Source organism: Streptomyces sp. NPDC007264, from assembly GCF_042869095.1.
In the GTDB taxonomy this organism is placed as follows: domain Bacteria; phylum Actinomycetota; class Actinomycetes; order Streptomycetales; family Streptomycetaceae; genus Streptomyces.
In genome coordinates this window covers 282,775-338,198 of sequence record NZ_JBIAFD010000009.1, presented here as the reverse complement: position 1 = coordinate 338,198, position 55,424 = coordinate 282,775, and the positions used below count along the sequence as shown (strand labels likewise).

At 71.9% G+C, this 55,424-nt stretch carries 50 protein-coding genes and 1 pseudogene (1 of these 51 running past the window's edge); 20 read left to right on the top strand and 31 right to left on the bottom strand.

The genetic code is table 11. The features are described 5' to 3' along the window. On the top strand, positions 1-645 hold a 645-nt coding region (locus ACFYMU_RS18585; RefSeq protein ID WP_388374033.1), incomplete at its 5' end, for a biotin/lipoyl-containing protein. Between the two features lie 268 nt (positions 646-913). Here the strand turns inward: ACFYMU_RS18585 and ACFYMU_RS18580 are convergent. Together ACFYMU_RS18580 and ACFYMU_RS18575 are read right to left on the bottom strand one after the other, a co-directional pair. Continuing rightward, complete coding sequence (locus ACFYMU_RS18580) at positions 914-1,873, bottom strand: DeoR/GlpR family DNA-binding transcription regulator (RefSeq protein WP_388374031.1); 960 nt, start codon at positions 1,871-1,873, stop codon at positions 914-916. 167 nt (positions 1,874-2,040) lie between these two features. Next, positions 2,041-3,489, bottom strand: coding sequence for an NAD(P)H-quinone dehydrogenase (locus tag ACFYMU_RS18575; protein ID WP_388374029.1), 1,449 nt, complete (start codon positions 3,487-3,489; stop codon positions 2,041-2,043). Positions 3,490-3,587: 98 nt separating this feature from the next. On the opposite strand from ACFYMU_RS18575, the gene ACFYMU_RS18570 reads away from it, so the two are divergent. The 4 genes from ACFYMU_RS18570 to ACFYMU_RS18555 all read left to right on the top strand — a co-directional run bounded on the left by ACFYMU_RS18570 (position 3,588) and on the right by ACFYMU_RS18555 (position 8,394). After that, entirely contained in the window at positions 3,588-4,025 is a 438-nt protein-coding gene (locus ACFYMU_RS18570; RefSeq protein ID WP_388374028.1) for a gamma-glutamylcyclotransferase, read from the top strand. Positions 4,026-4,336: 311 nt separating this feature from the next. Continuing rightward, on the top strand, positions 4,337-5,161 hold the full coding sequence (locus ACFYMU_RS18565; protein WP_388374026.1) for a purine-nucleoside phosphorylase: 825 nt from the start codon (positions 4,337-4,339) through the stop codon (positions 5,159-5,161). 101 nt (positions 5,162-5,262) lie between these two features. Further along, a complete protein-coding gene (locus tag ACFYMU_RS18560) occupies positions 5,263-6,894 on the top strand; it encodes a phospho-sugar mutase (RefSeq protein ID WP_388374024.1) in 1,632 nt (543 codons plus the stop codon). A gap of 492 nt (positions 6,895-7,386) precedes the next feature. Next, positions 7,387-8,394, top strand: coding sequence for an alpha/beta fold hydrolase (locus ACFYMU_RS18555; protein ID WP_388374022.1), 1,008 nt, complete (start codon positions 7,387-7,389; stop codon positions 8,392-8,394). Positions 8,395-8,606: 212 nt separating this feature from the next. Here the strand turns inward: ACFYMU_RS18555 and ACFYMU_RS18550 are convergent. The 4 genes and pseudogenes from ACFYMU_RS18550 to ACFYMU_RS18535 all read right to left on the bottom strand — a co-directional run bounded on the left by ACFYMU_RS18550 (position 8,607) and on the right by ACFYMU_RS18535 (position 12,274). After that, positions 8,607-10,234 (bottom strand): annotated as a pseudogene (locus ACFYMU_RS18550) (IS200/IS605 family accessory protein TnpB-related protein). Continuing rightward, positions 10,227-10,802, bottom strand: coding sequence for an IS607 family transposase (locus ACFYMU_RS18545; protein ID WP_388374020.1), 576 nt, complete (start codon positions 10,800-10,802; stop codon positions 10,227-10,229). Before ACFYMU_RS18545 ends, ACFYMU_RS18550 begins: the two are co-directional and overlap by 8 nt. 139 nt (positions 10,803-10,941) lie before the next feature. After that, the gene (locus ACFYMU_RS18540; RefSeq protein ID WP_388374018.1) at positions 10,942-11,604 is read right to left on the bottom strand and encodes a PH domain-containing protein; all 663 of its coding nucleotides are present in this window, start codon (positions 11,602-11,604) and stop codon (positions 10,942-10,944) included. A 61-nt stretch (positions 11,605-11,665) separates the two neighbouring features. After that, positions 11,666-12,274: a hypothetical protein gene (locus ACFYMU_RS18535; protein ID WP_388374016.1), complete on the bottom strand. Its 609-nt coding sequence runs from the start codon at positions 12,272-12,274 to the stop codon at positions 11,666-11,668. Positions 12,275-12,485: 211 nt separating this feature from the next. Between ACFYMU_RS18535 and deoC the strand changes: the two genes are divergently transcribed. From deoC to ACFYMU_RS18520, 3 genes are read left to right on the top strand one after another with little or no spacing between them, the layout of a single operon-like run. After that, positions 12,486-13,445, top strand: coding sequence for a deoxyribose-phosphate aldolase (deoC, locus tag ACFYMU_RS18530; protein WP_388374069.1), 960 nt, complete (start codon positions 12,486-12,488; stop codon positions 13,443-13,445). Between the two features lie 6 nt (positions 13,446-13,451). Further along, on the top strand, positions 13,452-14,891 hold the full coding sequence (locus ACFYMU_RS18525) for an aldehyde dehydrogenase family protein (protein ID WP_388374014.1): 1,440 nt from the start codon (positions 13,452-13,454) through the stop codon (positions 14,889-14,891). Further along, entirely contained in the window at positions 14,881-15,882 is a 1,002-nt protein-coding gene (locus ACFYMU_RS18520; protein ID WP_388374013.1) for an aldehyde dehydrogenase family protein, read from the top strand. The genes ACFYMU_RS18525 and ACFYMU_RS18520 overlap by 11 nt, the downstream gene beginning before the upstream one ends. Positions 15,883-15,965: 83 nt before the next feature. Here the strand turns inward: ACFYMU_RS18520 and ACFYMU_RS18515 are convergent, their stop codons facing one another. Beyond that, positions 15,966-16,376: a hypothetical protein gene (locus tag ACFYMU_RS18515; protein ID WP_388374067.1), complete on the bottom strand. Its 411-nt coding sequence runs from the start codon at positions 16,374-16,376 to the stop codon at positions 15,966-15,968. 128 nt (positions 16,377-16,504) lie between these two features. Between ACFYMU_RS18515 and ACFYMU_RS18510 the strand changes: the two genes are divergently transcribed. Continuing rightward, positions 16,505-17,140, top strand: a complete 636-nt coding sequence (locus ACFYMU_RS18510; RefSeq protein WP_388374012.1) for a uridine kinase — start codon at positions 16,505-16,507, stop codon at positions 17,138-17,140. 214 nt (positions 17,141-17,354) lie between these two features. On the opposite strand, the gene ACFYMU_RS18505 is transcribed toward ACFYMU_RS18510, so the two are convergent. After that, the gene (locus ACFYMU_RS18505) at positions 17,355-18,107 is read right to left on the bottom strand and encodes a SigE family RNA polymerase sigma factor (RefSeq protein WP_388374010.1); all 753 of its coding nucleotides are present in this window, start codon (positions 18,105-18,107) and stop codon (positions 17,355-17,357) included. Between the two features lie 311 nt (positions 18,108-18,418). Between ACFYMU_RS18505 and afsQ1 the strand changes: the two genes are divergently transcribed. The 5 genes from afsQ1 to ACFYMU_RS18480 all read left to right on the top strand — a co-directional run bounded on the left by afsQ1 (position 18,419) and on the right by ACFYMU_RS18480 (position 22,403). After that, complete coding sequence (gene afsQ1 / locus ACFYMU_RS18500; RefSeq protein WP_381089046.1) at positions 18,419-19,096, top strand: two-component system response regulator AfsQ1; 678 nt, start codon at positions 18,419-18,421, stop codon at positions 19,094-19,096. After that, the gene (locus tag ACFYMU_RS18495; RefSeq protein WP_388374008.1) at positions 19,093-20,763 is read left to right on the top strand and encodes an ATP-binding protein; all 1,671 of its coding nucleotides are present in this window, start codon (positions 19,093-19,095) and stop codon (positions 20,761-20,763) included. Before afsQ1 ends, ACFYMU_RS18495 begins: the two co-directional genes overlap by 4 nt. Then, on the top strand, positions 20,760-21,374 hold the full coding sequence (locus ACFYMU_RS18490; protein ID WP_388374006.1) for a hypothetical protein: 615 nt from the start codon (positions 20,760-20,762) through the stop codon (positions 21,372-21,374). The genes ACFYMU_RS18495 and ACFYMU_RS18490 overlap by 4 nt, the downstream gene beginning before the upstream one ends. Before the next feature lie 114 nt (positions 21,375-21,488). After that, the gene (locus ACFYMU_RS18485; RefSeq protein ID WP_388374005.1) at positions 21,489-22,040 is read left to right on the top strand and encodes a VanZ family protein; all 552 of its coding nucleotides are present in this window, start codon (positions 21,489-21,491) and stop codon (positions 22,038-22,040) included. A 156-nt stretch (positions 22,041-22,196) separates the two neighbouring features. Beyond that, positions 22,197-22,403 carry a PspC domain-containing protein gene (locus ACFYMU_RS18480; protein WP_388374003.1) on the top strand — a complete coding sequence of 69 codons (207 nt, stop codon included), beginning with the start codon at positions 22,197-22,199 and terminating at the stop codon, positions 22,401-22,403. An 88-nt stretch (positions 22,404-22,491) separates the two neighbouring features. On the opposite strand, the gene ACFYMU_RS18475 is transcribed toward ACFYMU_RS18480, so the two are convergent. Both ACFYMU_RS18475 and ACFYMU_RS18470 read right to left on the bottom strand, forming a co-directional pair. Next, positions 22,492-22,842: an ATP-binding protein gene (locus ACFYMU_RS18475; RefSeq protein WP_388374002.1), complete on the bottom strand. Its 351-nt coding sequence runs from the start codon at positions 22,840-22,842 to the stop codon at positions 22,492-22,494. A gap of 131 nt (positions 22,843-22,973) precedes the next feature. Then, a complete protein-coding gene (locus ACFYMU_RS18470; protein ID WP_388374000.1) occupies positions 22,974-24,161 on the bottom strand; it encodes an adenosine deaminase in 1,188 nt (395 codons plus the stop codon). A gap of 113 nt (positions 24,162-24,274) precedes the next feature. Between ACFYMU_RS18470 and ACFYMU_RS18465 the strand changes: the two genes are divergently transcribed. Then, complete coding sequence (locus ACFYMU_RS18465; protein ID WP_388373998.1) at positions 24,275-25,036, top strand: alpha/beta hydrolase family protein; 762 nt, start codon at positions 24,275-24,277, stop codon at positions 25,034-25,036. 251 nt (positions 25,037-25,287) lie between these two features. Here the strand turns inward: ACFYMU_RS18465 and ACFYMU_RS18460 are convergent, their stop codons facing one another. The 5 genes from ACFYMU_RS18460 to ACFYMU_RS18440 form a co-directional block, all read right to left on the bottom strand. Beyond that, entirely contained in the window at positions 25,288-25,872 is a 585-nt protein-coding gene (locus tag ACFYMU_RS18460; RefSeq protein WP_388374065.1) for a hypothetical protein, read from the bottom strand. Between the two features lie 4 nt (positions 25,873-25,876). Then, positions 25,877-27,430 carry a substrate-binding domain-containing protein gene (locus ACFYMU_RS18455; RefSeq protein ID WP_388374063.1) on the bottom strand — a complete coding sequence of 518 codons (1,554 nt, stop codon included), beginning with the start codon at positions 27,428-27,430 and terminating at the stop codon, positions 25,877-25,879. A gap of 20 nt (positions 27,431-27,450) precedes the next feature. Further along, positions 27,451-28,647: a toxic anion resistance protein gene (locus ACFYMU_RS18450; protein WP_388373996.1), complete on the bottom strand. Its 1,197-nt coding sequence runs from the start codon at positions 28,645-28,647 to the stop codon at positions 27,451-27,453. Position 28,648: 1 nt separating this feature from the next. Next, positions 28,649-29,734, bottom strand: coding sequence for a substrate-binding domain-containing protein (locus tag ACFYMU_RS18445; protein ID WP_388373994.1), 1,086 nt, complete (start codon positions 29,732-29,734; stop codon positions 28,649-28,651). Positions 29,735-30,102: 368 nt separating this feature from the next. After that, positions 30,103-30,933 carry a helix-turn-helix transcriptional regulator gene (locus ACFYMU_RS18440; RefSeq protein ID WP_388373992.1) on the bottom strand — a complete coding sequence of 277 codons (831 nt, stop codon included), beginning with the start codon at positions 30,931-30,933 and terminating at the stop codon, positions 30,103-30,105. 101 nt (positions 30,934-31,034) lie between these two features. On the opposite strand from ACFYMU_RS18440, the gene ACFYMU_RS18435 reads away from it, so the two are divergent. After that, positions 31,035-31,742, top strand: coding sequence for an SDR family NAD(P)-dependent oxidoreductase (locus ACFYMU_RS18435; RefSeq protein ID WP_388373990.1), 708 nt, complete (start codon positions 31,035-31,037; stop codon positions 31,740-31,742). Positions 31,743-31,767: 25 nt separating this feature from the next. Here ACFYMU_RS18435 and ACFYMU_RS18430 read toward each other — a convergent pair whose 3' ends face one another. After that, positions 31,768-32,721, bottom strand: coding sequence for a LysR family transcriptional regulator (locus ACFYMU_RS18430; protein ID WP_388373988.1), 954 nt, complete (start codon positions 32,719-32,721; stop codon positions 31,768-31,770). A 62-nt stretch (positions 32,722-32,783) separates the two neighbouring features. Between ACFYMU_RS18430 and ACFYMU_RS18425 the strand changes: the two genes are divergently transcribed. Beyond that, positions 32,784-34,061, top strand: a complete 1,278-nt coding sequence (locus ACFYMU_RS18425; RefSeq protein WP_388373987.1) for an MFS transporter — start codon at positions 32,784-32,786, stop codon at positions 34,059-34,061. Between the two features lie 159 nt (positions 34,062-34,220). Beyond that, entirely contained in the window at positions 34,221-35,228 is a 1,008-nt protein-coding gene (locus ACFYMU_RS18420) for a sigma-70 family RNA polymerase sigma factor (protein ID WP_388373985.1), read from the top strand. Here ACFYMU_RS18420 and ACFYMU_RS18415 read toward each other — a convergent pair. From ACFYMU_RS18415 to ACFYMU_RS18375, 9 genes are all read right to left on the bottom strand, one after another. Then, a complete protein-coding gene (locus ACFYMU_RS18415; RefSeq protein ID WP_388373983.1) occupies positions 35,121-35,507 on the bottom strand; it encodes an STAS domain-containing protein in 387 nt (128 codons plus the stop codon). The genes ACFYMU_RS18420 and ACFYMU_RS18415 overlap by 108 nt on opposite strands. Before the next feature lie 22 nt (positions 35,508-35,529). After that, on the bottom strand, positions 35,530-36,114 hold the full coding sequence (locus ACFYMU_RS18410) for a Uma2 family endonuclease (protein WP_388373981.1): 585 nt from the start codon (positions 36,112-36,114) through the stop codon (positions 35,530-35,532). 96 nt (positions 36,115-36,210) lie between these two features. Further along, the gene (locus ACFYMU_RS18405) at positions 36,211-37,488 is read right to left on the bottom strand and encodes a thymidine phosphorylase (RefSeq protein WP_388373979.1); all 1,278 of its coding nucleotides are present in this window, start codon (positions 37,486-37,488) and stop codon (positions 36,211-36,213) included. 80 nt (positions 37,489-37,568) lie between these two features. Continuing rightward, positions 37,569-37,970, bottom strand: a complete 402-nt coding sequence (locus ACFYMU_RS18400; protein WP_388373977.1) for a cytidine deaminase — start codon at positions 37,968-37,970, stop codon at positions 37,569-37,571. After that, the gene (locus ACFYMU_RS18395) at positions 37,967-39,229 is read right to left on the bottom strand and encodes an ABC transporter permease (protein WP_388373976.1); all 1,263 of its coding nucleotides are present in this window, start codon (positions 39,227-39,229) and stop codon (positions 37,967-37,969) included. The genes ACFYMU_RS18400 and ACFYMU_RS18395 overlap by 4 nt, the downstream gene beginning before the upstream one ends. Continuing rightward, complete coding sequence (locus ACFYMU_RS18390; RefSeq protein WP_388373975.1) at positions 39,226-40,359, bottom strand: ABC transporter permease; 1,134 nt, start codon at positions 40,357-40,359, stop codon at positions 39,226-39,228. Before ACFYMU_RS18390 ends, ACFYMU_RS18395 begins: the two co-directional genes overlap by 4 nt. Beyond that, on the bottom strand, positions 40,356-42,017 hold the full coding sequence (locus ACFYMU_RS18385; protein ID WP_388374061.1) for an ABC transporter ATP-binding protein: 1,662 nt from the start codon (positions 42,015-42,017) through the stop codon (positions 40,356-40,358). Before ACFYMU_RS18385 ends, ACFYMU_RS18390 begins: the two co-directional genes overlap by 4 nt. A 274-nt stretch (positions 42,018-42,291) precedes the next feature. Continuing rightward, positions 42,292-43,341, bottom strand: a complete 1,050-nt coding sequence (locus tag ACFYMU_RS18380; RefSeq protein WP_388373973.1) for a BMP family protein — start codon at positions 43,339-43,341, stop codon at positions 42,292-42,294. Positions 43,342-43,518: 177 nt separating this feature from the next. Further along, on the bottom strand, positions 43,519-44,859 hold the full coding sequence (locus ACFYMU_RS18375) for a tetratricopeptide repeat protein (protein ID WP_388373971.1): 1,341 nt from the start codon (positions 44,857-44,859) through the stop codon (positions 43,519-43,521). A gap of 850 nt (positions 44,860-45,709) precedes the next feature. On the opposite strand from ACFYMU_RS18375, the gene ACFYMU_RS18370 reads away from it, so the two are divergent. Next, the gene (locus ACFYMU_RS18370) at positions 45,710-47,182 is read left to right on the top strand and encodes an asparagine synthase-related protein (RefSeq protein WP_388373969.1); all 1,473 of its coding nucleotides are present in this window, start codon (positions 45,710-45,712) and stop codon (positions 47,180-47,182) included. Then, positions 47,179-47,928, top strand: a complete 750-nt coding sequence (locus ACFYMU_RS18365) for a class I SAM-dependent methyltransferase (RefSeq protein WP_388373967.1) — start codon at positions 47,179-47,181, stop codon at positions 47,926-47,928. The genes ACFYMU_RS18370 and ACFYMU_RS18365 overlap by 4 nt, the downstream gene beginning before the upstream one ends. A gap of 92 nt (positions 47,929-48,020) precedes the next feature. On the opposite strand, the gene ACFYMU_RS18360 is transcribed toward ACFYMU_RS18365, so the two are convergent. The 6 genes from ACFYMU_RS18360 to ACFYMU_RS18335 form a co-directional block, all read right to left on the bottom strand. After that, positions 48,021-49,064: a BMP family protein gene (locus ACFYMU_RS18360; protein ID WP_388373965.1), complete on the bottom strand. Its 1,044-nt coding sequence runs from the start codon at positions 49,062-49,064 to the stop codon at positions 48,021-48,023. Positions 49,065-49,364: 300 nt separating this feature from the next. After that, a complete protein-coding gene (locus ACFYMU_RS18355) occupies positions 49,365-50,585 on the bottom strand; it encodes an amidohydrolase (protein WP_388373963.1) in 1,221 nt (406 codons plus the stop codon). 570 nt (positions 50,586-51,155) lie between these two features. Continuing rightward, on the bottom strand, positions 51,156-52,292 hold the full coding sequence (locus ACFYMU_RS18350; RefSeq protein WP_388373961.1) for a hypothetical protein: 1,137 nt from the start codon (positions 52,290-52,292) through the stop codon (positions 51,156-51,158). 22 nt (positions 52,293-52,314) lie between these two features. Then, positions 52,315-53,253 carry an N-acetylneuraminate synthase family protein gene (locus tag ACFYMU_RS18345; protein ID WP_388373959.1) on the bottom strand — a complete coding sequence of 313 codons (939 nt, stop codon included), beginning with the start codon at positions 53,251-53,253 and terminating at the stop codon, positions 52,315-52,317. 14 nt (positions 53,254-53,267) lie between these two features. Beyond that, positions 53,268-54,575 (bottom strand): cytidylyltransferase domain-containing protein, encoded by a 1,308-nt coding sequence (locus ACFYMU_RS18340; RefSeq protein ID WP_388373957.1) that lies wholly within the window; start codon positions 54,573-54,575, stop codon positions 53,268-53,270. 41 nt (positions 54,576-54,616) lie between these two features. Next, positions 54,617-55,424, bottom strand: partial view of a DUF6716 putative glycosyltransferase gene (locus tag ACFYMU_RS18335; protein ID WP_388373955.1) — the 3' portion only. Its footprint extends 554 nt past the window's final position; the window shows 808 of its 1,362 coding nt (coding positions 555-1,362); its start codon lies beyond the right edge, outside the window; it ends in the stop codon at positions 54,617-54,619.

The following is a 55,424-nucleotide window of genomic DNA, read 5'->3' as shown; positions in this document are numbered from 1 at the left end:
CCCGCCTGGGACTCCCTGCTCGCCAAACTCGTCATCACCGGCGCCACCCGCAAACAAGCCCTCCAACGCGCCGCCCGCGCCCTGGCCGAGTTCCACGTCGAAGGCATGGCCACCGCCATCCCCTTCCACCGCACCGTCGTCACCGACCCCGCCTTCGCCCCCGAAGTCCACGACCAGGACGGCCCCTTCCAGGTCCACACCCGCTGGATCGAAACCGAGTTCGTCAACGACATCCCCGCCTTCACCACCCCCACCGACACCGACACCGACGAGGAACCCGGCCGCGAAACCGTCGTCGTCGAAGTCGGCGGCAAACGCCTGGAAGTCTCCCTGCCCGCCTCCCTGGGCATGAGCCTGGCCCGCACCGGCCTCGCCGCCGGCGCCAAACCCAAACGCCGCGCCACCAAGAAGACCGGCCCCGTCGCCTCCGGCGACACCCTCGCCTCCCCCATGCAAGGCACCATCGTCAAGGTCGCCGTCGAAGAAGGCCAGGAAGTCAAGGAAGGCGACCTCATCGTCGTCCTCGAAGCCATGAAGATGGAACAACCCCTCAACGCCCACAAAGCCGGCACCATCAAGGGCCTCAACGCCGAAGTCGGCGCCTCCCTCACCTCCGGCGCCACCATCTGCGACATCAAGGACTGACACCCCCACCCCCACCCACCCCACAAACCAGGCGCCCGGCAGACCGGATGAACGACCGGTCTCCCGGGCGCCTTGTGTCTCCCGGCGCGGCAGACGACATGGCGCGGGCCGCCCCGGCGCGGCAGACGACGCGGCACGGCAGACGACGCGGCACGGCCTGCCCCGGCACGGCGCGCCTCAGCAGCAGGGCCCGTGACCGTCCGCGGCTCCGTCAGGCGGGCGCGCCCCGTCGCACCCGCGGACGGCGTACCGGAGGCCGGCGGAGCGCTCAGCGGCGGCGGAGGTCTGCCACCCTGGCCCGCTCTCCCGTGGGCGGCTCCCCGAGGGCGGTCGCGCTGCGCAGCTGCGGGCCGCCGGGGACCTGGCCGCGGCGCGGCCCCGGCAGGGGCACGTCCCGGCGCGGCTGGCGACCCGTCGGCACGGACTCGCCTCCCGACGCACCGCCCGAGACCCCCGCGACCGCGATCTGCACCCCCTGGTCGGCCAGGGCCTGCAGCTCGGTGGCCGCGCGGTCGTCGTGCGGGGGCGGCTCGTCCGTCACCAGTCGGGTGATCACGTCCGTCGGCACGGTCTGGAACATGGTGTCCGTGCCGAGCTTGGTGTGGTCGGCGAGGACGACGACCTCCGAGGCCGCCTGCACCAGCGCCCGGTCGACGGACGCCGACAGCATGTTGGACGTGGACAGCCCGCGCTCGGCGGTGAGCCCGCTCCCGGAGAGGAAGGCCTTGGAGACCCGGAGCCCCTGGAGTGACTGCTCGGCCCCGCTGCCGACGAGGGCGTAGTTGGAACCGCGCAGGGTGCCGCCGGTCATCACGACCTCCACGCGATTGGCATGGGCCAGTGCCTGAGCCACCAGCAGCGAGTTGGTGACGACCGTCAGACCGGGCACCCGCGCGAGCCGGCGCGCCAGTTCCTGCGTGGTGGTCCCCGCCCCGACCACGATGGCCTCGCCCTCTTCGACGAGCCCCGCGGCGAGGTCGGCGATGGCGGTCTTCTCGGCGGTCGCGAGATGTGACTTCTGCGGAAAGCCGGACTCTCGCGTGAATCCGCCCGGCAGTACCGCACCGCCGTGCCGGCGGTCGAGGAGTCCTTCTGCCTCCAGTGCGCGCACGTCCCGCCGTACGGTCACTTCGGAGGTCTGGACGACGCGGGCGAGCTCACGGAGCGACACGGCCCCGTTCGCTCGCACCATTTCGAGGATCAATTGGCGACGTTCTGCAGCGAACACGAAACTGACAGTAACCCCAACGACCGTCTGCTTTCAGCAGTTTGCGCCGAATAACAGAAGTTGTTCGCACAGTAGGGCCCAAAGTGGTATAGGCGTCCACTCCCGGCATCGGCGCCGCACCCTCGCCGGCCACTCCCCGTGACCGGCGGTCCTTCCGGGCCGGGCGGTCAGACCTCGCCCGTGGCCTTCCGGGTCTGCAACTGCCGTGCCACCTCGGCGATCGAGCCCGACAGGGAGGGGTACACGGTGAACGCGTTCGCGATCTGCTCGACCGTCAGATTGTTGTCGACCGCGATCGAGATGGGATGGATCAGTTCGGACGCGCGCGGCGCGACGACCACACCGCCGACCACGATCCCGGTGCCGGGCCGGGAGAAGATCTTGACGAAACCGTCCCGGATGCCCTGCATCTTGGCGCGCGGGTTGCGCAGCAGCGGCAGCTTGACGCACCGGGCGTCGATCTTCCCGGAGTCGACGTCCGCCTGGCTGCAGCCGACGGTGGCGATCTCGGGGTCGGTGAAGACGTTCGCGGAGACGGTGTTCAGGTCGAGCGGGGCCACCGCGTCGCCCAGGAAGTGGTACATGGCGATGCGTCCCTGCATGGCGGCGACGGACGCCAGGGCGAAGACGCCGGTCACGTCACCGGCGGCGTACACGCCCGGTGCCGTCGTACGGGAGACCCTGTCGGTCCAGATGTGCCCGGACTCGCGCAGCTTGACCCCGGCCTCCTCCAGGCCCATCCCGCTGCTGTTCGGAATGGCGCCGACGGCCATGAGGCAGTGCGAGCCGGTGATCACACGTCCGTCGGCGAGGGTGACCTCGACCCGGTCGCCGACGCGCTTGGCGGACTGCGCGCGCGAGCGGGCCATGACGTTCATGCCGCGGCGCCGGAAGACGTCCTCGAGGACGACGGCCGCGTCCGGGTCCTCGCCGGGCAGCACACGGTCGCGCGAGGAGACGAGGGTGACCTTGGATCCCAGCGCCTGGTAGGCACCCGCGAACTCGGCGCCGGTGACACCGGACCCGACGACGATGAGCTCCTCGGGCAGCTCGTCGAGGTCGTAGACCTGGGTCCAGTTGAGGATCCGCTCCCCGTCGGGCTGGGCGTCGGGCAGCTCGCGCGGGTGACCGCCGGTGGCGATGAGCACGGCGTCGGCGGCGAGGGTCTCCTCGCCGCCGTCCGCGGCCCGTACGACGACCTTGCGCGACCCGTCCAGCGCCTGCATGCCCTCCAGCCGGCCGCGGCCGCGCATGACCCGGGCGCCGGCGCGCGTGACCGACGCGGTGATGTCGTGGGACTGGGCGAGCGCGAGGCGCTTCACCCGTCGGTTGACCTTGCCGAGGTCGACGCCGACGACCCGTGCGGCCTTCTCCAGCGGAGGGGTGTCGTCGGCCACGATGATGCCGAGCTCCTCGTAGGAGGAGTCGAAGGTGGTCATCACCTCGGCCGTCGCGATGAGCGTCTTCGACGGCACGCAGTCGGTGAGCACCGACGCGCCGCCGAGACCGTCGCAGTCGACGACGGTCACCTCCGCGCCGAGCTGCGCGGCCACCAGCGCCGCTTCATATCCGCCGGGTCCGCCACCGATGATCACGATCCGAGTCACGTACCCCATTGTCCCGCACGCGTCGGGTGATGCTCTCCCCGGGGGGCCGCCCGGTGGTACTCCTGTTGCAGCAGAGGCTGTCGTGGCGCTGCCGTACCCTCGACTCCATGTCGCTCTACGCCGCGTACGCCGGCAACCTCGACGCGCGGCTGATGTCCCGCCGCGCCCCGCACTCGCCGCTGCGCGCCACCGGCTGGCTCAACGGCTGGCGGCTGACCTTCGGGGGCGAGCACATCGGGTGGGAGGGCGCCCTGGCGACGATCGTCGAGGACCCGCTGTCACAGGTCTTCGTCGCGCTGTACGACATCGCCCCCATGGACGAGGACTCCCTGGACCGCTGGGAGGGCGTGGGCCTCGGCGTCTACCGCCGGCTGCGCGTGCGCGTGCACACCCTGGAGGGCGAGGAACCGGCCTGGACCTACGTCCTCGACGGCTACGAGGGCGGCCTCCCGTCCGCCCGCTACCTCGGCGAGATCGCGGACGCGGCGGAGTCGGCCGGGGCACCGCACGACTACGTGATGGAACTGCGCAAGCGCCCCTGCTGAGCCCTGCCGGGACTGCCGCACGACGACCGGCGGCCCGCGCCGAGCAGGGCCGCACGACGACCGGCGCCCGGCGCCGAGCAGGGCCGCACGACGACCGGCGCCCCGCGCCGAGCAAGGCCCCGCGGTGCCGGCTGCGCGGTGCCGGCCGGGAGGCCGCACATCGCCGACGCGGCCGACCGCACGGCGCACGCCGTGACCGCGGCCACAGCCATGGCGGCGACGGGAATCACCGGAAACGACAAGACAACGATCGCATTCCCGTGAACTCCATCATCTACGCGCGTAGGCAGAGAGCGGCTACTCTCGTGCGCGTGAACGCATCTCTTCTTCCGGACGACGTCCAGGGCGATCCCTACGCCGCCGCCGACACCGCCGCCGCGCGCCTGCGCGAGCTGACGGGTGCCGAGACCCACGATGTCGCCCTCGTGATGGGCTCCGGCTGGGCCCCGGCCGTCGACGCCCTCGGCGAGGCCGAGGCCGAGTTCCAGGTCACGGAGCTGCCCGGCTTCCCGCCGCCGGCCGTCGAGGGTCACGGCGGCAGGCTCCGCTCCTACCTGGCGGGCGACACACGGGCCCTGGTCTTCCTGGGCCGTACGCATTACTACGAGGGCCGCGGCGTCGCCGCCGTCGCGCACGGCGTGCGCACCGCCGTCGCCGCCGGCGCGAAGACCGTCATCCTCACCAACGGCTGCGGCGGCCTGCGCGGGACGATGCGCCCCGGCCAGCCGGTCCTGATCAGCGACCACATCAACCTGACCGCGACCTCCCCGATCGTCGGCGCCAACTTCGTCGACCTCACCGACCTGTACTCCCCGCGCCTGCGGACCCTGTGCAAGGAGATCGACCCCTCCCTCGAGGAGGGCGTGTACGCGCAGTTCACCGGCCCGCACTACGAGACCCCGGCGGAGATCCGCATGGCCCGGGGCATGGGCGCGGACCTGGTGGGCATGTCGACGGTCCTGGAGGCGATCGCCGCGCGCGAGGCGGGCGCCGAGGTCCTGGGCATCTCCCTGGTCACGAACCTCGCCGCCGGCATGACGGGCGAGCCGCTGAGCCACGAGGAGGTCCTCCAGGCGGGCCGCGACAGCGCAGCGCGCATGGGAGCGCTCCTGGCCCAGGTGCTGGAGCGGTTGTAGGGACGGCCGCCGGTGACGGCGTGGTACCGCACCCGGCGGGCAGGAACCACCGCGGACGCCTGCTCCCGCCCCACCCACACACAACGAGAGGTTGACCCGACGTGCACGACGAACTCATCGCACGGGCCCAGGCGTGGCTGGCCGAGGACCCCGACGCGGAGACCCGTGAGGAACTCGCCAAGCTCATCGACGCGGGGGACCACGCCGAGCTCGCCGCACGCTTCGGCGGCACCCTCCAGTTCGGCACCGCCGGCCTGCGCGGCGAACTCGGCGCCGGCCCCCTGCGCATGAACCGCTCCGTGGTCATCCGCGCCGCCGCCGGCCTGGCCGCGTACCTCAGGTCCCAGGGCCACGGCGACGGCCTCGTGGTCATCGGCTACGACGCCCGCCACAAGTCCGCCGACTTCGCCCGTGACACCGCCGCCGTCATGACGGGCGCGGGCCTGCGGGCGGCGCTCCTGCCCCGCCCCCTGCCGACGCCGGTCCTCGCCTTCGCCGTCCGGCACCTCGGCGCGGTCGCCGGTGTGGAGGTCACCGCGAGCCACAACCCGCCGCGGGACAACGGTTACAAGGTCTACCTCGGCGACGGCTCCCAGATCGTGCCGCCCGCGGACGCCGGGATCGCGGCCGAGATCGACGCGATCACCACCCTCACCGCGGTCCCCCGCCCGGACAGCGGCTGGGACACGCTCGACGACGGCGTCCTCGACGCCTACCTCGCCCGCACCGACGCCGTGCTCGCCCCGAACTCCCCGCGCACCGCCCGTACCGTCTACACCGCGATGCACGGCGTCGGCAGGGACGTCATCCTCGCCGCCTTCGCCCGCGCCGGCTTCCCCGCCCCGGTGCTCGTCGCCGAACAGGCCGACCCCGACCCGGACTTCCCGACCGTGGCCTTCCCCAACCCGGAGGAGCCCGGCGCCATGGACCTCGCCTTCGCGAAGGCCCGTGAGACGGACCCCGACCTCGTGATCGCCAACGACCCCGACGCCGACCGCTGCGCCGTGGCCGTCAAGGACGGCGCCGACTGGCGCATGCTCCGAGGCGACGAGGTCGGCGCCCTGCTCGCCGCGCACCTGGTGGAGCGCGGCGCCCGGGGCACGTTCGCCGAGTCGATCGTCTCCTCCTCCCTGCTCGGCCGCATCGCCGGGAAGGCGGGCCTCGCGTACGAGGAGACCCTCACCGGCTTCAAGTGGATCGCCCGCGTCGAGGGCCTGCGCTACGGCTACGAGGAGGCGCTCGGCTACTGCGTCGACCCGGACGGCGTACGCGACAAGGACGGGATCACCGCGGCCCTCCTGATCACCGAACTCGCCTCCCGGCTGAAGTCGCGGGGCCGCACCCTCCTGGACCTCCTCGACGACCTGGCCGTGGAACACGGTCTGCACGCCACGGACCAGCTCTCGGTCCGCGTCGAGGACCTCTCGCTCATCGCCGACGCGATGCGCCGCCTGCGGGAGCAGCCGCCCACGGAACTCGCGGGCCTGCCCGTCACCCGGTCCGAGGACCTCACGCGGGGCACGGACACCCTGCCGCCCACGGACGGGCTGCGCTACACGCTCGACGGCGCCCGCGTGATCGTCCGTCCCAGCGGCACGGAACCGAAGCTGAAGTGCTACCTGGAGGTCGTGGTCCCCGCCGCCGGACGCGCCGGCCTCCCGGCGGCCCGGGCCAGGGCCACGGACCTGCTGGCGGCACTCAAGCGCGACCTGGCGGCCGCGGCCGGCATCTGACCCGCGCCCGCCCGTGCCCGCGGCTTCTTCCAGCCGCGGGCACGGGTTCCGTACCGGATCACACGCACCGCTCCCCTCTTCCCCTCTTCCGCCCTTCCGCCCTTCCGCCCTTCCGCCCTTCCGCCCTTCCGCGGGGCGGCATCGGTGCTGCGGCCGACACCCCCGCGCCGGGAAGGGGTCGTCCCCATCTGACGGTGACAGGCGGAGGGAAGCGGGGTTCGGAGGGCGCGTGCCGCCCCGCCGGGTCCCGGGCAGACCCGCGGGTCCTCCGGGCAGAGGCGTCCGACTGCCGGCACCTGTCCCGCCGCCCGGACCGGGGCCCCTCGGCGTCAGAAGCCGGTGGTCGCCCAAGCCACATGGGCCCGCCACACGAGCCCAGGGTCACCTGCATGCACCGAGTACATATCGGTGCGGCTCGCCGCGCCCTATCGTGCGCACCACGCGACCGGACGACCGCTCTCCGGTGCGTGACGAGACGAGGAGCCGCCGAGCATGACGCGTCACCCCGAGGGCCCGCACCGCAAGGCCACGCCGCAGACCGGCCCGTACGAAGAGCTGAGCGTGCCCGTCGACGGCGGCGAACTCGCCGTGCTGCGCTGGCCCGCGGCCGAGGCGGGCGCCCCGGTCGTGCTGGCGCTGCACGGCATCACCGCCAACGCGCTCTCCTGGGCCCGGGTCGCCCACCACCTCGCCGGCCGGGCCACCCTGATCGCGCCCGACCTGCGCGGCAGGGGCGCCAGCCGGTCACTGCCCGGCCCGTACGGCATCGCCGCGCACGCCGCGGACATGGCCGCGCTCGCCGACACGTTCGGGCTGCGCGGGGCGGTGCTCGCCGGCCACTCGATGGGCGCCTTCGTCAGCGCGTTCACCGGCGTACGCCATCCCTCGAGGTTCGTCTCCCTCGTCCTCGTCGACGGCGGCCTCGGCTTCCCGGCTCCGGCCCACCTCGACCCGGACGCACTGCTCGACGCCGTCATCGGCCCGGCGATGCGCCGGCTGACCATGACCTTCCCCGACCGGCAGTCCTACCGCGACTACTGGCGGAACCATCCCGCCTTCTCCGGTGCGTGGTCGCCGTGGGTGGACGCCTACGTCCAGCGCGACCTCGTCGGCGAGGAGCCCCACCTGCGCTCGTCCTGCGTCCGCGACGCCGTGCGCGTCGACGGCACACAGGTTCTGCGCGATCCGGAGGTGCTGTCCGCGGTACGGCAACTGGAGCTTCCGGCCCGGCTGCTGTGGGCCGACCGGGGCCTGATGGACGAGCCGCAGGGGCTGTACGACGAGCAGCGGCTGGCCGCCGCGGACCTGGACCCCACCCGAATCGCGACGCACCGGGTGGCCGACGTCAACCACTACACGGTGCTCATCGGCGACGAGGGCGCGCGCACGGTGGCCGGCCATCTGCTGGACGCGGCGGGCGCGAGCGGCGACACGAGCGGCGACATGGGCGCCCCCTCCATCCCGTCCGCGCAGACACACGCCGACCGACCACATCGGTGAACCTTTCGACGGACCTGCGCCTTTCTTGTTCCTGATCAGTAACACACGGACGTGGCACACGTGGTGAGGGCCGTACATCGTGCAGACTCTGCTGTCGATCAAGACCGAGAGCTGGCACGTACGGCCATACGACGGGGGAACACCATGCGCAGCCTCCTCATCACCGTGCAGAACGCCGGTGACAAGAAGTGCAACGTCTACAACTACCGTTCCTAATCAGTGAGCAGGGGTGGGTCTTGGACCTGTACCTGGTCACTGCGGACACCCCGAACGGTTGTGGATGTCCTGGTTGCCCGCGTGCTCGCCGCGTCCGGCGGCACGGATCGTGTCCGTGGTCCGGGGATGCGGGGGCGGGGTCCCTCACGCCCAGGGACACGCCGGTCGGCCTGGACGGTCCGATGCCCGTGCACATCGCTCTGGTGTGCACGGGGCGGTGTCGTCCGTCGCCGGATCGGGTGTCCCTGGGCGCGTCGTCCGATCGCGATGCTCGCGGCGTCGTGCCGGGTGGTCTTACGGGTGGGGCGGCCATGGGCTTTTGCCAGTGCTGGGCGCCCCACGTGCTCGTGTAGGCCGGGTCCACGGCGATGATCGCGATACCTGTGGCGTCGGCCATGGAGGTCAGCCGGGCTCGGAGCTTGCCGGTCGGCATGCCGGAGATCAGGTGCCGCAATCGGCGCTTGCGCCCGTGCTTCTCTCTGGATTTCTCGGCCCGGAAGTCGAGGTCTTCCACCGCGATGGCCTTGACGCCGCAGGTCTTGGCCCAGTTCAGCAGCCGCGTGAGGGCGTGCCGTACCTGGGCGTCGCGGTGCTGGGCGCCTCGAGACAGGTCGAAGAAGAACCGGTGCGGCCGGCCGATCGGGTTACCGTGAGTGTCCAGGCGCCAGGCGGCGAGGTGAGCGGCGTTGGTGTCCACGCCGATCACGCCATCGACGAGGGCGGCTCGGAGTGGGATGGTCTTGGTGGGAGGGACCTGCCAGGAGGCGTCCATGTACCAGCGTCCGCGCTCCGTGTCGTAGTGGATGCGGTAGGCCACGGCCCGGTTCGCCTCCACGCGGTCGGCCCACTCCTGCCCCCGGTGAGAAAAGCGCGCCTTCGCGGCGAGTACGTACCGGCCGTGCTCGGCGTTCGCCAGGTCGGCGAGCGGGGCCGGGAGCTTGATCGACACTTCGCCCTCGGGCGTGATGCGGATCGTCTCGTTGCCGAACCTCTTCCCCGACTCGCCGTCCGCCTGGAAAAACCAGCGCCCGGCTTCCCACCGCTCACGCCACTCGGCCTCGGTGAGCTGCGCCTTGTCGAGGTTGTGACGGGTGCCCAGCAGACGTCTGCCGCCACGCACGACTTGCACCCGGCCGGCTTCCCGGTCGGCTTGAACCTTCTCGAGCCGGTCCTCCAGCACATGCAGGCGGCGTGCCTTGTTAAACCACTCGTGCGCGCAGCGGTAGCCGCCCGAAGCCCGTTTGGTGCCCTTCTGGCTGACCGGCAGGGACAGCCGGTGCCGGATCGTCGTGATACCGGCTTCGAGGGACTGGATGTGCGCGGCCTGGCCGCGCCGGGCGAGGGCCCACTGGTCATGCGTGGCCTTCGTGATCGACCCGGCCCACCGGGACGACGACTTGGCCGTCAGGTCCCGCTTACGGGCCGCCCATGACCGGGTGGAGTGCTCCGGGCCGTCAGCGCAACGCGCTTTGAGGCCCTTCGAGGCGAGCGAGCCCAGGTGCGCACCCACCAAGCGCAGAATCTTCTCGTCCTCGGGCGTGAGGTCCCCCAGCCGGGTACGAACCGCCACGCCGGACGGACCGGGAGCGACGAACGGCGCGGCGATCGGGCGGAGGTCAGCCATGTTCGGCGGCTTCCAGTGCCTTACGGGCGCGGTTCTTCGCCGACCTGCGCCCGTACAGGCGGGCGCAGAACGACGTCAGTACCTCCGCCATGTCCCGCACCAGGTCGTCTTCGACCTTACCGTCGTCCAGCACCAGCAGGTGACGGCCCGTGGCGGACATGGTGGCCTCGACGAGCTCGATGTTCATCGAACCAAGCCGGTCCTTGTGCTCCACCACCACGGTGGTCACGTTCGGGTCGGCCAGCAGACGTCGAGCCTTTGAACGGCAGCCGTTCATCCCGGAAGCGATCTCCGCCTCGACACGAACGACTCGGTGACCGGCCTTCGCCGCCCAAGCCGACAGCCGAGCGACCTGGCGTTCCAGATCGCTCTTCTGATCGTGCGAGGACACACGGGCATACAGGCCCAGACCTCCGACGGCCTCGGGCATGGTGTTCACGTCGATGTTCACCAGGATCGTGCGTGGCCCGACCCGCTGAGCCGGCACCGGCAACGTCCCCTCACGGAACCAGCGATACGCGGTCTGCGGATGCACGCCCTGCGACTTCGCCCATTCCGTCAGATTCACACTCTGACAACGACACTCACTCATCCATGGTTACGCTCACTCACCCGACCTCGAGGACCAGCAGGTGGAGACCCCGCATCGGGACCACAGGGGGGTGCGCTCTCGCGCCGGGCCCCGGACGTCCGCCCGGCCGGACGGCTCACCCCACCGCCACCAGGATCGCCAGCACCACCGCCCCCGCCACCGCCGGTCCCATCACCTCGTAGGCCCAGCGGACGGTCGGCTCGCCCTGGGCGTGCTCGGCGTTCCGGCGGGTCTCGGCGAGTTCGCGCAGGTCGTCCATGATCTGGTCGGTCTGGGCGCGGGCGGGGCCGGCCGGCACCGGCGGCGGGGTCCCGGTGCGGCCCCGCGTGCCGGGGCGGGCGGCCTGGGCGGTGGCGCGGGTGTGCTGCCGGGCCACCTTGTTGCGGGCGCGCAGCGAGACGGGCACGGCCCACAGCTGGTACTTGGTGCCGGAGGTGGCGACGACCTCGTTCGAGTAGCCGGAGCGGAGCGAGTCCACCGAGCCCCAGGGGAGCACGATCACCCGGAACGGGTTGCGGATGCGCAGCCGCTCCTCGTTGGCGTACACGGCCGGGCGCAGGGTGAAGGCGGTGACCAGCGGGATGACCAGGATCATCGTGGCGAGCGCCAGCCACGGGGTGCGGCCGTGCCCGGAGGCCAGCGCGTCGATGCCGAGCCAGAGCACGATGGCGAGCAGCAGTCCGCCGGCCGCGAGACCGGCGGGCGACCGGTAGACACGGTCCCGGAACTCGGGTGCCGAGGGTTCCGGCGCGGGCGGCTGGTGATCCGGAGTCGTCATGGACCCGATTCTGCACGACCGCCACAGCGGGCACGACCAGTTGGCCCGGCCGACGTCCGGGCTAGGACTCCGGGGCCGTCTCGGCGTGGACGGCCTTGCTGACAAGAGGCTCAAGAGCTGTGAGAACGCTCCAGCTGGCACCGCCGTCGAGTCGCCTCCGCGGGGACACGGGGCGGGCCTCCATGATCACCGTCGCGGTGTCCCGGTCCGTCCCGATCGAGATGTGGAACCTCACCGGGCAGGCGAGCGCATCCGTGAAGACGAGGGTGAGCCTGCCGTGCGTGAACTCCTTGACCTCGCCGATCCGGGGAGCTCGCGCCTTCTTGAGCGTGTGCAGCACGCTGTCGGAGAGCTGGTAGGGAGTGGTGCCGGACGGCACGGGTGCCCGGAACTCTGCGGTGCACGGCACGGTCGCAGCCTCGGCGACCAGGGTCAGACCGTGGCGCGAGGCCGTACGCGCGGCTTGCCACGTGTTGGAGAGGGCGACCGAAGCGAGCAGGACGGCCCCGAGGACCAGGCCGACGACCACCCCTTGGTACAGCGCGGCCGACCAGGTGGCCGCGTCCTCCGTCGTGAGTACGGCAGCCGTCATCGCGGCGCCGCAGAAAACGGCGAGCAGGGCAACCGCTGCGGCTGCGCGGCGTACGGCCGCGAACAAGTAGCTCGGCATGGGCGGAGTCTCGGCCTGTCTGTGATGCGTAAGAACTCGTACACGATCATCATCGGGGCTTTTCGCGGGAAGAACACCGTCGGTGTCACGAGGGCCGCGGGTGCACCGCGCCCCGCACCCGTCCCCTCGCGCCCCGCCCCGACCGGCCCCGTCCTGTCCCGCCCCGGGGCTGTACAGCCGCTACGCGCGTAGATATGCTCGGCTGGTGACCATGCCCATCACTGCCGCACAGGCCCCACACGCTCTCGCCGACGTCACCGCGTCCGACAGCACGCTGCGCCGCTTCCTGCACGGGCTGCCCGGCGTCGACGCGGTCGGCCTGGAGGCGCGCGCCGCTTCCCTCGGCACTCGTTCGATCAAGACCACCGCGAAGGCGTACGCCCTCGACCTCGCCATCTCGATGGTCGACCTGACGACGCTGGAAGGCGCGGACACCCCGGGCAAGGTCCGGGCGCTCGGCGCCAAGGCGGTGTGCCCCGACCCGACGGACCGCTCGGCGCCCGCGACCGCGGCCGTCTGCGTCTACCCCGACATGGTGGCCGTCGCGAAGGAGGCCGTCGCCGGTTCCGGCGTCAAGGTCGCGTCCGTCGCCACGGCCTTCCCGGCGGGCCGCGCCGCGCTGGAGGTGAAGCTGGCCGACGTGCGTGAAGCCGTCTCCGCGGGCGCCGACGAGATCGACATGGTCATCGACCGCGGGGCGTTCCTCACGGGCCGGTACATGAAGGTGTACGACGAGATCGTCGCCGTGAAGGAGATCTGCGGGAACGCCCGCCTGAAGGTCATCTTCGAGACCGGCGAGCTGTCGACGTACGACAACATCCGCCGCGCCGGCTGGCTCGCGATGCTGGCGGGCGCCGACTTCATCAAGACCTCGACCGGAAAGGTCGCCGTCAACGCGACCCCCGCCAACACGCTCGTCATGCTGGAGGCGGTGCGCGACTTCCGGGCACAGACCGGAGTGCAGGTCGGCGTGAAGCCGGCCGGCGGCATCCGCACCTCCAAGGACGCGATCAAGTTCCTGGTCCTGGTGAACGAGACCGTGGGCGAGGACTGGCTGGACAACCACTGGTTCCGCTTCGGCGCCTCCTCGCTCCTGAACGACCTGCTGATGCAGCGTCAGAAGCTGGCCACCGGCCGCTACTCCGGCCCCGACTACGTGACGGTGGACTGATCCCCCATGGCATCCGCATTCGAGTACGCACCCGCGCCCGAGTCCCGCTCGGTCGTCGACATCGCGCCGTCGTACGGCCTGTTCATCGACGGCGAGTTCACCGAGGCGGCCGACGGCAGGGTCTTCAAGTCGGTCAGCCCGTCCACCGAGGAGGTCCTCTCCGAGGTCGCCCGGGCGGGCCGGGCGGACGTCGACCGGGCGGTGGCGGCCGCCCGCAGGGCCTTCGGGACATGGTCGGCGCTGCCCGGCGCCGAACGCGCCAAGTACCTGTTCCGCATCGCCCGCATCATCCAGGAGCGCAGCCGCGAACTGGCCGTCCTGGAGACGCTGGACAACGGCAAGCCCATCAGGGAGACCCGCGACGCCGACCTCCCGCTGGTCGCCGCGCACTTCTTCTACTACGCGGGCTGGGCGGACAAGCTCGACCACGCGGGCTTCGGCCCGGACCCCCGGCCGCTCGGCGTCGCGGGCCAGGTCATCCCGTGGAACTTCCCGCTGCTGATGCTGGCGTGGAAGGTCGCCCCGGCCCTGGCGACCGGCAACACGGTCGTGCTGAAGCCCGCGGAGACCACTCCCCTCTCGGCGTTGTTCTTCGCGGACATCTGCCGCCAGGCGGGCCTGCCCAAGGGCGTCGTCAACATCCTTCCCGGATACGGCGACACCGGCGCCGCGGTCGTCGCGCACCCCGACGTGGACAAGGTCGCGTTCACCGGCTCCACGGCCGTCGGCAAGGAGATCGCGCGCACGGTCGCGGGCACGAGAAAGAGGCTCACCCTCGAACTGGGCGGCAAGGGCGCCAACATCGTCTTCGACGACGCGCCCGTGGACCAGGCCGTCGAGGGCATCGTGAACGGCATCTTCTTCAACCAGGGTCAGGTCTGTTGTGCGGGTTCCCGTCTCCTGGTCCAGGAATCGGTCCACGACGAGCTCCTGGAGTCCCTGAAGCGGAGGCTGTCGACGCTCCGGCTGGGCGATCCCCTCGACAAGAACACCGACATCGGCGCGATCAACTCCGCCGAACAGCTCGCCCGGATCACCGCGCTCGCCGAGCAGGGCGAGTCCGAGGGGGCCGAGCGCTGGTCCCCCGACTGCGAACTCCCGGCGTCCGGCTACTGGTTCGCGCCGACGCTCTTCACGCACGTCACCCAGGCGCACACCATCGCCCGCGACGAGATCTTCGGCCCGGTGCTGTCCGTCCTGACGTTCCGCACCCCCGAGGAGGCCGTCGCCAAGGCGAACAACACCCCGTACGGCCTGTCCGCCGGCATCTGGACGGAGAAGGGCTCCCGGATCCTGGCCGTCGCGAGCAGGCTGCGCGCCGGCGTCGTCTGGTCCAACACGTTCAACAAGTTCGACCCGACCTCGCCGTTCGGCGGCTACAAGGAGTCGGGCTTCGGCCGCGAGGGCGGCCGCCACGGTCTGGAGGCGTACCTGGATGTCCGGTAACAGCGGCAACACCGACAAGACCGTGAAGAGCGAGAAGGCCGGCAGGGCCGTGAAGAGCGAGAAGAGCGCGCAGGCCGTGCGGAGCGAGCCGCGGCTCGCCGTCTTCAAGACCTACAAGCTGTACGTGGGCGGGAAGTTCCCGCGGTCCGAGAGCGGCCGGGTGTACGAGGTGACCACAGCGACATCAGGGGCTGACGCGGCGGACAGGGGCAACTGGCTGGCGAACGCTCCCCTCGCCTCCCGCAAGGACGCCCGTGACGCGGTGGTCGCCGCGCGCAAGGCGTTCGGCGCATGGTCGGGCGCGACCGCCTACAACCGCGGCCAGATCCTCTACCGCGTCGCCGAGATGCTGGAGGGCCGCAAGGAGCAGTTCGTCCGCGAGGTCGCCGACGCCGAGGGCGTGCCCAGGGCCAAGGCGGTTCTCCGGGTGGACGCGGCGATCGACCGCTGGGTCTGGTACGCGGGCTGGACCGACAAGATCGCCCAGGTGGTCGGCGGCGGAAACCCGGTCGCGGGCCCCTACTTCAACCTCTCCACCCCCGAACCGATGGGCGTGGTCGCGGTCCTCGCCCCCCAGCAGTCGTCCTTCCTCGGCCTGGTCTCGGTGGTGGCGCCGGTGATCGCGACCGGCAACACGGCCGTCGTGATCGCGAGCGAGCGCTCTCCGCTGCCGGCCCTCTCCCTGGGCGAGGTCCTGGCCACCTCCGACCTTCCGGGCGGCGTCGTCAACCTCCTCTCGGGCCGTACGGCGGAGGTCGCGGCGCCGCTGGCCGCCCATCAGGACGTCAACGCGATCGATCTGGCCGGCGCCGACGGCGTCCTGGCCAAGGAGCTGGAGATCGCGGCGGCGGACAACCTGAAGCGGGTCCTTCGTCCACAGCCTGTGGATTACTTTGCGACACCGGGCACCGAGCGTCTGACGGCCTTCCTGGAGACGAAGACGGTCTGGCACCCGACGGGGTCACTGGGCGTGTCCGGCTCCTCGTACTGACGCCGCCCGGCACAAGGGGCCGCGCTTCCCCGAGCACCAGGTACCGAGTACCGGGAAGGCGCGGCCCTTCGACGGCCGGACGGTCAGCGCACCGCTCCGAGCACCTGGCCGAGCACCGGCACGCCGCCGAGCGACCTCGCCTGCGCCACCGGCCGGGTCAGCGCCTGCGACGACAGCGGCTTGAAGTCGGCCAGCCGGGTGGTGATCCCGTTGTCGAGCGGGTCCGTGCCCGTGCCCGCCAGCGGGTTGGGCTTGAGGCCCGCGAGCGGCCCGGTGACATGTCCGAGGCTTCCCCTGAGCACCTGCAGTCCCTCGTGCGGGTCGGCCGCGCCGAGGGAGACGGGCCGGGTGCGCATCGCGTCGACGGCCGGGGCGCCGTCCGCGGGCGCCGCGGCCGCCGCGGCCGCGCCCGCACCCAGTGCGGCACCCGTGGTCGCGAGGACGACGAGGGCGCGCCGGGCGGCGGGAGTGCGGGGAGAGGCGTGTCGTGCCATGGCTGCTGCCACCTTCTTGCTGCGGAACGTCATCATGTCGACACGAAGGGTAGTTGACGCGCGATGTGGGCTCCAACGCCGACCCGCGGGCTCGGCACCGCGCGCGCGATGCGTCAGACTGGTCCCTCGTGAATCCCCGTCTCCCGGCCTCGGCCCGTGTCGTGCTGCTGTGCGGCCCCTCCGGCTCCGGCAAGTCCCTCGTCGCCGCCCGCTCCGGCCTGCCCGTGCTGCGGCTCGACGACTTCTACAAGGAGGGCGGCGACCCGACCCTGCCGCGGGTGGAGGGGAGTTCGGACATCGATTGGGACCATCCGCGGTCGTGGGACGCGGACGCCGCCGTCGCGGCCGTCGCCGAACTGTGCGCCACCGGCCGTACGACGGTCCCCGTGTACGACATCGCGCGCAGCGCGCGGACCGGCGAGGAGACCCTGCGCATCGGCCGGGCGGCGGCGTTCGTCGCGGAAGGCATCTTCGCCGCGGAGATCGTGGAGCGCTGCCGTGAACTGGGCGTGCTCGCCGACGCCCTGTGCCTGAGCCGCGGGCCGCTCACCACGTTCCGCCGGCGCTTCGTGCGCGACTTCCGGGAGGGCCGCAAGTCGGTCCCGTTCCTGCTGCGCCGCGGCTGGCGGCTGATGCGGGCGGAGCGGTCGATCGTCGCCCGGCAGAGGTCCCTCGGGGCGTACGCCTGCGACCGCGAGGAGGCGCTGGACCGGCTGGCCGCGGCGGCCGCGGGCCGGCACACCTCGATGAGGACCGCGGCGTAGGCCCGTACGCCTCCCCCAACCGGTACGCCGAGAAGCGGGACTGGACGAACCCCCCGGCCCTCCAGTCCCGCCCCCTCGGGTTCCCCCACCCCCGTGGTTCCCCCTGGTCCCCCGTTGTCCCCCGTGCCCCCCTGTACCGCTCCCCCGTGTCCCCCGTACTCCCCCGTACTCCCCCGTACTCCCCCGTGGTGCTCCCCCGTGTCCCCCCGATCCCTCAGGCGACAAGCTCCCCGAAGGACTCCTCCTCGTCACGGCCGAAGCTGAGGACCTCGTCCTCGCGCAGCCGGCGGAGGGACCGCCAGATGCTGGACTTCACCGTGCCGACACTGATGCCGAGGATCTCCGCGATCTCCGGGTCCGTGCGGCCCTCGTAGTAGCGCAGGACCAGCATGGTGCGCTGGAGCTCGGGCAGCCGGGCGAGCGCCTGCCACAGGACGGCGCGCAGTTCGGTGCCGCGCATCGCGTCCGTGTCACCGGCGGTCTCCGGCAGTTCCTCGGTCGGGTACTCGTTCAGCTTGCGGCGGCGCCACGCGCTGATGTGCAGGTTGGTCATCGTCCGCCGCAGATATCCCCCCACGGCGGCCTTGTCGCTGATCCGGTCCCAGGCCCGGTAGGTCGAGAACAGCGCGCTCTGCAGCAGGTCCTCGGCCTCGAACCGGTCGCCGGTCAGGTGGTAGGCGGTGGCGTACAGGGAGGCGCGGCGCTCCTCGACGTAGGCGGTGAACTCCGCCTCCGCCGCCGAGCGGCGCTCCCCCGAACCCTCCCTGTACGCGGCTCCCCCGTGAGCTTCCCCCGCCTTGCCGCCCCCCGTGTGCGCGTCAACCACCGTCATGTACACGGTGTGCTGACGCCCGGTGCCGCGAGCGCACCCCCGCCCGCTCACGGCACCGGACTTCTCGGTGTTCCGGTTGACGTCGTGCAGACGCGTGACAACTGCGCTCGTGCTGGTGCTGTGCAGCGTGTTCATCTCGCGCCCCCCGTCGTGGAGTCCCGGTCGTCGTGCCGTCCCGCCGGCCGTCCGCTCGTGCCGCCTGTGGTGCGGCTCCGCCCGGTGCGGCCCTGCTGGTGCGGAAAAGCTTGCCGGGGTGACTTCATGGCCGTGTCTGCCGACTGTCACAGACCTGTCACAGGGGCCCCGCGCACCGGCGCGACGGCCGGTGACGGAGCAGAGTCGTACGGCTACGCAGACGCACGCTCGGCCGGGGTCGATGTGGGTGAGATGTGCGGGAGCGCTCCAACAGTCGAAAGACGAGCCCGGCATGGGCCAGAATGACCCCCGTGCCTTCCCTGTTGCTGATCGAGGACGACGACGCCATCCGAACGGCCCTGGAGCTCTCACTGACGCGCCAGGGACACCGTGTGGCCACCGCTGCCACCGGCGAGGACGGTCTCAAGCTGCTGCGCGAGCAACGGCCGGACCTGATCGTGCTGGACGTGATGCTGCCCGGCATCGACGGGTTCGAGGTGTGCCGGCGCATCCGGCGCACCGACCAGTTGCCGATCATCCTGCTGACCGCGCGCAGCGACGACATCGACGTCGTGGTCGGGCTGGAGTCCGGCGCCGACGACTACGTGGTCAAGCCCGTGCAGGGGCGAGTGCTCGACGCCCGGATCCGGGCCGTGCTGCGGCGCGGCGAGCGGGAGGCCAGCGACTCCGCGACCTACGGCAGCCTCGTCATCGACCGGGCGGCGATGACGGTCACCAAGAACGGCGAGGACCTCCAGCTCACCCCGACCGAGCTGCGGTTGCTGCTGGAGCTGAGCCGGCGGCCCGGACAGGCGCTGTCCCGGCAGCAGTTGCTGCGGCTGGTGTGGGAGCACGACTACCTCGGTGACTCGCGGCTCGTCGACGCGTGTGTGCAGCGGCTGCGCGCCAAGGTCGAGGACGTGCCCTCGTCGCCCACCCTGATCCGCACGGTCCGTGGGGTCGGATACCGGCTGGACGCTCCTCAGTGATCGATTCCCCAGAGGGACGGCGCGGCTGGGCCGCGGCACGCAGAACCGTACTGTCACGTCTCCGCTTCACCAGTCTGCGCCTGCGCCTGGTCGTGGTGTTCGCGCTCGTCGCCCTGACCGCCGCCGTGTCGGCGTCCGGCATCGCCTACTGGCTCAACCGCGAGGCCGTGCTCACCCGTACTCAGGACGCGGTGCTGCGCGACTTCCAGCAGGAGATGCAGAACCGGGCGAGTTCCCTGCCGATGCATCCCACGCAGGACGAACTCCAGCACACGGCCGGGCAGATGGCGAACAGCAGCCAGCGCTTCAGTGTGCTGCTGGTCGCCCAGGACGCACAGGGCCGGACCCTCGTCGGCAACTCCGACCTGGACACCTTCACGCTGGAGGACGTCCCGAAGTCCCTTCAGCGGGCGGTGAACAGGCAGCAGTCGGTGTCGTCGGCCAACAAGTACGCCTACCACCTGTACTGGCAGCGGATCGTCGACGGCGACAAGCCGTACCTGGTGGGCGGGGCCAAGGTGATCGGCGGCGGCACGACGGGCTACATGCTCAAGTCGCTGGAGCCGGAGGCCAAGGACCTCAACTCGCTGGCGTGGTCGCTCGGCATCGCCACCGGACTCGCACTGATCGGCTCGGCGCTGCTCGCGCAGGCCGCCGCCACGACCGTGCTCAAGCCGGTGCACCGCCTGGGCATCGCCGCCAGGCGCCTGGGCGAGGGCAAGCTGGACACCCGGCTGCGGGTGTCCGGCACCGACGAACTGGCCGAGCTGTCCCGGACCTTCAACCGCGCCGCCGAGTCCCTGGAGAAGACCGTCGCGGACATGAGCGCCCGCGAGGAGGCGTCCCGCCGCTTCGTCGCCGACATGTCCCACGAGCTGCGCACACCCCTCACGGCGATCACGGCCGTCACCGAGGTGCTGGAGGAGGAGCTGGACGCGGAGACGGGCGGCATCGACCCGATGATCGAACCCGCCGTCCGGCTCGTGGTCAGCGAGACCCACCGGCTCAACAACCTGGTCGAGAACCTGATGGAGGTCACCCGCTTCGACGCGGGCACGGCCCGGCTGGTCCTGGACGACGTCGACATCGCCGACCAGATCACCGCCTGCATCGACGCCCGCGCCTGGCTGGACGCCGTCGAACTGGACGCCGAGCGCGGCCTCATGGCCCACCTCGACCCGCGCCGCCTCGATGTGATCCTGGCCAATCTGATCGGCAACGCGCTCAAGCACGGCGGTTCACCCGTACGGGTCTCCGTGCGCGAGGAGGACGACGAGCTGGTGATCAAGGTGCACGACCACGGTCCCGGCATTCCCGAGGACGTCCTCCCGCACGTGTTCGACCGGTTCTACAAGGCGAGCGCCTCACGCCCGCGCTCCGACGGCAGCGGGCTCGGCCTGTCCATCGCGATGGAGAACGCGCACATCCACGGCGGCGGGATCACGGCCGCCAACGCGCCGGAGGGCGGCGCGGTGTTCACGCTGCGGCTGCCGCGTGACGCCTCGCCGCTCATCGAGGACGAGACGCGGAACGGGAGCAGGAACGGGAACGGAAACGCCGACGAGGGCAGGACCGGGACCGGCGGGGCCGGCGGGGCCCGCGGGGCCGGGAGGACGAACGGGAGCGGGAACGCGGACCGGAACGGCGCCGAGGAGAACGCCCGATGAGCATACGAGGCGGACGCCCCTGGCTCGCCCTTCCCCTGCTGGCCGCGCTGCTGACCGGCTGCGGCATCCGCCCCACCCAGGTGCCGACGGACTTCGGGCCCGCCCCGTCCCGGGTGCCGTGCGCCCTGTCCGGCACCGACCTGTCCACGCAGGCGGGCCGTGGCATCCCCGTCCAGGTCTTCCTGCTGTGCGCCTCGCAGCTGGTGCCGGTGGACCGTTCCGTGCGCATCCCGGACGGCACCGCCGAGGCCGCGCGCCGGGTGCTGGTGGCGCAGGGGCTGCTGAACGAGCTGGCCGGGAAACCCCCGGCCGCCGAGAGGCAGGCCGGTTACACCACGGCCGTCCCCGGCCGTGTCAAGGTGAAGGGCCCGCGCGACGGCGACCCCGAGGGCACCTTCCGGCTCGGCACCCGCCCCCAGGACCTCACCCCGTACGCCCTCGCGCAGATCGTCTGCACCTTCGCGGACTCGGAGGCGACCGCCGACGACGACGGGACCGTCGTGCTCGGCGGTCCGGACGGGCGATCGGTGCGCCGCTACGAGTGCACGAACGCGGTGCGCTCCCGCCCGGGCACCGCGACACCGCCGTCCAGCGAGGTGCTGGGGGCCTGAGCCGGCGCGGGAGCGCCGTCCGCGCGGCCGCGCGCGGCCGGCGCGCCACCGCGCCCCTCATGCTCCCGGGCGTATGGCGGAACCGATCCCGCCGGGACCCGCGTCTTGGGGGGCGTGCAGCGTCAAGGCTCAAACGGCGGCAGCGCCGCGAACCGCGTCCGGGTGGCAGGGGGTGTCCTCCTCGTCGCGCACCTGGCGCTCGTCGCCTGGATCACGCTGCGCCCGCTGGACGTGCCCTGGGTGAGTCCGGCCAACCTGCGTCCGTTCGCCGGCATCAGAGCCGATCTCGCGCTGGGCTGGCCCGAAGCCGCCCACCGCATCGGGGACGGGCTGGCGCTGCTCGCGCCGCTCGGGGTGCTGCTGCCCGTGGCGGGCGGCCGACTCGTCGTCTCGCCGCTCGCCTCGCTGGCCCGTACGGTCGCCGCGGGCACCCTGATCTCCCTGGGCATCGAACTGCTGCAGACCGGTGTGCCCGGCCAGGTGGTGGACATCGACGCGATCCTGCTCAACACGGTGGGGGTGGCACTGGCCCATCTCCTGGTCGTGCCCGCGGCCCGGGGCCGGCTCCGCCGCCGGGCGGAGTCCCGGCAACGGGCCGCCCTCCCGCGGGAGGAGCCGTCTCAGGGGCGGACCCCGACGATTCCCAGGGTCGGGACAGCCCCGTAGAGCGACGCTTCGTCCGCTTCGTCCGCGTAGCGTGGAACACGTCGGAACAGCGGGACGCCAGAACGACGGCGGCACCGGCCCACCGGCATCGAGACCGGCCGGGCGATCGGCAGCCGCCGGGAGCCGGCCCCCGCCACGGTTCGCGAAGGAGCCACCATGACCGCCCTTGCCCGCCCCACCCACGGCCGGATGATCGGCGGAGTGTGCGCAGCGCTGGCACAGCGCTTCGGCACCTCCGCGACCACGATGCGTGTCGTCTTCCTGGTGTCGTGCCTGCTCCCGGGCCCGCAGTTCCTGCTCTACATAGCGCTGTGGATCCTGCTGCCCTCCGAGGAGAAGGCGGCGGGCCGCGCCGCCCGGTGACGCCGGCGCCCGGCGCCGCGGCGCCGGCACGCACCGACATGCCGATGGGCGCCCCGGGCGGGGCGCCCATCGGCCGGTGCGGGGGGCCTCAGCCCAGCGGGATTCCGTTCAGCGGCGTGCCGTGCGTGGGCAGTCCGTGCACCGGCAGCCCGCCGAGCAGTCCGGCGGCCGGCGCGACCGGGCCGTCGGTGACGGCCTGCCGGGCGACGGGCCGGGCCGCGGCCACCGCCGCGCCGAGTGCGTCCTGTCCCTGGCCGAGCGCCTCACCCGCGCCGGGCAGGGTCCTGGCGACGTCGCCGACCGGCAGCGCCTGGGTGACGGTGTCCGGACCGACGGCGTCCGGCGTGGCCGGGGCCGCGCTCGCGACGCCCGCGCCCGCGGCGGCGAAGGCGGCGCCCAGGGCGGCGACCCCGAGGGTCTTGGCAGCAGACTGCTTCATGGTGAATGCGTCCTTGGATCCGATGACGGGGATGTGAGCGGTCCAAGAACCGTAAACACGCGGAAGCGGGCTCCGCAAACACCCGGATACGGCCGGTTTTCCGTTTCCGGACCGCCCGTGAAACGCTCCGGTCAGCCGTCGGACACCAGGGAACCCCTGGTGGAGGCGGTCTGCTGGAACAGCCATTCGGACTTCAGTTCCGCATATCCGGGCTTGATGACGTCGTTGATCATCGCCAGCCGTTCATCGAAAGGAATGAATGCTGACTTCATAGCATTGACGGAGAACCATTGGAGATCATCGAGCGTGTAGCCGAATGCCCCGACCAGATGGTCGAATTCCCGGCTCATGCTCGTCCCCGACATCAAGCGGTTGTCCGTGTTCACCGTGGCACGGAAATGCAGCCGCCGCAGCAGCCCGATGGGGTGGTCGGCGTACGAGTCCGCCGCGCCGGTCTGCAGGTTGGAGCTGGGGCACAGCTCCAGCGGGATGCGCTTGTCGCGCACGTAGGACGCGAGACGCCCTAGCTTCACCGTGCCGTCGTCGTCGACCTGGATGTCGTCGATGATGCGCACCCCGTGCCCGAGCCGGTCGGCACCGCACCACTGCAGGGCCTGCCAGATGGACGGCAGTCCGAATGCCTCGCCGGCGTGGATGGTGAAATGGTTGTTCTCGCGCTTGAGGTACTCGAAGGCGTCCAGGTGCCGGGTGGGCGGGTAGCCGGCCTCGGCGCCGGCGATGTCGAAGCCCACCACGCCCAGGTCCCGGTACCTGTTGGCCAGTTCGGCGATCTCCAGGGCGCGGGCCGCGTGCCGCATGGCGGTCAGCAGTGCGCCGACGCGGATGCGGCGGCCGCCGCGGCGGGCGCGCGACTCCCCCTCGCGGAAGCCCTCGTTGACGGCCTCGACCACCTCTTCGAGGCTGAGCCCGCCCGCCAGGTGCTGCTCGGGGGCGTAGCGCACCTCGGCGTAGACCACCCCGTCCTCGGCGAGGTCCTCCGCACACTCGGCGGCCACGCGCACCAGCGCCTCGCGGGTCTGCATCACGCCGACGGTGTGGGTGAAGGTCTCCAGGTACCGCTCCAGCGAACCGGAGTCGGCGGCCTCGCGGAACCAGACCCCGAGCTTGTCCGGGTCGGTCTCCGGGAGAGGCGGGACGGGGGTGCCTCCCACGCCGTCGAGGCGGTGGGGGGCGGACTCCTGGGCGAGTTCCACGATCGTGCCGGGGCGCAGGCCCCCGTCGAGGTGGTCGTGCAGCAGGACCTTGGGCGCGCGGCGGATCTGATCCCAGCTCGGGGTGTTCTGGTGCTGGTTCTTCATTTCCGCACCATAGCCCCTACGCGCGTAGAGTCAGGGGTTCGGGGCGAGGTCGATATCCAAAGGTGACCCCCCGGGCAGGTTTCGTCCACCCCCGTGTCTGACACTGTTCTTTCATGGCACACCAAGCTACGCCGGTTCGCAGGGCCCGGCTGGGAAGGCCGCTCGGCCCGGAACCGACAGCGGTGAGCGGCGCGGTGCTGCTGCTCCCCGGCGGCGACGAGATCTCCGCCCGCAAACCCTCCCCTCTGCTGGCGGCCGCCTCCGTCCGCGCGCTGGGCCGCCGGCTGGCACGCGCGGGCCACGGTGAGGGTCTGGTCACACACGTGGTGCACTACCGCTACCGGGGATGGAACGGCAGCGAGGCGCATCTGGCGCAGGACGCCGCCTGGGCCGCCGAGGAGGTCGTACGACGCCACGGGGACGTGCCCGTCTGCCTCGCAGGCGTGGGCATGGGCGGGCGGGCGGCACTGCACGCGGCCGGGCACACCGCCGTCGTGTCCGTGCTCGCGCTGGCCCCCTGGCTGCCCGAGGAGGACGTGGCGGCGGCACCCGAACCGGTGAAGCAGCTCACGGGCCGGCAGGTGCTGATCGTGCACGGCACGAACGACGGACGGACGGACCCGGAGCTGTCGTTCCGGCTCGCGCAGCGGGCCAAGAAGGCGAACCGCGACGTCTGCCGCTTCGAAGTGCACGCAGACGGCCACGGGTTGCACCAGTACCGCTCCGAAGTACTCGCGCTGGCCGAGGACTTCGTGATGGGCACGCTGTTCGGCCGGGCCTTCACCCGCCCCCTCCAGGACGCCCTGGCGGCGCCACCGCCGCTGGGGCTGCGGATGCCGCTTGCGGCGGGGTTCGGGCGGTCGCTGCGGAGGTGACGGGGAGCCCCGGCGGTGACAGGCGTCATCCGTCTGCGGGAGCACGGCCGTGACGACGTGCGGGAAGGACCGAGGGAAGGACCGAGGGAAGGATCGCGGGAAGGACCGACTCCTTGTGCCGTCGGCTGGAGAACGCGGCCGGCGCGTCCGCGGGCGGCACCGTCCTCGCGGCCGGCCCGACACCGGACGGGTGAGGCAGAGCGGCCGTGCCCGGCCCGGCCCCGTCACCGTACGATCCCGGCCCGCGGGGCTCACGTCGAGCGGTCTTCCAGGTACCTCGTGTGGGTCTCCTGCCGGCGTGCCTCGGTCTCCCGCAGGGCCGAGGCCAGCCGGCCCGCCTCCTCGTGGAGGAGGTCCAGCTGCCGTTCGAGATGGCGTTCCGGCGGCTCCTGCCCCGGCGTCAGCCGGCTCCACCAGCGGGTCCGTACGAACGTGTCCACGGCCTCCGGGACGTCCTGCCGGACGGTCCTGGCCAGCGTGTGCACGCCCTCGGGATCCTGGGCGAGGACCTCGGCGACCCAGCCGGGGTCCAGCAACGCCGCCAGCAGGCCCGTGAGTTCGGTGAGCCTGCCGGAGGCCGCGGGCGGCAGTTCGACCTCCGCCAGATAGCCGCGCAGCGCCTCGAAGTCGGCGCGCAGTGCCTCCAGTTGCGCCGAGGGGTCGGGGAAGTCCGGGGGCGCCGGACGCTCCGGCGGGGCGATCAGCGCTCCCGCCCCGTAGAGGCCGGCGACCACGACGGGCCAGTACGCGCCCGCGACGCCCGTGAAGGTGAGCGCGAGCCCGGCCAGTCCGCAGGCGCTCCCGGCGAGGTTCTTCGGGGACTCGACGTAGCGCATCAGCCTATTGGTAGCCACGGATCTCCTCGAAGGCGCCGTCGAGCGAGCCCTTCCGGGCGTCGAAGAGGCGGCCGCCGGTCAGTTCGGCGATGTGCTCCAGCTCCGCCCGGTCGGAGTCGCCGAAGAGGACGGGGAACACCGGGATGTCGCGCCGGTGGCCGCTCAGGCGGCGGTGGAAGGCGTCGAAGTCGCCGGCCTCGGCGCCGGTCGTGTTCTCGCCGTCCGTCATCAGCACGATCGACGTGAAGGTGTCGCGGTCGGCGCCCAGGTGCTCGTACGCCCTCTCCAGGGAGGTGTAGACGGCCGTCTCCCCGTCGGCGTCCAGCGCCCGGGCGTCCGCGCGGACGGCGTCCAGTCCCCGCTGCGGGTCCGCGGGGTCGACGACATGGGTGCGCACGCTCTTCACGTCCGACCCGAACGGCATCAGCGTGATCTCCTCACGCTCGCGGAAGTGGCCGGTGAGGTCCGTCAGCGCCTTCTTCAGCCGGGTGAGGCGGTCACCCTCCATGGAGCCGGAGGTGTCGAGCACGTAGACCGTCCGCGAGGGCCGCCGCAGCCTGTTCTCGTAGGCGTCGAGGAGGCGGTCGGCGACCGAGCGGGTGCCGGGGAAGGGGAGTTCGCGCCGTCGGCCGGCGCCGAGGCCGGCGCCCGGCGGCACGGACGCGACCACCGGACGGCGGTGCGTGCGGTCGGTGATCAGCCGCTGCACGGCCGGGGTGCGCAGGGCGTCGGCGAGACGGCGGACCTCGTCGCGGGTACCGGGGCTCGTCGTCGCCAGGGTCGACAGCGGGTAGTCGGCGGTGACCACCCCGTCCCGGGGCCGGATCACGGTGAGGCCGGGGAGGCCCGTGAGGACGGACTCGTAGTTGAGCAGGGCGTCGACGTTCCCGCGGCGGGCGTAGGCGGAGGCCAGCCAGCCGGACGAACCCGACGTCAGCTTCTGACCCCCGAAGAACTCCTTCAGCCGCGGGGTGGCCCTGGCGACGTCCGCGTCGGTGAGGGCCGACTGGGCACCGGACAGCGCGGAGGTCACCGAGACCAGCGTGGCGAAGCCGGAGTTGGAGCGGGCCGGGTCGGTCATGCCGTACGTCAGCCTGCCCTCCCGTACGGCCTGCCCGATCTGCGACCACGTCACCTGGTCGGGCTTCCAGTGGAGTGCGCTCAGCGTCTTCCTCCTGACGCCGATGGCGACGGGGCTGGACATGACCGGCGTCTCGGAGACGACCTTCCTCGCGGCCTCGGGGCGCAGCCGGAGGTAGGCGTCGGAGGACAGCCACAGGGCGTCGTACGCCCCGTCCGCCGTGCCCTTGGCGAGCAGGTCCACGGCGTCGAGGGTGCCCATGTAGGTGGGGCGGACCGTGATGCCGGTGGATTCCCGGACCCGGTCCAGGACCGGGCCCATGTCGCTGAGTTCGCTGGAGGCGAGGACACGGAGGGTGCCGGGCCGGGGCCCGCCGTCGTCCTGGGGCTGCGGCTTCCGCGCCGTGCAGGACGTCAGCAGGACGGCGAAGGCGGCGAGGGCGGCGAGGGCGGCCGCGGAGGCGCGGGAGGCGGGCACGGCACTGCGCCGTCTGCGTGTCACGCGGGTCCCCCCTCCAGCGCGCCCTGCGACCGGCTCCGCCCCAGGCGGGCGCCCGCCTCCTGCAGTTCCGTCGTCAGCGACTCCACCGTGGCCGCCATCGTCTCGGTCGCCTGCACCTTGTACGTGTCGATGGCGTCGAGGGTGCGGTAGATCTGCTGGAAGGCCGAGCGGAGCGTCTCCACGCCGACCGCGGGATCGGCGGCGATGCGCTGGATCTCGCCGCTCTGTGTGGCGAGCATCTCGGCGTTGCCGCGGATCAGGTCCTCGGTGGTGCCGCGCAGAGCGTTGACCTGGTCCACGACCTTGCGCTGGTTGTCGAGCGCCGAGGCCAGCATCACCGAGATCCGCAGGGCGGAGACGGTGGTGGTGGCCGCGCGGTCGACGCCCTTGATCAGCTCGTCGTTGTTGCGCCGTACGACGTCCATGGCGAGGTAGCCCTGTGCGCACACCGCGAGCTGGGTCAGCAGGTCCTGGTGCTTCTGGCGCACGGGGAAGAGCACGTCGGCGCGGAGGGCGTCGGCCTGCGCGGGGTCGGTCGCCTCGACCCCGGCGATGTGCTGCTCCACGGCCGCGTCCAGGGCCTCGGTGAGCACGACGTACTCCTGCAGCTTGCCCATGGTCTCCCACAGGCGGACGCGTTCGGTCTGGAGCGCGGCGTTGTCGCGGCGCAGCTCGTCCTGACCGCCGCGCAGGGATCCCACGATCTTGTTCAGGGTCCCCTGCGCGGAGGCGTACCTGGCGACGTGGTCGCGCAGCCTGGTGCCGCCGGGGAGCCGGGAGAGGAACCTGCGCCCCTTGCCCGCCGGCATGTCGCGCGGGTCCAGGTCCTCGACGACCCGCCGCAGTTCGACGAGCGAGCCGCCGACCCGGGAGCCGGCGTCGTCGCCCTTGCCGGGGAGGCTGCGCAGGGTGCGCTCCAGCATCCGGTTGGACTGGGCGGCCGCGGTCCGCATGTCGCTCGCGCCGAGCGCGGTGATCTCCCCGATCCTGCCGGCGAACTCCGGGGAACGGGCGTCGAGGGCGGCGAGCCCTTCGACGTGGGCGGCGGCCTTCCGGGTCATGTCGGCGCGGACGGAGTCGTCGAGCGGCACGATCCCGCCGGCCTTCTCCCGTGGCACGGGGGCGACGGGCCCGGGCGGGGTGAGGGTGAAGGTGTCGTCGCCGGTTCCGGTGCCGGTGTCGGTGCCGGTCATGTCAGTTCTCCCCCTGGTTCCGGGCCCGGCGGGCCATCTCGTGCAGCACCGCGGAGGTGGGCACGGGCGCCTGGCGGACGCCGGTCAGCTTCTGGTTGAGGTACGAGGTGTACGCGGCGGTGGCCGCCGTGAACTCGGCGGTGTCGCCCTGCGGACGGAACCCGTGGCGGACGGCGAGCCTGCGCAACGCCGGGTCCGTACTGAGGAGTTCGCCGAGGTCGCGGCCCGCCCGGGTGAGCGGTACGACGGTGTGGTCGCTGTTGGCCGTGGTGTCCGGGTAGAGGACGGTGAGGTCGTCCACGCCGTGGCCGTCGTGGAGGAGGGCGGCCACCTGGGACTCGTAGACGAGGACGAGCGGGTTGCCCGCGCCGCTGACGAAGTCCCGGAACGCCGCGTCCGAGCTGGGCTGTTGGGCGCCCTGGACGCTGATCAGCTTGTGCATGAGGGGCGCGGTGCGGTCGACGCCGGCGTCGTCGGCCGCGACGCGGCCGCCTCCCGCCACATAGCTGGCGGCGGCGAGGTAGAGGGCGCCGGAGTTGGAGGTCTCCGGATCGGTGGTCGCGATGTAGAGGGTCCCGGTCAGCTCGGTGTGGGCGCTCGCCCCCTCGAGCTGCTGCCAGGTGCGGTCGTGGCGCGCCGCGTCGAGGTAGGCGGCCATGCGGAGGGTGCCGCGACCGTGGTCCAGGGCGGCGAGCCCGTTGGCGGCGAGCACCTGGGCGGCGCTGCGGCGCGCCACGACGACCAGGGGCGAGTAGAAGGGCCGCGGCAGGGGCTGCCGCGCGTGGTACTTGGCGGCGAGCGCGTCGGCGGGGGCCTGGCTGGAGGGGAAGGCGAAGTCGTAGCCCTTGAGGGCGAGTTGCTCCATGGCCCAGGAACCGGATGTCTCGGTTCTGACGGTGTAGCCCCTGGCGGCGAGGGCCTTCACCACGGCGGGATCGGCGAAGAACTCCGCCTTCTCCGATCCGATCACTCCTCGCACGGTCTTCGTTGCCGTGCTCGTGTCCCCGCTTCCGCGGCCCGCTACGACGGCTGCCACCACGCCGCCGATCAGCAGTACCCCGAGGAGGATTCCTGCGATACGTCTCACGCCGGGGAGCGTGCTCCCGAAACGAAACATTCCCCCCGGTTCCGGGTGAACGCCGGATGGCGGGCGGATCCCGGTATGCAACGGGAACGGGGGGCTCCGGTGAGAGAGAGCTGACCGAGGGGCGGCAGGCTATGGGACCGCTAGTGCCCCGGCAGGCAACGTTTGCCCGTCAAGGAGCGGCGTCGTGGGGGTCCCCCGCTCGAGCGGAGCCGAGAGTGGGGGAGCGTGCTCTCGGCGTGCCGGCCGGAAGTCCTCGTACTGGACGTACGTGGGCTTTCGGCCGGTGCGGCGAGTGGGGGTCCCCCTGCTCGAAGAGCTTGGGGGAGCGTGCCGGGCGCCGCGACGGGCGAACGTTGCCTGCTGGGGCACTAGCCGGTGAGGGTCTGGGTGCCGAGCACGGCGACGAGCGCGAGGCGTTCGGCGTCCTCGGTGCCGGGCTCGGCCGTGTAGACGATGATGCGCAGGTCGCTGCCCTCGACGCTGAGCACGTCGCAGTCCAGCGTCACGGCGCCCACCCGCGGATGGTCGACGGTCTTGCGCGACGCCTCGTGGCGGGCCATGGTCCCGGAGTCCCACAGCTCGGCGAACCGCTCACTGTTCGCGCGCAGTTCCGCGATCAGCCGCCGCAGCCCCTGGTCCGCCGGATAGCGGCTCGCGGCCGTGCGCAACGCGGTGACGTGCGTGGTCTCCAGCGCCCGCCGGGACTGCGGTGTGTGGCGGACGCGGCTGCCCGAGCCGAGGAAGTTCCGCCACACCGCGTTGCGGTCCTTGCCGTGGTACTCCCCCATCAACGCCGTGTACATCGGGTTGGCCAGCAGCAGCGTCCAGGCCGCGTCGGCGACCGCCACGGGCGTCCCGGTCAGCCGGTCCAGCATCCGGTGCACGCTCGGCGTGATGTACGCGGGCACGGTGCCCTGTCCCGGTGGTACGAGGCCGGCGACATGGAACAGATGCTCGCGCTCGGCCGGGGACAGGCGCAACGCCCGGCCGAGGGCCTCGACGACCTGTTGCGACGGGTGGGCCGCCCGGCCCTGCTCGAGGCGGGTCACGTAGTCGACCGAGATCCCGGCCAGCAGCGCCAGTTCCTCACGGCGCAGCCCGGTCGCGCGCCGCCGGCCGCCCATGGGCAGCCCGGCCGCCTCCGGAGACACGCGGTCGCGCCAGAGCCGCACCGTGCGCCCGAACTCCGTGCCCGCCATGTCACCACTGTGCACCACGGCGCCCGGGTCTTCCTGGTACTGGCAGTCCCAGGAAGGAGGGACGCCTGGCCGGCCGCGCGCCTCGGCCGCACGGTGGGGACATGACCACCACACTGATCACCGGAGCGAACAAGGGTCTCGGCTTCGAGACCGCCCGCCGGCTCCTCGCCGCGGGCCACACCGTCTGGATCGGCAGCCGCGACGCCGAGCGCGGGCGCCGGGCCGCCGAGCGGCTGGGCGCGCGCACGGTGCCGCTCGACGTCACCGACGACGCGTCCGTCGCGGCCGCGGCCAAGGCCGTCGAGGCCGACGGCGGCCTGGACGGCCTGGTCAACAACGCCGGCGTCGAGGTCCGCGGCACGGGCAACGGCGTGCCCGGTGCCGAGGAGGTGACCGCCGACCAGATGCGGCAGGTGTTCGAGACGAACGTCTTCGGCGCCGTGCGCGTCACCCACGCGTTCCTCCCGCTGCTGCGGCGTTCCGCCGCGCCCGTCGTGGTCAACGTCAGCAGCGGCCTGGCCTCCCTGACCCGGGTCGGTACCCCGGGCACCCCGGCGTACGCCTACCCGGGGGTCGCCTACCCGGCGTCGAAGACCGCGCTCAACATGGTCACGGTGCAGTACGCGAAGGCGTTCCCGCAGATGCGGATCAACGCGGTGGAGCCCGGCTTCACCAGGACCAACCTGAACGGCAACACCGGCATCCAGACCGTGGAACAGGGCGCCGAGATCATCGTGCGCATGGCGCAGGTGGGCCCCGACGGACCCACGGGCGGCTACTTCGACGCCGAGGGCCCCCTCCCCTGGTAGCCGGAGGCGGGGGCTGGCGGGTGTTTCAGCCGGGCAGCAGCCGTCCCCTCCGGGACAGCAGGAACCTCTTGAAGGCCGCCACCGGCGGCGTGTCCACCTGGCCCGCCGGCCAGGCGACGCCGATCTCCCGCACCGCCCGCGGGGCGGTGACCGTCAGCTCCACGACTCCCGGGCGCGGCACGGCCGGTGGCGGCAGCAGGGCCACACCGAGACCGGCCGCCACCAGCCCCCGCAGGGTCTCCGCCTCCTCGCCCTCGAAGGCGACGCGTGGCGTGAACCCGGCCTGCCGGCACAGGTCGTCGGTGATGCGGCGCATTCCGTAGCCGGGCTCCAGGGTCACGAAGGTCTCGTCGGCGGCCTCGGCGAGGCGGACGCGTCTGCGGCCCGCGAGCCGGTGGTCGGCGGGCACGACGAGCCGCAGCTTCTGCTCGTCGAGCCGGCGGCCGACGAGGTCGGGGGCGTCGGGCACCGGCGAGGTCAGGCACAGGTCCAGTTCCCCGGCCCGCAACCCCTCGAGCATCGCCTCGCCGTGGTTCTGGACGAGGCTGAAGCGGACGCGCGGATGGTCGGCGCGGAAGGCGTGGATCAGTCCGGGCACGGTCTCGGCGCCCATCGTGTGCAGGAATCCGAAGGCGACCTTGCCCGCGGCGGGGTCCGCGTCCGCGCGCACCTCCTCGGCGGCCCGCTCGATCTCGGCGAGGGCACGCTCCACGGAGGCGAGGAACGTACGGCCGGCCGGGGTGAGCGAGACCGTGCGGCCGTGGCGGGCGAACAGTTCGACGCCCAGGTCCTGTTCGAGGCGGACGAGGGCGCGGGACAGGGTGGACTGGGGGACCTGCATCTCCTGCGCGGCCCGCGTGACGTGTTCGGTACGGGCGACACCGGCGAAGTACGCCAGGCGCGGCGCGAGTACCGCGACGATGTCTTCTGTGTCACCGGACCGTGACAGGCCGGCGGCCGACCTCCGCTGATGCACCATGGGAACGATTATGGGGTTTCTGTGCATTGGACGGATGAATGGCGGCTCCGTACGGTCGAAGCATGCCTGCCGCCGATACCGGGGCGCCCACCACCGTGGGCGCCGATGCCGTCACCGTCCCCGCCCCCGTCCCCGACGCCCGGATGACTCCCGGAGGTCCCGGCTACCGCCGGATGAGCCTCGCCCTGTTCCTCGCGGGCGTCGCGACCTTCGCCCTCCTCTACTCCACGCAGGCGCTGCTGCCGCTCCTCTCCCGTGACTTCACGGCGACGGCGAGCGCGGCGAGCTGGACGGTGTCGGCCGCGACCGGCGGCCTCGCGCTGTTCGTCCTGCCGATGAGCGCGCTCTCCGAGCGGTTCGGGCGGCGTACGGTCATGACGGCGTCGCTGGCGGTCGCGGTCACCGTCGGCCTGCTGGTCCCCTTCGCCCCGTCGCTGGGCGCGCTGGTCGCACTGCGCGCCGTCCAGGGGGCGGCCCTGGCCGGGCTCCCGGCGTCGGCGACCGCGTATCTGGCCGAGGAGGTCCGCCCCACGGCCCTGATCACGGCCATCGGCCTGTTCGTCGCCGGCAACAGCGTCGGCGGCATGAGCGGCCGGATCATCACCGGCTGGGTCGCGCAGGAGTGGGGCTGGCGGGTCGCCCTGGGCACCATCGGCGCGATCGCGGTCGGCTGCGCGGTGGCCTTCCGCCTGCTGCTCCCGGCGCCGCGGCACTTCAGGGCGGGGTCGCTGCGCCCGCGTGTGCTGGCCCGCACGGTCCGCGGCCACCTCTCCGACCCGCTGCTTGCCCGGCTGTACGCGATCGGCGCGCTGTTCATGACGGTGTTCGGCGGCGTCTACACCATGATCGGCTACCGCCTGACCCGGGAGCCGTTCGGGCTGCCGCAGGGCATCGTCGGCTCGGTCTTCCTGGTGTACCTGGTGGGTACCGTGTCGGCGTCGGCCGCCGGCCGGCTGGTGGGCCGCCTGGGCCGCCGCGGGGCGCTCTATCTGGCGGGCGGCACGACCGCCACGGGCCTGCTGCTGTCCCTGGCCTCGTCGCTGCCGCCGGTGCTGCTCGGCCTGGTCCTGATCACGGCCGGCTTCTTCGCGGGCCACACGGTGGCGTCGTCGGCGGTCAGCCACACGGCGAAGCGGGGCCGTGCGCAGGCCGCCGCCCTCTACCAGTCCGCGTACTACATCGGCTCCAGCACCGGCAGCACCGTCGGCGCGGTGGCCTTCCACGCGGGCGGCTGGGCCGGGACGGTGGGCATGGGCCTGCTGGCGGTGCTCGGCGTCGTGACGATCACGCTGGCCGGGTCGCGGGCGGCCCGGGCCGGGCGGCAGCCCGTGGCGGCCTGAGGCCCCGGCGCGTCCCTCCGGGCCGCGCCGACCGTGCGGCACCCACTCCGGCCTGGCCCTTCGCGCGAGCGGGGGGCCGATGTCAGTGGCCTGCGATAGCTTCCGAAGGGTGGGGCGCAACGGCGCGCACGAGGGAACGGCCACAGGGGTGGGTGGACCATGAGTGACGGCACGGCGACGGCGGACGACCTCGACGTCCGGCTGGAGAAGCACCGCGTGGAGCTCACCGGGTACTGCTACCGCATGCTCGGCTCCTCCTTCGAGGCCGAGGACGCGGTCCAGGACACGATGGTCCGCGCCTGGCGGAGCTACGAGAAGTTCGAGGGCCGCTCGTCCCTGCGCTCATGGCTGTACCGGATCGCGACGAACGTCTGCCTGGACATGCTCAGCGCCGGCAACAAGCGCGCCCGCCCCATGGACCTGACCGACTCCACCCCGCTGGCCCGGGCCGCCCTCGCCCCCCGCCCGGAGGACACCTGGCTGGAGCCGATGCCGGACGCCCGGGTGCTGCCGGCGGTGAGCGACCCCGCGGAGGCCGCGGTGGCGAAGGAATCGGTACGACTCGCGTTCATGGCGGCCCTGCAGCAACTGCCGCCCAAGCAGCGCGCGGTGCTCATCCTGCGCGAGGTGCTCGCCTGGCGGGCGAGCGAGGTCGCCGAGCTGCTCGACACCTCGGTCGCATCGGTCAACAGCGCGCTCCAGCGGGCCCGGGCGACTCTCGCGGAGAAGGGCGGGGAGGGCGCCGAAGCATCCGTCTCCGCCCCGCTCGACGAGGAGCAGCGCAGGCTCCTGGAACGCTATGTGGCGGCCTTCGAGGGCTACGACATGACGGCGCTGACGGCCCTGCTGCACGAGGACGCGGTCATGACGATGCCGCCGTTCGACCTGTGGCTGCGCGGCACGTCGGACATCACCGGTTTCATGACCACGCTCGGCTCCGCCTGCGCGGGCTCGCGGCTGGTGCCGGTCGCGGCCAACGGCCTGCCGGGGTTCGCCCAGTACAAGCCGGATCCGGACACGGGAGGCTTCACGGCCTGGGCGATCCAGGTCCTGGAGACATCAGACGGCCGGCTCACCGGGCTCCACTGCTTCCTCGACACCGAGCGCTGGTTCCCGCTGTTCGGGCTCCCCCTCCACCTCGACGGGGAGGCCGACGACGTCGAGTAACGCCCGCAGCGCGGGCGCCGGACCACGCAACCGGATGCACCCTCCCGCCCGCTTGGCCGCCAGTTGCAGCCGGGCGAGCGCGTCGACGGCCGCGAGCCCCGGCGGACCCAGCGCCGAGGCGTCGCACACCACGACACCCGCGCCGGTCGACTCCAGCAGCGCCCGCACGTCCGCGCCCAGCGCCGCCACCTCGTCACGGCCGAGGAAGGCGGGCAGGACCAGCACAACCGGTGTCGTCGCATCCACGGAGGGTGGACCGGCTGGAGCCGCGCAACTCATCGGCTCCGACGCGGGTGAGTCCCTACTCGGCCGGGAATTCGCTGGTGTCGAGGGAGAGGTCGAAGGGCGCGGGCAGCTTGACGGCCTCGCCGAACTTGGCCTCGGCCAGCACCTGGTAGACATCGCCCTTGGGCTCGCCGTACAGCGTCGCCGTGGGACCGCCGGAGGCCCAGCGGTCGACGAGGAGATACAGGGGGATGCCCGCGGTCGCGTAGGCGGCCGGCTTGGTGACGCGGTCGTGGCGGGCGTTGGACCTGGAGGTGACCTCGACGACGAGTTCGGCCAGGGCGGCCGGGATGTGGGAGTCCGCGTCCGTGCGCTCCTGCACCGGGACCACCACGAGGTCCGGGATGAGCATGCCCATACGCGACGGCACGGCGATCGCCAGCGTCTGGTAGACCCCCCAGTCTTCGGGGATCACGGAGTAGAGGCGGCGATGGATGCGTTCCGCGATCATGTTGTGGCGGTACGCGGGAGAAGGTGACGCGGTGATGATCCCCTCGATGATCTCCACCTTGCTGCCCTCGGGCCGTTCCATCTCCTCCCAGAACCGGACGAGGTCGTCCCAGCTCTGCTCGGGGTCGTGGCCCACGGTGAGTGCGCTCATGGCGGTCTCCCATCGGTTGCGTCACCGAGTCCAGCATGCCGAACGGGACCGGCGCCGGTCCACCGATCCCGTTCACCCGCAAGGGGAATCCGCAGGTCAGGCGATACGTTCCCGCACCACCGGCGGCGCGGTGAAGGCCGTGTCCGGGGTCGCGATGCCGTACGCGCCCTCGATCGCCTCCAGGGCGTACGCGAAGCGTTCCGGGGTGTCCGTGTGCAGGGTGAGCAGGGGACTGCCCGCCGTCACCCGGTCACCCGGCTTGGCGTGCATCTCGATGCCCGCCGCCGCCTGCACCGGGTCCTCCTTGCGGGCACGGCCGGCGCCGAGGCGCCAGGCGGCGACGCCGATGCCGTAGGCGTCCAGGCGGGTCAGCACGCCCGACGACGGCGCCGTGATCACGTGCTGCTCGCGGGAGGCGGGCAGCGGCGCGTCCGGGTCGCCGCCCTGGGCGCGGATCATGCGGCGCCAGACGTCCATCGCGGAGCCGTCGGCCAGGGCCTTCGCCGGGTCGGCGTCCTTCAGTCCGGCCGCGTCCAGCATCTCCCGCGCCAGCGCCAGGGTCAGGTCCACGACGTCCGTCGGGCCGCCGCCCGCCAGGACCTCCACGGACTCGCGGACCTCCAGCGCGTTGCCCGCGGTCAGGCCGAGCGGCGTCGACATGTCCGTCAGGAGCGCGACCGTGCGCACCCCGTGGTCGGTGCCCAGGCCCACCATCGTCCGCGCCAGTTCGCGGGCGTCCTGAAGGGTCTTCATGAAGGCGCCGTTGCCCACCTTCACGTCGAGGACGAGCGAGCCGGTCCCCTCCGCGATCTTCTTCGACATGATCGACGAGGCGATCAGCGGGATCGCCTCGACCGTCCCGGTGACGTCGCGGAGCGCGTACAGCTTCCTGTCCGCGGGCGCCAGGCCGTCGCCCGCGGCGCAGATCACCGCGCCCGTCGTGTCGAGGACGTGCAGCATCTCCTCGTTCGACAGCAGCGCGCGCCAGCCCGGGATCGACTCCAGCTTGTCCAGGGTGCCTCCGGTGTGCCCGAGGCCGCGGCCCGACAGCTGCGGGACCGCCGCACCGCAGGCGGCGACCAGCGGTGCCAGCGGCAGCGTGATCTTGTCGCCGACGCCGCCCGTGGAGTGCTTGTCGGCGGTCGGGCGGGACAGCGACGAGAAGTCCATACGCTCGCCGGAGGCGATCATCGCCGCGGTCCAGCGGGCGATCTCGCGGCGGTTCATGCCGTTGAGCAGGATGGCCATCGCGAGCGCGGACATCTGCTCGTCGGCGACCTCGCCCCGCGTGTACGCGTCGACGACCCAGTCGATCTGCTCGTCGCTCAGCTCACCGCGGTCCCGCTTGGTGCGGATGACGGAGATGGCGTCCATGGCGATGGCTTCCTTCCGAAGGTGCGAAGCTGTGCGGCCCCTGCGAGCCGTGACGCACGACTCGCAGGGGCCGCACGGAGTCACAGGGTGAGATGGTCCGGCCCGAAGGGCTGCGGCAGTATCGCGGAGAGCGGCAGGATCCCGGCCGGTGTCTCCAGCAGCAGATGGGGGCCGCCGAACTCGTACAGCAGCTGCCGGCAGCGGCCGCAGGGGATGAGGACGTCCCCGTTGCCGTCCACGCAGGTGAAGTGCGTCAGCCGGCCGCCCCCGGTGTTCTGCAGCTGCGAGACCAGCCCGCACTCGGCGCACAGGCTGATGCCGTACGAGGCGTTCTCCACGTTGCAGCCGGTGACGATGCGCCCGTCGTCGACCAGGGCCGCGACGCCGACCGGGTAGCCCGAGTAGGGGGCGTAGGCGCGGGACATCGCCGCGCACGCCTCCTCCCTCAGGGCCGCCCAGTCGACCGTCGCGGGCCGCGTCACTTGCCCTGTCCCTTCCGGTACGGCAGGCCGTCCGCCTTCGGCATCCGCAGATGCTGCGCGGACAGCGAGAGCACCAGCAGCGTGACGAGGTACGGGGTGGCGGACACGAGTTGCTTCGGGACCTCGTTCGTGTCGACGTACCAGAGGAACATCAGGGCCGAGACCACGGCCGTGATCACGGCGGGGACGTACTTCTTCCGCCATGCGAGGTACACGGCGCCGAACACCAGCAGGATCGCCAGCAGCAGGATCAGGGCGTGGACGTTGGTGGTGCCGCCGCGCAGGTTGAGGCTGTCGGTGTAGCCGAACAGGCCCGCGCCGAGGGCGAGTCCGCCCGGCATCCAGTTGCCGAAGATCATCGCGGCCAGACCGATGTAGCCGCGGCCGGCCGTCTGGCCGTCCAGGTACACGTTGGACGCCACGATGGACAGGAAGGCCCCGCCCAGACCGGCGAAACCGCCGGAGATGATCACGGCGAGGTACTTGTACCTGTAGACGTTGACGCCCAGCGACTCCGCCGCCACCGGGTTCTCGCCGCAGGAGCGCAGCCGCAGGCCGAAGGCGGTGCGCCACAGCACCCACCAGCTCAGCGGGACGAGGGCGACCGCGACGACGGTGAGCGGCGACAGGTCGGTGACCAGTCCGCCGATCAGGCCGGCGAGGTCCGAGACGAGGAACCAGTGCTTCTGGTTGAGCGTGTCCATCGCGCCGGACAGACCGGGGATGTCGAAGGTGCCCAGCGAGTCGATCGGCGGGGACTGCTTGGAGGAGCCTTGCGGCAGGTCGTCGAACGTGAACTTCGACAGATAGCGGGTGGCGCCGAGGGCGAGGATGTTGAGGGCCACACCGGAGACGATGTGGTTCACGTTGAAGGTGATGGTGGCGACGGCGTGCAGGACGGCGCCCAGCGCGCCGCCGACGACGCCGAAGGCGACACCCGTCCAGGGGCCCCACTGGTAGCCCGCCCAGGCGCCGAACCAGGTGCCGAGGATCATCATGCCCTCGAGTCCGATGTTGACGACGCCGGAGCGCTCGGACCACAGGCCGCCGAGGCCCGCGAGGCCGATCGGCACGGCCAGCCGCAGGGCCGTGGACATCTGGCCGGTCGAGGTGATGCCGTTGGCTCCGCTGATCATGCGGACCACCGAGGTGAGCACGAGGATGCCCGCGATGACGAGCAGGAGCACGGGGAGCGAGAGGCGGCGGCCGCCCTTGACGGGCTGCTGCGCCTTCGGCTTCGCGACGGTCGCGGTGGTCATCGGGCCGCCACCTCCTTCTGGTGCGAGTTGATGGTGCCGACGGTTTCCGCGGCGAGCTCGGCGCCGACGCGCTTCTGGTGGCGGCGCAGACCCCATTGGCGTACGGCTTCGTACGAGATGACGACCGCGAAGACGATGAGGCCCTGCATGATCGTGGCGATCTCCTTCTCGTACGCCACCGGGGTGGCGTAGTCGAGGGCCGGGGAGGTCTTCTCCAGGAAGGCCCACAGCAGGGCGGCCAGCGCGATGCCGCCGGGGTTGTTGCGGCCGAGCAGGGCGATGCCGATCGCGGTGAAGCCGAGGCCCGCGGGGAAGGTGAGGGCGTAGGTGTGGGCGTCGCCGAGCAGCAGCGGCAGGCCGGAGAGGCCGGCGACGCCGCCGGAGATCAGCATCGCCGTGAGGACCATCTTCTTGGCGTCGACGCCGGAGGCCGCGGCGGCGGTCTCCGAGGCGCCGGTGGCCCGCAGGTCGAAGCCGAAGCGGGTGCGGTTGAGGACGAGCCAGTAGGCGACGCCCAGGGCGGCGGCGAGGAAGACCAGGCCGTAGATCTCGCCGACGTCCGGGCCCAGGTCGATGCCGGGCACCCAGCCGGACTCCTTCATCACACCGGTCGTGTTGTTGTCGCCGACCAGCACGCCGAAGTTGTCGGTGAGGGTGAGGTAGCCGATGAGGCTGGTGGCGATCGCGTTGAGCATGATCGTCGCGACCACCTCGCTGACGCCCCGGGTGACCTTCAGCACGCCCGCGATGCCGGACCAGAAGGCGCCGGTGAGGGCGCCGACGAGCAGCAGCATCGGGATCTGCAGGAAGGACGGCAGGGCCACGTGCGCGCCGACGATGGCGGTCGTCACGGCTGCCAGGCGGTACTGGCCGTCGACGCCGATGTTGAAGAGGTTCATGCGGAAGCCGAGGGCGACCGCGAGCGCGGCGATGTAGTACAGCGACGCCTGGTTGATGATCAGGACCTGGACGTCGGAGAACGCCGCCTGCTCGATCATCAGCCGGTACGGCTCGAACGGGTTCTTGCCGGAGGCGATCAGCACGACCGAGGTGAGCAGGATCGCGGAGACCAGCGCGATGACCGGACCGGCCACCGCGAGCAGCACCCGCTCCTTGTCGAACTTCTTCATCGGGCCTCGTCCTCCGGGGCGGCGTCCGTTGCGTGGTCGGTGGATTCCTCCACGTGTTCCAGGTGGCCCGACACGGCACCCGTCATGGCCGAGCCCAGCTCCTGCGCGGTGATGGCGGCCGGGTCGGCGTCGGCGACCAGCCTGCCGTTGTAGATCACCCGCAGGGTGTCCGAGAGGCCGATCAGCTCGTCCAGGTCGGCGGAGATCAGCAGCACGGCCAGGCCGGCCCGGCGGGCCTCGCGGATCCGGTCCCAGATCTGCGCCTGCGCGCCGACGTCCACCCCGCGCGTGGGGTGGGCGGCGATCAGGAACTTCGGGTCGTGGCTCATCTCACGGCCGACGATCAGCTTCTGCTGGTTGCCGCCGGACAGGGAGGCGGCGGTGACGTCGATCCCGGGTGTGCGCACGTCGAACTCCTCGACGATGCGCCGGGTGTCCTCCTGGGCGCCCTTCGGGTCGAGCCAGACGCCCTTGGCGTTGGGGCGCTCGGTGACGTGGCCCAGGATGCGGTTCTCCCACAGCGGGGACTCCAGGAGCAGGCCCTGGCGCTGACGGTCCTCGGGGATGTAGCCGATGCCCAGTTCACGCAGGCTGCGGGTGCTCCAGCCGGTGACGTCCTGGCCGAGGAAGGTGATGGAGCCGGAGTCGGTCCGCTTGAGCCCGATCAGCGCGGCGATGAGTTCGCTCTGGCCGTTGCCCTCGACGCCGGCGATGCCCAGGACCTCGCCCGCGTGGATGGTGAAGGTGATGTCGTCGAGGACGCGCCGTGTGCCGTCCGCCGCTGCCGTGTCCGGCGCGGGCAGACCGGCGCCCGCGGGGGCGGCGCCCGCGGGCTCGGTGAGCGGCCCGGAGGCGGCGCCGCCGCCCGCGAGGACGGTGAGTCCCTCGACCTGGATGACGGGCTTGTCGGTGACGGTGGACTCGGCGGTCTCCGGCGTGGGCAGTTCGCTGCCGACCATGAGTTCGGCGAGTTGGCGCGGGGTCGTCTCGGAGGGTACGGCGGTGCCGACCGTCGTACCGCGGCGGATGACGGTGATGTCGTCGGCGACCGACAGGACCTCGCCCAGCTTGTGCGAGATGAAGATGACGGACAGGCCCTCGGCCTTCAGTTCGCGCAGGTTGCGGAAGAGCGCGTCGACCTCCTGCGGGACGAGCACGGCGGTCGGCTCGTCCAGGATCAGGATCCTGGCGCCGCGGTAGAGGACCTTGAGGATCTCCACGCGCTGGCGGTCGGCGACGCCGAGGTCCTCGACCAGGACGTCGGGGCGTACGCCCAGCCCGTACCGCTCGGAGATCTCCTTGATCCTCCTGCGCGCGCCGCCGCCGATGCCGTGCAGCTTCTCGCTGCCGAGGACGACGTTCTCCAGCACCGTGAGGTTGTCGGCGAGCATGAAGTGCTGGTGGACCATGCCGATGCCGCGCGCGATGGCGTCGGCGGGACTGTTGAAGACCACCTGCTCGCCGTCCACGGTGATCGTGCCCTCGTCCGGCTTCTGCATGCCGTAGAGGATCTTCATCAGCGTCGACTTGCCGGCGCCGTTCTCGCCGACGAGGGCGTGCACGGTGCCCTTGCGCACCGCGAGGTCGATGTCGTGGTTGGCGACGACACCGGGGAAGCGCTTGGTGATCCCCGCCAGCTCGACCGCGATCGTCGACAGTGCGGTGAGCGGAGGGCTGCTGGACGCGTCGATGGCGCACTCTCCTTGGAAAAAGGGCTATCTACGCGCGTAGCGCCCCTGCCTTGAATAGTGCCCGGACCCGACCGGATCCCGATGAGGTCTCCGGTCCGCTCCGAGCGTGGTGCCGCGCGAACGGGGCGCGAGCAGGTCATCCTCCCCTCACCCCGTTCCGCGGCCGTAACGCTGCCATTACGGCGACGCGTTGACCATGGTCCGTGACGACCTTTCGGCCCGGACTTCGGGCCCATGGACGTCAGGACGTCTTGACCGTGATCGTGCCGTCCTTGATGCCCTGCTCGGCCTTCTTCAGCGCGGCCTGCAGATCGGCGTCGTTCTTGAACACCGGGTTGGAGTCGGCCAGGCCGACGCCGCCGTTGTCGAGGCTGCCGCGAACCTCGCCGGACAGCGGCTTCTTGTCCTTGACCACCGACTTGGCCAGCTCGTACACCGCACCGGAGACGTTCTTCAGGGCGGAGGTGAGGATGGAGTTCTTGTACGCCGACAGGGCGCCCTGCGCGTACTGGTCGGAGTCGACGCCGATCGCCCACACCTTGTGCGCGGCGGCGGCCTTGATGACGCCCTGACCCGACAGGCCGGCCGCGTGGTAGACGACGTCCGCTCCGGCGTCGATCTGGCCGTTCGCGGCGTTCTCGCCCTTGTCGGGGCTGGAGAAGCCGCCCTCCGCGGGCGTCTGGGTCAGGTACTGCGACTCGATCTTGATCTTCGGGTCGACCGACCTGGCGCCCTGGACGAAGCCCGCCTCGAACTTGTGGATGAGCGGGATGTCCACACCGCCGATGAAGCCGATGTGGTTCTTCTTGGTGGTCTTCGCGGCGGTGATGCCCGCCAGGTACGACGCCTGCTCCTCGTGGAAGACCATGTCGGCGACGTTCTTCAGCTGGATCGTGTTGTCGTCGATGATGCCGAAGCTGACCTTCGGGTACTTGGCCGCCACCTGCTTGACGGCCGGCGCGTAGGCGAAGCCCACCCCGATGACCGGGTTGTAGCCCGACTTGGCCAGCGTCTCCAGACGCTGCACCTTGTCGGCGTCGGACTCGCCGTCCTGCGGCTCGATGTCCCGGCCGCCGACACCGAAGTCCTTCTCGGCCTTCTGGAAACCGGCGTACGCGGCATCGTTGAACGACTGGTCGCCCTTGCCGCCGACGTCGTAGGCGAGACCGATGCCCTTGCTCTTGCCACTGCCGCCGGCGGATTCGCCGGACGAACTGCCACAGGCGGAAACGGTCACGGCAAGGGCTGCGGTGGCGACGCCTGCAACGGCGATACGGGACACCCGGCGCATGGAACGAGACTCCTTCGTGCAAGCGCCCCTACCAGGCGCTGGTTCCGCGGCAGCGTAACGCGCGTAGACCGGCCGGAAAAACCCTTCTGTCCGGTCCGTTATCGAGATGTGGCCGCGGAGGGCGCGCGGGGTACGGAGGGGGACCTTCTGTGGCTGAGAGTGAAGGCGCGACAGGGATCAGGGGACCAGCGACGGTGGGGCGACCGTCCGTGCTCGGTCGTAGAGGTCACGGGCCGCCGCGTTCTTCAGGTGGGGGCGCAGAAGGCCGAACATCGCTTTCACGCGGTCGTCGGCGCGACCGGACTGCACCATCGGGTAGTCGTCGAGCGCCTGATGCCAGGTGGCGCAGGCGGCTTCCAGGTGACCGATCTCCAGTTGGCGCTCAGCCAGGGTGGCGCGGTGCCGTACGCGGGCGCGGCGGTAGACGCTGTAGCGCACCTTGTCCGACTCCTGCATGGCTTCGATGGCGCCGGAAACGTCACCGAGTTCGTAACGGACCTGGCTGATGTGGTAATTGAGCGCTGCGGGATCGTACGAACCGAACGCCTTGCCACGCGACTCGGCGCGGTCCATGGCTCCCTCAGCCTCGCGGATGTACCGCAGTGCGCCCGCCCGGTTGCCTGTCTGCGCGGCGGCATGTGCCTGCTGACCTGCGAGGAAGGCCTGCATGCGGGGCCCGGCTTTCGGGGAGGCGGCAGCAGCAACGTCGGCTAGTTCCACAGCTTTCACCCCATGGCGGAGGTCCACTGCCTGGACGCTCATGCCGCGCAGGGTGGTGCAGTAGGTCAGGTGGTCCTCGGCCGCGCCCGCCAGCTCCAGGGCCTTGATGTAGTAGCGCTGCGCCAGGCCGTGCAGTCCCTCGTCCACGGCCATGTAGCCGGTCAGATACAGCAGGTCCGAAGCCGCGGACAGCATCGCCTTTCGCACGTCTTCGGGTGCGTCGACGCGGAGGTAAGAGGTCACGGTGTTGACCATGAACGAGGCAGCCATGGGCCGTGCGTGGCGACCGCCGAACTGGTCGTCCAGTTCCGAGACGCGCTCGGTCATGGCGATGACCATGTCCACTTCGTTCATGCCGATGCGGGTGGTGCGGCCGGACTGGATGGCTTCGGCCCGTTCGATCACGTCGGGCCAGCCGGGGATGGTGAGGGCCACCGAGAACAGACCGGCTCCCAGGACGCTGCGGCGGGACGGGTCCATGTCGTGCCTCCCCAGGTCGATTAGGCCTTCCACGGTATCCGCGGCGGTGGGGGAGTGATCGTGGGAGACGGGTAGGCCGGCCTCAGCGTGGGTGACAGGGCGGCCGAGGCGGCGGGAGAGGGCTTCGAGGATGCACGCTCGTACGCCGCTGCGGGGGACCGTGCCGCTGAGCCAGTGGCTTACCGCCGACTCGTCGTAGCGCAGGGGGGTGCCGGCTTCGGTGCCGACGCGGTTCACCGCCCGCGCGAACTGGCGGTGAGTCCAGCGGCTTTCGGCGAGGAGGCGCCTGAGCGCCACGTTCGGTTCTCGCTTGGCCATGCCGTCAACTCCTCGTGCCCTTGCGAACTTTCAAGGCTTTCAAGTCCTGGCGCTGCGGCAACGGTACCGCTGAGCGTGGTCGTGCGGTTGCGTAGAGCAACAGGGAACGGCGACTCCTCGCCGCATCCGTCGTCCGAGGGACTCAAGACATGAGAAGCGAAGCGCGGGCCCGGCTGGCCCGGATGACTGAGGAGCGGGGCATGGACGGGATGTTGAGGATCGATACCTACGAGGGCGCGGACATACCGCCGGGTTCGAATCGGTTCTCGGCGTGTCGCTGCCCGCAGCACTGCCCTACGACGTCGGAGGACGGGACAGCGACACTGAGCGCCGCAGTACGCGAGGCCAACGAGCGCAGTCGCGGAGAGCGACTGTGAGTCGGTTGACCGCTGTCGTCGGCGCTACGCAGGACCGCTCCTGATCACCACCGTCTCGGGGTCGGTCGGCTTCGTCCTCGATGTCACCGCGCGTCCGCACCCACCTGACTACTCCCCGTCACGAATCCAGGCTCCCCAGCCGTGACGCGGGAGGGCCCGCCGCCGAAGGCGGTGGGCATCCCGTCCGGCTGCCTTCTTCGCAAGGGTCCGGCAGCCGGACGGGGTCAACTCCGCAGCATTCGCCGCGGAGTCCACTGAAAACCGTAAGGGAGAAAGCAATGAACGTGGACGAGCTGTTCACCGGCAACTTGATCACCGGCGTCCCGGCCGTCGAGGCCACGCTGCTCGACAAGATGCCGGGCGGCGGCGACAACAACGGCGACCACTGCAGCAAGTGATCCAGGGCTGACACGCCAGGCGGGGTGGGGCCGTACGCAACCCCACCCCGCCGCACGACCTCGAAAGGGGACGACATGTTGTCGATGCGTCTGCTCCTGGATGATCTCCAGGAGCCCAAGTGGAGGCTGGCAGGCAGGCGTTGGACCAACGGCAAAAGTTGGATCGAGCCCGCGAACGTGTCCGCGTTGGTTGTGGAGGTCAACGACGACCAGGCGCCGTGCGTACGGATCCGCGTGAAGGAGTGCAGGCGGGACGATGCCGACTTCGTCGAACTCACCATGGAGCCCGAGCAGGCCCGCCTGGCGGCAGGCGCCTTCGGTACAACCCCGCTCTACCTGACGGAAGGGGCTGGCGAACTGCACGCCTCATGGGACCTGACACTGTTGCGGCCGCATCTGCGGGCTGACCGCTTGGCGCCGCGCGTGGTCGCCCGAACGCTGACGAGGCAGCACCGCTACACCTCCGAGACCCTTTTCGAAGGCGTCTACCGCCTCACCGAACGGGCGTCCGCGATGTTCACCACCGCGGGGCTCAGCATCCACTACCCGGAGCCGGCCGAGCACGTACTTGAGCCCCGTACTCTGCGGCCCGGAGTGGATCCACTCGCGGCTCTGGACGAGTTGCTGACCGATGCGATCCGCCAGGCGCCGACGGCAACCGGGTGCGTGGGCGTCGAGCTGTCCGGCGGGGCGGACTCCGGGAACGTCGCCCTGGCCGTGAAGGCCGCCTGCTTCCCCGAGATGCACAGCTTCGGCTTGCTGGTGGGAGGAAGCGTCGGCAGGCAACAGAGCGAGCGGCGCCGGGCCCTTGTGGAGCACTGCGGCTTCCTCGACACGGCCGTCTCCGCCGTGCAGCACCCACCCTTCTGCCCCGGAGGCGTACGCGCTCTGCGCAAGCCGCACGATCCGGCGGGAGCCTTCTACCAGGAGGCGTTCGATGTCCTCCGAGAGCAGGCCGCCGCCCGGCGGTGCGAGATCATGTTCACGGGCACCGGCGGAGACGAGATCAACGCCTACCACTCCAGGACGCAGGCCCAACTGCCAGCGCCGGACCCCGTACCGTGGCTGGGAGTCCAGGGCGCCCGAGCGCTCGCTGAGGTGAACGAGCACCTGGCGCCCATCCCAGTACTGCCCGTACCGACCCTGATGGCGTTCGGATTGCACAACCCGGGATTCCTCCGGGCCGGAATCTGGCCGGTGAGCCCGCTCGCGAACCCGCAGATCGTACGGTTCATGGAGCAGCTGCCGCACGAGCACAAGCGCGGCAAGGCGCTGTTCCGCGAGCGGATCAGGCGGGCCGGGCTGGCCGAGTGGGTGGCCGCTCCGGCCGAACCGGAGAACTTCCTGGCCGTCCTGGAGAAGGGCCTGCGGTCCTACGGCCTGCCCGTACTGGACGACATGCTGAAGGAGTCCATCCTGGTGGACCTCGGCTACGTTGACGGCAAGTCGCTCGCCGAGGCGCGGCGGGACGCCGACGCCGCCCCGGTCGTTCCCGATCTGCTGTGCGACGTGCTCGCTCTGGAGGCCGGACTGCGCAGCATCATGTGACCAGCCCCGACACGGAAGCCGAGCACGTGGAAGCCACCAACCTCCTGTACCGCGACCCGGAACTCTACGACATGGTCCAGTCCGACAGCACGGGCGCCGGAATGTGCCGGACCCTCGTCGAGCTGCACCGCCCGGGCGCCCGGACCCTGGCCGACTTCGGATGCGGCACCGGCCGAGACCTGGAGATCCTCGCCAAGCGCTTCGAGTGCATCGGCGTAGACCTGCAGCCCGGCCTGGTCGACCACGCCCACCGGATCCGGCCGTGGCTGGACATCCGCACCGGCGACATGCGCACCGTACGACTCGGTCGGCGCACGGACGTCGTGGCCTGCCTGGGCAACAGCCTCGCCTACGTGCACGACAACGACGAGATCGACCAGGTCTTCGCCACCTTCGCGGCCCACGCCCAGCCGGGCACACTGCTCGTATTGTGCTCCCCGATCGCCCCGACCACCCGGACCGGGCCGGCCACCGCGAGGGTGGACACCCCCAGGGGACCCGCGACCGTCACCGTCCGGCACGAGTGGGACCTGCGGACCCAGATCGACACCATGCACCGGCACTGGGTACTCCCGTCAGGCGACGAGGCCCGGGACGAGATCCGCAGGCGCGTCCTGTTCCCCCGTGAGTTGGAGCGGTACGCGCAGGGCGCCGGCTTCGAGGTCCTGGACATGCTCGACGGCGCGGGCGCGTGGGCGGGGCTCACCGGCCCGACCGCGTACACAGTCGCCCGAGACACCCGGTGATCGACCGGGTGTCTCGGGCACATGGATGGGGCGCCCCCGGCCCGTTCCTCCCCGGCCGGGGGCGCCCCTGGATCGTCGGTCGGCCCGCAGACCTACTTCGTGTTGACCGTGACCTTGCCGTCGATGATGTCCTGCTTGGCCTTGTCGACCGCCGCGACGACGTCCTTCATCGCCTGGTACTTCGGGTTGGAGTCGGCGAAGCCGACGCCGCCCGACTTGAGGTCGCCGCGCTGCTCGCCGGACAGCGGCTTGTTGTCCTTGACGACCGACTTGGCCAGCTCGTAGACCGCGCCGCCGACGTTCTTCAGCGCCGAGCCGAGGATGTAGTCCTTGTACTTGGCCAGGGCGCCCTGCGTGTACTGGTCGGAGTCGACGCCGATCGCCCAGACCTTGTGCGCGGCGGCGGCCTGGATCACGCCCTGACCCGACAGGCCGGCCGCCTGGTAGATCACGTCGGCGCCCGCCTCGATCTGCCCGTTGGCCGCGTCCTTGCCCTTGTCGGGGCTGGAGAAGCCGCCCTCCGCGGGCGTCTGGGTCAGGTACTGCGACTCGATCTTGATCTTCGGGTTGACCGACTTCGCCCCCTGCGCGAAGCCCGCCTCGAACTTGTGGATGAGCGGGATGTCCACGCCGCCGATGAAGCCGATGTGGTTCTTCTTGGTGGTCTTCGCGGCCGCCACACCGGCCAGGTAGGAGGACTGCTCCTCGTGGAAGACCATGTCGGCGACGTTCTTCAGCTGGATCGTGTTGTCGTCGATGATGCCGAAGGTGACCTTCGGGTACTTGGCCGCCACCTGCTTGACGGCCGGCGCGTAGGCGAAGCCGACCCCGATGACCGGGTTGTAGCCCGACTTGGCCAGCGTCTCCAGACGCTGCACCTTGTCGGCGTCGGACTCGCCGTCCTGCGGCTCGATGTCCCGGCCGCTGATCTTGAAGTCCTTCTCGGCCTTCTGGAAGCCGGCGAAGGCGGCGTCGTTGAAGGACTGGTCGCCCTTGCCGCCGATGTCGTAGGCGAGGCCGATGCCCTTGCCGCTGTAGCCGGACGCGTTCTTGTCCGAGCCGCCCGAGTCGCTGCTCGCCTCCGAGCTGGACTTGCCGCACCCGACGGCCGCGAGGGCGATGACCGCGACGGTCACCGCAACTTGGGAGAACCTCGTCCTCCGAGAGATCAGACGCACAGCACAGCACCCCTTCATCGCCACGGCACCGTCACCCGGTCCGCTTGCCCGACGCGCCGCCACCGCAGCGGTCCGGCGCACAGTAACGCGCGTAGAAGCGGAGCGGTACGGGGTTCGTCGCGGCCGTTATCGATTCGTGCCGACGTCCGGTTACGTCTGCGCACCGGGCGTTACGGACGGGTGACGCAAGCGGGCGAAGGGGTGCCAACCGGGCCCTGCTTTCGGCCACGGCGGCACCCCGTGCCCGCGGAGGTGCGGCTACCGCGACGCGTCCAGCAGCGCCGCCGCCGTGAACAGCTCCACGCCGACGGTGATGGCGTGTTCGTCGGCGTCGAAGTCGCCCTGGTGGAGGTCGCGGACGGTGCGGTCGCCGGGCCGGCGGACGCCGAGGCGGGCCATGGCCCCGGGCACGTGCTCCAGGTACCAGGAGAAGTCCTCGCCGCCGAGGCTCTGCTCGGTGTCCTCGACGGAGTGGGCGCCGCGGCGGGCGGTCATGGCCTCGCGCAGGAGGTCCGCGACCGCGGGGTCGTTGACCACCGGTGGCACTCCGCGGACGTAGTTGATCTCGGACTTCGCCTTGTACAGGTTCGCGATCTCGTCGATCGCCGCATGGACGACGTCCGGCGCCTGCCGCCAGGTGTCGAGGTCGAGGCAGCGCACGGTCCCGGAGAGCTCGGCGTGCTGCGGGATGACGTTGCAGGCGTGGCCGGACTCGATGCGCCCCCAGGTGACGGCGAGCCCGCTGCGGGCGTCCACGCGGCGCGCGACCAGCGCCGGCACCTCGGTGGCGACCCGCGCGGCGGCCATGACGAGATCGGTGGTGAGGTGGGGGCGCGCGGTGTGGCCGCCCGCGCCGTCGAGCGCGACCTCCAGCCGGTCGCAGGCGGAGGTGATGGGGCCGTGGCGCAGTCCGATGCGGCCCGCCTCGACCCTGGGGTCGCAGTGCACGGCGACGATCCGCCCGACGCCGTCGAGGACACCGGACTCGACGGCGTCGGTGGCACCGCCCGGCAGGACCTCCTCGGCGGGCTGGAAGATCAGTCGCACCGGCCGCGGCAGCCGCCCCTGGCGGTGCAGCTCGGCGAGGACGAGCCCGGCGCCGAGGACGACCGTGGTGTGCACGTCGTGGCCGCAGGCGTGGGCGCGGTCGGGCACGGTGGAGCGGTAGGCGCAGCCGGCCTTGGTGTCGGGGATGGGCAGCGCGTCGATGTCGGCGCGCAGCGCGAGCATGGGACGTGCGCCGTCCCGGTCGCCGATGTCGCAGAAGAGCCCGGTGCCGGTGTCGAGCACACGCGGAACGAGTCCCGCCTGCTCCAGGCGGGTCTTGATCGCGGCGGTCGTGCGGAACTCCTGGTTGCCGAGCTCCGGGTGCATGTGCAGGTCGCGGCGGAAGGCGACGAGTTCGGCGCGCAGCGCCTCGGGCAGCGCGCCGGGGAGCACCGCGTCCCCGGGGTGATCGGCCTCGGACTCTCGGGACATGGTTTGGTTCACCCTTTGAAGGGTAGGGCGGTCGGGCGGCCGGCCTCCCCACGATCAACAAAACTTCAACCCGTCAGGGGGAGAAAAATTGGCCGCTCGCCGCATGGCCGACGATGAGGATGGGTAAACTCGCCCACCTTTCCGGACGAACGGGATACGGGAAGTCCGGAGCGGCCCGCCGGGGTGTCCGCGGAGCCGTCCCGGCACCGCCGAGGGCGCCCGGTGATCCCTGCACGGGACCGCTCCCCTGTCCGAGCGCTCCCGACCCGGGGAACCGCCCGGACGACCCGGGCGACTCCCTTCCCCCCACGGATACCACGCCGCGGGGCCGTCCGGCCTCCCGAAGGGCGTTCGCACGTCGCATGCACGGTGGGGAGCCCGGTCGCCCACAGGCCCGCGACCCGCGCCGCACAGACCCGCGACCTGCGCCGTGCCGTCCCGCGACCGTCGCCGCACAGGCCCGCGACCTGCGCCGCACAGGCCCGCGACCGGCGGCGTGCCGTCCACACGACCGGCGCCGCACCGTCCACACGACCGTCACCGCACCGTCCGCGCGGCCGGCACACCGTCCTATCCCGTGGCGATGTCCTGCTCCGCGGGCGACGGCACCCGGTCCACGTCCCTGGCCGTCCCCGTCACCCCGGACAGGAAGCCCTGCGCCCGTGGGGACGCGCGGTCCGTCAGCCAGGCCGGGTCGATGTCGCACACCGCCACGCGGACCTGTGTGCCGGCGAGGGCCAGGGGCAGGGTGTGGACGACCGTGGACGGAAAGCTGAGGATCGTACGGCCGATGGGGCCCCGGCGCGCGATCAGCTCCAGCGGGAGGTCCGGGCGGACCACCTCCAGGCCCGTCTCGGTCGCCACACGGTGGAGTTTCTCCGCGCTCTCGCGCCGGTGCGCGAAGTAGCGGCCGGCGCCGTGCGCCTCGGCGAGGGCCCGGACCGCCTCCAGGTAGCGCTCGCCGTCCACCACACCGGTCTCCACGAGGGAGGTGCCCACCAGGTCCGCGCCCTTCGTGAGGCGCGGCGGACCGAAGCGGGCGCGGGTCCAGGCGAAGTCGTTCGCCGTGACCGCGACCCCGGCGGGTGCCTCCTGGATCGGCATCGAGGAGAAGACCTCCACCGCGCGCCGTCCGCCGGGCGTCAGGCGGCGGCGCGCCGACGCCGACACCGGGGCGAACAGCAGGTCACGGGCGCCCGGGCGACCGCCCTTGCGGTGCCAGCGCACCAGGCGTTCGCCGCGGGCGAGCTGGGCGACGAACTCCATCGTCGCCGTGCCGTCGTCCACCACGACCAGGTCGCGGGCACGGGTGATGGTCAGCAGCAGCTGGACGTAGCGGGAGAAGGGGTCTCCCATCACCACCCGGTCCGTCCGGCGCAGCAGCGGCGCGAGGCGGCCGACGGTCCGGAAGGGTGCCGTCGCGCCGCCCCGGGCCTCCTCCCAGCAGACCTCGTGGCCCTCCTCACGGGCGAGTTCCGCCATGCGGCGCAGCTGGCCGCGGGTCATCGGGTCGGTGGGGGCGAGCACCACGAGGGTGAGCCCCGCGCGCGCCGGATCGCTGTCCGCGCCCGGCCGCGGGCCGGCGGTCCCCGGCGCGCGCAGCGCGTGCGCGTGCGCGTGCGCCCACTCCAGGACGTTCAGGAGCTGTACCGGGCTCTCGACGAACGCGAGTGCGCGGGGGCCGCCGGCTGCGGCGCGGGGGCTCATCGGCGTGGGACCCGTCAGGCGCTCAGACCGACACCGGCTCACCGGCCGCCGCGGCGATCTCCGCCTCGGCGACCACGCCGGCGACCCGGCGCAGCTTCTTCATCGGGCCGAGCTCGGAGTCGTAGACCTTCTTCACACCGTCGCCGAGCGACGCCTCGATGGTGCGGATGTCGCGCACCAGGCGCTGCAGGCCCTGCGGCTCCACGGACGCGGCCTGGTCGGAGCCCCACATCGCGCGGTCGAGCGTGATGTGCCGCTCGACGAACGCGGCGCCCAGGGCGACCGCCGCCAGGGTGGTCTGCAGGCCGGTCTCGTGGCCGGAGTAGCCGATCGGGACGTTCGGGTACTCCTTCTCCAGGGTGTTGATCACGCGGAGGTTGAGCTCCTCGGCCTTCGCCGGGTACGTCGAGGTGGCGTGGCAGAGAAGGATGTTGTCGCTGCCGAGGACCTCGACGGCGTGGCGGATCTGCTTCGGCGTCGACATGCCGGTGGACAGGATGACCGTGCGGCCGGTCGCGCGCAGGGTGCGCAGCAGTTCGTCGTCCGTCAGGGAGGCGGAGGCGACCTTGTGCGCCGGGACGTCGAACTTCTCCAGGAAGGCGACCGCCTCGGTGTCCCACGGGGACGCGAACCAGTCGATGCCCTTCTCCTTGCAGTACGCGTCGATCCGGCGGTACTCGTCCTCGCCGAACTCCACGCGGTGGCGGTAGTCGATGTACGTCATCCGGCCCCAGGGGGTGTCGCGCTCGATGTCCCACTGATCGCGCGGGGTGCAGATCTCAGGGGTGCGCTTCTGGAACTTGACGGCGTCGCAGCCGGCCTCGGCGGCCACGTCGATCAGCTTGAGGGCGTTCTCCAGCTCACCGTTGTGGTTGATGCCGATCTCGCCGCAGATGTAGACCGGGCGGCCGGGGCCGGCGGTACGCGAACCGAACTGACGAAGACGGGAGTTGCTGCTCATGGCGGGGGGATTCCTTACGTGTCGAGGGAGTCGAGAGAGGGGCCGAGGATCCAGCTGGCGATCTCTCGGATCGCGCCGTCACCGCCGGGGACGGTGGTGACCGCGCGTGCGGCGCCGCGCACGACGTCGTGGGCGCTCGCGACCGCCACGGGCCAGCCGACGAGGGCGAGGCACGGGAGGTCGTTGACGTCGTTGCCGACGTAGAGCACGCGCTCGGGCGCGATGCCCTGCTCCTCGCACCACTGCTTCAGTGCGAGGTCCTTCCGGTCGATGCCGTGCAGGACCGGGACGCGCAGCTTCCGGGCCCGGGCGGCGACGACCGGGTTCTGCTCCGTGGACAGGACGAGCATCGCCAGGCCGCTCCTGCGCAGGGCGGCGATGCCGAGGCCGTCCCCGCGGTGCACGGAGACGAACTCGCGTCCGTCGGAGTCGATCAGCACCCTGTCGTCGGTCTGGGTGCCGTCGAAGTCGAGTACCACCGCGTCGATGTCGGCGCGGGTCGGGAGGGCGTCGGGCCGGGCCGCGTCGAACAGCGGTGCCAGGGCCCGGGCGCGGGCCAGGTCGTGCGGGTCGTCGATCTCCAGCACCCGGGCCGGGTCGGTGCGCACGAGGTCGGTGCGGCCGAAGAAGCGGTGCCGGTGCGCACGCAGTCCGGCCGCGTCCATGGCGTACGCGGCGCCGGTCTCCAGCAGGTCCTGGGGCCGGTCCTGGCGGCGCGGGCGGAAGGACTTGTCGTGGTTGACGCCGTATCCACCCCTGGTGGCGGTGGTGCCGGCGACCCGGGTGCCGCCCGCCTCGGCCACCTCTCCGGTGTGCCGCGTCCCGATGACCGGGGCGGGCTCGTCCGCGGCGTCGCGCCACAGGAAGCCGTGGAAGGGGGCCACGGTCAGCGCCGTGTCGGCGCCGCTCTCGACGACCGCCGCGGCCACCCCGTCGATGTCCTCGCGGGCCAGGAAGGGACTGGTGCACTGGACCAGCAGCACCACGTCCACCGGCGAGCCGTGCAGCGCCTCGTGGGCGTCCATGGCGTGCAGGACGGCGTCCTCGGAGGTGGCGGTGTCGCCCGCGATGGCCGCGGGCCGCAGCACGACCTCGGCGCCGGCCTCACGGGCGGCGGCGGCGATCGCCGCGTCGTCGGTGGAGACGACGACGTCGGTGACGTGCCGGGCCGCCCGGCACTCGCGCACCGCGCGGGCCACCAGCGGCACCCCGCCGACCGGGGCCAGGTTCTTCGCGGGCACGCCCTTGGAGCCGCCGCGCGCGGGAATCACCGCGAGCACGCGGCGTACCGGCGCCGCCTGTCCCGCTTCCGGGTTCGACATGGGCTGTACTCCTTGAGGTCCTTGGCGTGGGGTCCGCGCGCTCACAGCTCCCCCATCCGCCGGATCACGGGCGCGACGCGCTGCACGCCGTGGCGGTAGGCGCCGCGGGCCGCCCGGCGGACGATCTGGCGCACGGGGCCGGCGGCCTTGTCGGCGGCGGGTGCGCCGGGCAGCGGACTGCCGTCCGGGGCGAGGTGGTGACGGGCGAGGACGCCGGGCAGGTAGCCGGGCGCGGTGACGGGCGTGTAGTAGGGCGCCAGCGGCGGCAGTTCAGCGGCGGCGAGCAGCGCGCTCGTACGCCCGCGCGCCTCGTCGAAGGCGGTCGCGTACGACGCTCCTGAGGAGGGGGGACCCCCGGCGGCGACACCCTGCCGGGACACCCACTCCGGGTCCGGCGCGGGCTCGTGGCCGGCGTCCAGCTGGTCCCAGGAGGCGAGGCAGCCCGACCCCACGAAGTGGTGGTTGCCGAGCGCCTCCCGCACCCCGAGGTCGGTCAGGACGACGGTGGGGATCCGGCGGTGCAGGGATTCCAGGGCGGCCGTCGAGCTGACGGTGACCAGCAGGTCCGTGCGGTCGAGGACCTCGCCCATGTTGCCGTAGACCAGGCGGAAGTTGGCCGGCGGCTGCTGCTTCTGGGCCAGCTTCTGGTAGGGCAGTTCCTCGATGTGGGTGGTGTGTTCGCCCGGCTTGGAGCGGAGCTTGAGCAGTACCTCGCGCTCGGGGTGGCGGCGCGCGTGCTCGATCAGCCGGTTCAGCAGGTACGTGCGGTCCCGGCGGTTCTCGGGCACGGAGGGCTGCGCGGCGAAGACGACCGTGTACGGGTCGTTCTTCTCGTACGGGGCCCCGCCG

Excerpts from the sequence above, each read along its gene's own strand:
- ACFYMU_RS18505 (WP_388374010.1), bottom strand. The coding sequence starts at position 18,107 with ATGAACACGCTGCACAGCACCAGCACGAGCGCAGTTGTCACGCGTCTG.
- ACFYMU_RS18370 (WP_388373969.1), top strand. The coding sequence starts at position 45,710 with ATGTTGTCGATGCGTCTGCTCCTGGATGATCTCCAGGAGCCCAAGTGG.
- deoC (WP_388374069.1), top strand. The coding sequence starts at position 12,486 with ATGCCCATCACTGCCGCACAGGCCCCACACGCTCTCGCCGACGTCACC.
- ACFYMU_RS18570 (WP_388374028.1), top strand. The coding sequence starts at position 3,588 with ATGTCGCTCTACGCCGCGTACGCCGGCAACCTCGACGCGCGGCTGATG.
- ACFYMU_RS18465 (WP_388373998.1), top strand. The coding sequence starts at position 24,275 with ATGGCACACCAAGCTACGCCGGTTCGCAGGGCCCGGCTGGGAAGGCCG.
- ACFYMU_RS18435 (WP_388373990.1), top strand. The coding sequence starts at position 31,035 with ATGACCACCACACTGATCACCGGAGCGAACAAGGGTCTCGGCTTCGAG.
- ACFYMU_RS18355 (WP_388373963.1), bottom strand. The coding sequence starts at position 50,585 with ATGTCCCGAGAGTCCGAGGCCGATCACCCCGGGGACGCGGTGCTCCCC.
- ACFYMU_RS18415 (WP_388373983.1), bottom strand. The coding sequence starts at position 35,507 with ATGAGTTGCGCGGCTCCAGCCGGTCCACCCTCCGTGGATGCGACGACA.
- ACFYMU_RS18430 (WP_388373988.1), bottom strand. The coding sequence starts at position 32,721 with ATGGTGCATCAGCGGAGGTCGGCCGCCGGCCTGTCACGGTCCGGTGAC.
- ACFYMU_RS18345 (WP_388373959.1), bottom strand. The coding sequence starts at position 53,253 with ATGAGCAGCAACTCCCGTCTTCGTCAGTTCGGTTCGCGTACCGCCGGC.
- ACFYMU_RS18535 (WP_388374016.1), bottom strand. The coding sequence starts at position 12,274 with ATGCCGAGCTACTTGTTCGCGGCCGTACGCCGCGCAGCCGCAGCGGTT.
- ACFYMU_RS18475 (WP_388374002.1), bottom strand. The coding sequence starts at position 22,842 with ATGAAGCAGTCTGCTGCCAAGACCCTCGGGGTCGCCGCCCTGGGCGCC.
- ACFYMU_RS18450 (WP_388373996.1), bottom strand. The coding sequence starts at position 28,647 with ATGACCGGCACCGACACCGGCACCGGAACCGGCGACGACACCTTCACC.
- ACFYMU_RS18515 (WP_388374067.1), bottom strand. The coding sequence starts at position 16,376 with ATGGCACGACACGCCTCTCCCCGCACTCCCGCCGCCCGGCGCGCCCTC.
- ACFYMU_RS18490 (WP_388374006.1), top strand. The coding sequence starts at position 20,760 with ATGAGCATACGAGGCGGACGCCCCTGGCTCGCCCTTCCCCTGCTGGCC.
- ACFYMU_RS18480 (WP_388374003.1), top strand. The coding sequence starts at position 22,197 with ATGACCGCCCTTGCCCGCCCCACCCACGGCCGGATGATCGGCGGAGTG.
- ACFYMU_RS18405 (WP_388373979.1), bottom strand. The coding sequence starts at position 37,488 with ATGGACGCCATCTCCGTCATCCGCACCAAGCGGGACCGCGGTGAGCTG.
- ACFYMU_RS18540 (WP_388374018.1), bottom strand. The coding sequence starts at position 11,604 with ATGACGACTCCGGATCACCAGCCGCCCGCGCCGGAACCCTCGGCACCC.
- ACFYMU_RS18460 (WP_388374065.1), bottom strand. The coding sequence starts at position 25,872 with ATGCGCTACGTCGAGTCCCCGAAGAACCTCGCCGGGAGCGCCTGCGGA.
- ACFYMU_RS18395 (WP_388373976.1), bottom strand. The coding sequence starts at position 39,229 with ATGACCACCGCGACCGTCGCGAAGCCGAAGGCGCAGCAGCCCGTCAAG.
- ACFYMU_RS18425 (WP_388373987.1), top strand. The coding sequence starts at position 32,784 with ATGCCTGCCGCCGATACCGGGGCGCCCACCACCGTGGGCGCCGATGCC.
- ACFYMU_RS18420 (WP_388373985.1), top strand. The coding sequence starts at position 34,221 with ATGAGTGACGGCACGGCGACGGCGGACGACCTCGACGTCCGGCTGGAG.
- ACFYMU_RS18525 (WP_388374014.1), top strand. The coding sequence starts at position 13,452 with ATGGCATCCGCATTCGAGTACGCACCCGCGCCCGAGTCCCGCTCGGTC.
- ACFYMU_RS18410 (WP_388373981.1), bottom strand. The coding sequence starts at position 36,114 with ATGAGCGCACTCACCGTGGGCCACGACCCCGAGCAGAGCTGGGACGAC.
- ACFYMU_RS18440 (WP_388373992.1), bottom strand. The coding sequence starts at position 30,933 with ATGGCGGGCACGGAGTTCGGGCGCACGGTGCGGCTCTGGCGCGACCGC.
- ACFYMU_RS18340 (WP_388373957.1), bottom strand. The coding sequence starts at position 54,575 with ATGTCGAACCCGGAAGCGGGACAGGCGGCGCCGGTACGCCGCGTGCTC.
- ACFYMU_RS18375 (WP_388373971.1), bottom strand. The coding sequence starts at position 44,859 with ATGGCCAAGCGAGAACCGAACGTGGCGCTCAGGCGCCTCCTCGCCGAA.
- ACFYMU_RS18350 (WP_388373961.1), bottom strand. The coding sequence starts at position 52,292 with ATGAGCCCCCGCGCCGCAGCCGGCGGCCCCCGCGCACTCGCGTTCGTC.
- ACFYMU_RS18575 (WP_388374029.1), bottom strand. The coding sequence starts at position 3,489 with ATGGGGTACGTGACTCGGATCGTGATCATCGGTGGCGGACCCGGCGGA.
- ACFYMU_RS18380 (WP_388373973.1), bottom strand. The coding sequence starts at position 43,341 with ATGCGCCGGGTGTCCCGTATCGCCGTTGCAGGCGTCGCCACCGCAGCC.
- ACFYMU_RS18520 (WP_388374013.1), top strand. The coding sequence starts at position 14,881 with ATGTCCGGTAACAGCGGCAACACCGACAAGACCGTGAAGAGCGAGAAG.
- ACFYMU_RS18470 (WP_388374000.1), bottom strand. The coding sequence starts at position 24,161 with ATGAAGAACCAGCACCAGAACACCCCGAGCTGGGATCAGATCCGCCGC.
- ACFYMU_RS18555 (WP_388374022.1), top strand. The coding sequence starts at position 7,387 with ATGACGCGTCACCCCGAGGGCCCGCACCGCAAGGCCACGCCGCAGACC.
- ACFYMU_RS18390 (WP_388373975.1), bottom strand. The coding sequence starts at position 40,359 with ATGAAGAAGTTCGACAAGGAGCGGGTGCTGCTCGCGGTGGCCGGTCCG.